This window comes from Pontimicrobium sp. MEBiC01747 (assembly GCF_053601635.1).
The window spans coordinates 1-57,671 of record NZ_JBSHNS010000259.1 but is presented as its reverse complement, the minus strand read 5'-3'; the positions used below and the strand labels follow the sequence as shown (position 1 = coordinate 57,671).

Sequence of the window (57,671 nt, the reverse complement as noted above, 5' to 3'; positions counted from 1 at the left end):
CCGTCTTTATTAAATAAAATACTAGACTTACTTTCGTCTGGTGTACCTTCGTAAATAATAGAAGAATATATTTTTATATGTGTTACTCCTGCAGGAATTGTAATTTCAGTATTATTAGTACCTCCTAAACTTGAAGCATAATTATCTGAAACACCTAACCATCTTAATTTAGTAAGCGTATTACTTGGTATTTCATTATTTGGATTTGGATTTGGTGTTCCTTGGTTTTTTGCACGTACCGCTCCTAAATAGGTAAATGTATTTTTTGCACGTCCACTCTCTTTAGCATATAAAGCATACGGAACACTTAACAATTGGCTAATACCTGTAATAGTGTACGAACTACCTCCATTTACATCGGTTTCTGTTTTTACATAATACGTTCCGCTGCTCCAATCTATTGTGTTAAATATACCCGAAACCACTGTTCCTGTTCCAATTTCTATACTAACTAAACCATTAGCATTCGTTGTTGGTGTTTGTGTCTCTGTATAAACACTTGGTCCATTAGTAAAACCTTGTATAATACTAATTTGCATCCCTACAGTTTGGTTGGTAATTAACGCATCTGAAGCGTTTCTTACAACAGCCTGATAGCTCATTTTCTCAGGAGATTGCGCATATAAACCGAATGTAATTAGTATAGCGAATAATAAAGTAATGTTTTTTTTCATAGTATTAATTTTTGATGATTTTGAATGTTTTAATAGTTTTTTGATTTCTGAATACAGTCATGAAATAAGTAGTAGCTGGTAGATAATCCATTTGAATTATTGTGTTACTCGTTACCAACTTTTCTGTAGTTATTAATTTCCCCGTTATATCTATAATTTGAAAGCTAAGCTCAGAAACATTTGTGTCCTTTAAACGCAAGTTTAAATAATCCGTTGTAGGGTTAGGAAAAATAGAAGCTTCTAATAAAATTGCTGTATTATCAACACTTAAAGTTTCAGAAATTTCGAAGGATTGCTGTACACCTTGAGTAATAGTTCCATTTGAACCTGTGTAAGTATTGTACGTTAATTGCCCTACCGAATAACTAACACTACCACCACTACCTGTTGCCACTTCCCCAGAAGCATTTATAGATTCCTGGGCAGAAAGGAAACCAATTCCAAAAAGGAAGCAGATGGTAATTAAGCCCGTTTTTTTGACTTTCATAAATTAATTAATTTTAATTATTGTTATTTTACATCGTTTTAAGTAGTTACACATTAAAATGCTCTTAACACCTCTTGGGCAACTATTTTATTGTGTCGCAAAAGTAGTTTGACAAGGCTATTTCTCAACAATTACACATACGCATTAGATACGTAGCAACTAATTATAGGGTACGCAATAGTTACGCATGCGCAGCTTATTTAGCAGTAATCTATTATTTTTTATACCAAAGCCCTTACATTAGCAATATGAAGTTAAAACACCTTCTCATATTTTTTAACCTATGGCTTGTAGTTAGTATTAACACTATAACAGCTCAATCTAATGCACAAGAAGTTGCAGCTATTATCGACACAATTAAGTCCTTAGAAAACGAACCATTAAAGCGTGCAGAGTATGTTTCTAAAATTGATCATTTATACATAGAAATTTATTCTCCTCAATTTTACACCTACGTAAAAAGAGAATTTGATGCTGCTAGTACAATAGAAGATCTAGATGTAAAATTTGACATATATCATTTAATGGAAGCTATCTATTATGCATTTAGCGATTATGATAGCGCAGCAACGATTGCGTACGATTTATTAAAAATTGCGCAACAAACAAAAAAACCAGAACACCTCTATTTTGCATACTCTTCTATAGCTGCAGACGAAGAGCAATTAGGAAGCACCTACAAAGCCCTAGAGTTTTTATTACAGGCAAATGAATATACGGCGCATGACGAGTCGCTAAGAGCGAAATCGAACATAGAATTGTCTTATATCTTTATGGATTTAGATAATTATAAAGAAGCTTATAAATACATTTTAAAAGGTATTGATATTGCTACAAAAGAAAACAATACGTTACAATTAATGTATGCCTACTCCACTATGGGGGAGTATTATTACCAAACCGAAAACTACAACCAAGCATTATTATTTATTGCTAAAGCAGATTCTATTGCAGAAATAGATAAAGAGTTAGCAACCTCACGTGATATTATGGAAAATAGTATGACTGCAGGAGCTATTTATATTGAAAAAAATGAGCCTATAAAAGCTAAACACTACTTAAATAAGGCAATGGCTTTAGCAAACCAAGCTAACGATTTGGAAACAACATCGCTTATTTATTCGTTTTTAAGCAAGCTAGAAGAACACAAGAAAAACTATATACAAAGTTTAGAATATTATAAACAATATACAGAACTTAACGACTCTATTTTTAACGAAACATCAAGCAAACAATTAAACGCACTAAAAATAACTTACGAATTAGAGAAAAAAAACTTAGAAATTGTAACTGCTAAAAAAAATGAAGAGTACTCTAAAAAACAAAGCTGGTTAGTTATCTCTATTGGCATTGTATTTATAGGCGCTTTAATATTATTATTACTTTATTCTAAATCGAAACTAAAAGCTTCAAAAATAGCTACAGAGTTAAACGATAAAAAGAATAAAATTAATAAGATTGAAATTAAAAATCTAGAGTTCGAAGTACAATTGAAAAATAAAGAACTCGCAGACTTATTTCTACACCAATACGAAAAAGCACAACTACTAACCAATGTTATTGATAATATAGACCGTTCTAATGACGAATTAAAAACTAATTTACAGGAACAATTAAATAAAAATGAAGATTGGACAAACTTTAAGCTTCATTTTGATAAAGTACACGAAGGATTCTTTAAAAAACTAAACGAAGTTGCGCCAAACCTTACCTCTAAAGACATTCGCTATTGCGCTTACATTCGTATGAATTTAACTTCTAAAGAAATTGCAATCATGCTTGGTATCTCTCACAGAACTGTACAAGGCATTAGAGGTCGTGTTAGAAAAAAATTAAACCTAGACTCTAAAGACGATTTAGTCTTGTATTTAATGAATTTATAGAGGATATCTATTACTTATTATGCTTTATGTAAAAGCTCCTAAAAAAATAAAAAAGCCTTTCAATTATTTGAAAGGCTTTACAATTTCTATGTGGTCCCACTTGGGCTCGAACCAAGGACCACCTGATTATGAGTCAGGTGCTCTAACCAACTGAGCTATGGGACCGAAATCGGAGTGCAATATTACTACTTATTTTAATTACGAGCAAGAAAAATTATTGCTTTATTTCTTGGCATAGCTCAATTAATACTCCATTTGATGATTTTGGATGTAAAAAAGCAACCAATTTATTGTCTGCTCCATGCTTTGGCTTTTCGTTTAACACGATAAAACCTTCTCCTTTAAGTCGCTCTATTTCAGAGACTATATCGTCTACATCGAAGGCAATATGGTGAATACCTTCTCCTTTTTTCTCTATAAATTTAGCTATTGGGCTATCTGCTTTAGTAGCTTCTAATAATTCAATTTTATTTTCACCAACTTTAAAAAAAGAAGTATTTACACCTTCGCTAGCCACTTCTTCTACTTTATAATGTGGTTCTCCAAAGAGTTTTGCAAACAACTCGTTCGAATTTTCTAAACTCTTTACAGCGATACCTATATGTTCAATTTTATTCATTGAAAATTTTATTTTCATTTCCGTGAAAACAGAAATCTTAATTATTATATATTTTTATTCTCTTTTTACTATTCATTTTTCATTAAAAACAGACCTCTTTCCTTTTTAAGGTACGAATTTTGCCTTCAAAAGTAAGATAATCTTTAAATAACGTCTATTTTTGCACTATAAAAACCTAAGAACTTGTTTCTTAATAGAGTCATTGTACTTAAAAATAGACCATTACGATACAATGATTTATAAATTTTAATGAAGATGGAAGAAAGTCAAAGACAAAAAAAAATTGCTTCGGTATTGCAACGCGATTTAGTAGACATTTTACAAGGTGCTGCTACACAAGGTGGTATGCGAGGTGTTATTATATCGGTTTCTAAAGTATCTGTCACCGTAGATTTATCTATGGCAAAAGTATATTTAAGTATTTTCCCTAATAATAAAGCACAAGAATTGGTTGAAGGTATTAAATCTAATCAACCCTTTATTAGACATGAATTAGCACAACGTACTAAAAACCAATTACGACGCATGCCTCAACTTCAGTTTTTTGTTGATGATTCTTTAGAATACATTGATAAAATTGAACAATCTTTAAAAGGAAAAGACAACCCTATAAATGATCCTGATTTATTAGGTAAACGTAAAAAATCATAATTATACTCTACAATTTTTACTGTACAATACATGAACAACATTTATAATCTCATTATTTTTTTATAATATTATAGTTTATGAATGTATCCTATTACATCGCCAAACGTTATTTACGCTCTAAGAGCAGTAATAATGCCATTAATTTTATTACCTACTTAGCTATTATTGGTATTGTGTTAGGCTCTGCTTCTTTACTTGTTGTACTCTCTGGTTTTGCAGGATTAAAGGATTTTACTTTAGAGTTTTCTACAATTATAGATCCCGACTTAAAAGTTGAGACTGTTATAGGAAAATCATTTACAACCACCGCTGAACAAGACCAAAAACTTAATACTATTGAAGGAGTTACAGTTTTCTCTAAAGTAATTGAAGAACGTGTTTTAGTGTCTTTCGACGAGAATAAACACCCTGCTTACATAAAAGGGGTTGACGAAAATTACAGTACAGTCAATGTTGTAGATTCTATAATTCGTAATGGTAGTTGGTTAACTCCAAAAACAAACCAAATTGTATCGGGTTATGGTGTTGCCAATATATTATCTATTGGTGTTTTAGACTATGGTAAAAGCGTCTCGTTATTTGTGCCTAAACCTGGAAAAGGACAAATTACTTCCCAGAAACAAGCCTTTAAACAATTAAATAGTGTAAATGTTGGTATTTTTGATGTAAATGAAAAGCTTAACGATTCTTATATTTATTCTTCTGTAGATTTTGCTCAAGAGCTATTAAGCTTCGATAAAAACGAAATTACTGGTATTGAATTTAAACTTGATGAAAATGCCAATGAGGAAACTGTACGTTCACAAATACAATCTATCTTAGGTAACACTATTAGTATAAAAAATAGAACTCAGTTAAACGATGCTTTATACAAAATGCTTAATACAGAGCATTTAGCTGTTTACTTAATACTAACTTTAGTTTCAATCATCTTAATTTTTAATGTTATAGGTTCGCTTATTATGATGATTTTAGATAAAAAGAAAACCTTGAACACTCTATTTAGTATGGGAACTACACTACAAAATATTCGTCGTATTTTCTTTTTTCAAGGTATTACTATGACTGTTTTAGGAACTATCGTGGGGTTAATTATTGGATGTATAGTTGTTGTATTACAACAACAATTCTCTTTAGTTATGATTACACAAAAATTACCTTACCCAATGGCTTTAAGCGTAGAAAATTGCTTCCTTGTTTTTATTACAATAACTGTTTTGGGTATTATAGCTTCAAAACTTGCTTCGGTAAGAATTTCAGAAAGTATGTTAAAAACAGAGTAATTATTGTACTTGAAACGGATTCTTATCGAATTGATAATCTGAAAAATCTCTTAAAACAGCATCAAAAGCATTAAACACATCTTTAGAATCATCACTCGTTACCATTTTAGTTCGGTATTCTTTAAAATGCGGAATCCCCTTAAAGTAATTAGTATAATGTCTTCTAGTTTCTAAAACCCCAAGAATTTCGCCTTTCCAATCTATAGCCATTTGTAAATGACGTCTTGCAGCATCAACTCGCTCTTCTATGGTAATAGGTGTTAAGTGTTCTCCTGTTTCAAAAAAGTGTTTTACTTGTTTAAAAAACCACGGGTTTCCAATAGTAGCACGACCAATCATACAACCATCTAGTCCGTAAACATCACGCATTTCCATAGCACGCTCTGGGCTGGTAACATCACCATTTCCAAATACAGGAATATGCATTCTTTGGTTATTTTTTACTTCGGCAATTGGCTTCCAATTGGCATCACCCTTGTACATTTGCGCACGTGTACGTCCGTGTATTGCAATGGCTTTACAACCTACATCTTGTAAACGCTCGGCTACCTCAACAATTTTTATAGAATCGTGATCCCAACCTAAACGTGTTTTTACTGTAATTGGTAAATGTGTACGCTTTACCATCGCCTCTGTTAGCGAAACCATTAAATCGATATCTTTTAAAATACCTGCGCCAGCACCTTTAGACACTACTTTTTTTACAGGGCATCCAAAATTAATATCGATAATGTCTGGCTTAGAGCGCTCTACAATATCTACAGTTTGCAGCATACTGTCTAAATTAGCTCCAAAAATTTGAATGCCAACAGGACGCTCTTTCTCGTAGATATCTAACTTAATAACACTCTTTGCAGCATCACGTATTAAACCTTCGCTAGAAATAAATTCTGTATATACTACATCGGCACCTTGCTCTTTACATAATGCTCGAAAAGGTGGATCGCTTACATCTTCCATAGGTGCTAAAAGCAACGGAAAATCTGGTAGTTCTATGTTATCTATTTTTACCAAAGTATTCTTTTTTTGAAGTGCAAAATTACAGTTTTTTATGTAAATCGATTATTGCTCAAAGCAATTATTGTATTTTTAGAATTAAAACCAATACAATGCAACCTAAATTCGCTATTATATTTATCTTTCTTTTAATTTTAAATTGTAACTCTTCTAAAGTTTCTGAAACTAAAAAATCTAAACCATTAAAAACGGTTACAACAGACAAGTATTCTTTTTCTCACCCAAATGATTGGTATACCTTTTACTGGCATGATAAGCTAAATGTTACTTCAGAAAGTATAAAGGATAGAGGTTTAAACGTGTACAACAATAAAATTTCTATTTTAGAAAACAGCCTAGCACTTTTCAATACGAATACAAATAAAGATATTAATTCTTTAGAAGACTATGTAAATCATTACATTGAAAATTTTAGAGAGCAAAGCAATTATACAGATATAGATTTTAAAAAAGAAAGTAAAATAATGCCTAACGGTACTATTTATATATTAAATACTTATCAAAAATGGAAAGGTAAAGCATCTAGATCTGTTATTTATTTCCTAAAAAAAGACGATGCTATTTATCATATCAATTATACTAGCTCTACTTTTATTCATAAAAAATATCTAGAGAAAGCTATGTCTATTTTAAATTCTTTTAATATAAAATAAATTTGAACATTCCTTTTGAACCTCATCTTTTTGGCTACACCATTAATATTCATCTCATTTTAGAGTATGCTGCCTTTTTTATAGCCTTTAGATATTATGTTTACATCCGAAAAAACACAGATGATAGTATAACATCGTCCAACAGATTATCTATTATTTTAGGTGCAGCTATTGGCGCATTAATTGGTTCTAGATTAGTTGGTTTGTTAGAAAACCCATTGGCTAAATTTTCTCAAGAAAACCTCATTCAATTACTTAATACTAAAACCATAATGGGAGGGCTTTTTGGCGGTTTATTAGGTGTAGAAATTGCTAAAAAAATTATTGGAGAACGTACCTCATCTGGAGACTTATTTGTCTTTCCTATTATCCTTGGTATTTTTATTGGCCGTATAGGTTGTTTCCTTTCTGGAATTAATGAATTTACCTACGGAAAACAATCTCACTTTTTTACTGCAATGGATTTAGGTGATGGTATTTTACGACATCCCGTTGCGTTATACGAGTTATTGTTTTTAATAGTTTTGTTTTTCAGTTTAAAGCAGTTAAAAAAGACTGTTGTTTTAGAAAATGGTGAACTATTTAAATGGTTCATGATTCTCTATTTTGGTTTCCGGTTTTTTATAGAGTTCTTAAAACCTAATGTATTTTACGTATTAGGGTTAAGTACTATTCAACTTTTATGCATAATTTGTATCCTGTATTATAATAAAACCCTTTTAAAACGCTTAAATCATGCCCGTTAGAAAATATACTTATTACGATTTTACATTAAGTTTATGTCCAGAGTGTTTGCGTCGTGTAGATGCCAAAATCGTTTTCGAAAACGGTAATGTTTACATGCTTAAACGTTGTAAAGAACACGGAAATTCTAAAGTACTTATTGCAGATGATATAGAGTATTATAAAAACATAAGAAACTATAATAAGCCAAGCGAAACACCATATACATTTAATACAAAAACAGATTACGGTTGTCCATACGATTGTGGTTTGTGCCCAGACCACGAACAGCACTCTTGCTTAACAGTTGTAGAAGTTACCGATCGCTGTAATTTAACATGTCCAACCTGTTATGCGGGGTCTTCTCCAACCTACGGAAGGCATCGTTCTTTAGACGAAATTAAAACCATGTTAGATACTATTGTAGCTAACGAAAAAGAACCCGACGTTGTACAAATTAGCGGTGGTGAGCCAACGATTCACCCGCAGTTTTTTGAGATATTAGATTATGCAAAATCGCTTCCTATACGGCATTTAATGCTGAATACTAATGGTATTAAAATTGCTAAAGAAGAAGGATTCGCCAAGCGTTTAAAAACTTATGCTCCCGATTTCGAGATTTATTTACAATTCGATTCTTTTGAAAACAGTGTACTTCGTGAATTGCGTGGTGCCGATTTAAATACCATTAGAGAACAAGCTATTGCTAATTTAAATGGCATTAACTTATCTACAACTTTGGTCGTTACGCTTCAAAAAGGATTAAACGACCACGAAATAGGAAAAATTATCGATTATGCATTACTACAAAAATGTGTACGCGGTGTAACACTTCAGCCTACACAAATTGCTGGGCGTTTAGAGCATTTTAATCCAGAAACGGATAGAATGACATTAACAGAGGTACGCCGAAAAATCATGGAACAAACGTCTGTTTTTAATAGCGACGATTTAATTCCTGTACCTTGTAATCCTGATGCTTTAGTTATGGGTTATGCACTTAAATTAGGCGGGGAGGTATTTCCGTTAACACGATATATAAACCCAACAGATTTATTAGATAATAGTAAAAACACCATTATTTACGAGCAAGACGAATCCTTACATGGTAAAATGATAGAGTTATTTAGTACTGGTAATTCGGTAGAAGTTGCTGAGGAAAATCTAAAATCTATTATGTGTTGTTTACCTAATATAGATGCACCTAATTTAGGTTACGATAATTTATTTAGAGTTATTATTATGCAATTTATAGATGCTTATAATTTTGATGTTAGAGCCATAAAAAAATCATGTGTGCATATTGTAGATAAGGATAATAAAATTATACCTTTTGAAACTATGAATCTTTTTTACAGAGATGACAAAAAACAACATTTAGAAGTATTAAGAAACGAACTGTAATATGGGAATATTATTAATTACACTTTTAGTATTAATATTACCTGTTTTCTTTTTGTTTGTGTTAGGCAATACAGCAAAAGCAAATAACAATAAAGACAGAGCAAAATTATTTTATATCTTAGGTGTTGTCTATTTAATAGTAGGCTTAGGTGTTTGTGGTACTTTATTATTAGATTTTAGAATAAATTAATTTATAAAAAGAGCAAATATTTATGGTAATATGATGTAATAAACGTAATAATTATGACATTTTTAGAAGTAGGAAATTTAGACGGCATATTTGTATTAATAGGGCTTATTATGTTTGGCCCAGCTATTGTGCTATTTATTATTGCCATAATATTGGGTGTTAAAAATAAAAAGAAAGCTGCTAAAATATTTTGGATTTTAGGTGTGGTCTATTTATTAATTAGCTTGGGTATTTGTGGTACTATATTAGCTGGTTATTAATACGTTTTAAAACCCACAAACCATAAATACCAAGAAATAATTCGGCAGCAGTTCCAAAAACATAACCAAATGTTGGGATACCATCTAATAAAATACTCACGACTCTACCAAAACCTAAACCTAACATAAATACAATATTGGTAGTAATGGCGGTTTTAAAATAAGTTGCTTTAAACAGTCCTAAACACCAAAGTGTAGAACAACCTAAATAGAGCCCCATTATGGCTTTATAAAAATTATGTTCGTCTATGGTTTCCAATTGCATATCAAAGGACAAGTCTGGATTAAATCCATAAACGAAAGCCACAGGAACAACAATTAATAATGAAATTATTAAGTGAATTTTATTAATAAAGTCGTCTTGGGTTTTTATCATGTAATAATGACTTAAAATGTTACCTCAACCTCAACCTCTTCTCCATTTCTATTCACAACAACTTTGGTAGTATCACCTTTTTTATAAGTAGATAATGCTTGCATATAACTCATCATGTCCGAAATATTACTATCTCCCATTTTAATTACAATATCTCCTTTTTGTATGCCTGCATTAGTTGCTGGTGTATCTGCTCTAGTACCATCTATTCGCATACCTTTACCATCGAATAAATAATCTGGTGTAACGCCTAAACCTACTTCAAATTTAGGTACGGCATCACTTTCATTTTTAGTCGCTCTAAATGGTAGTTTTCCGTTATTATCTAAGTCGGTAATAACTTCAAAAATATAATTAGAAATGGTTTGCATCCCCTCATAATTAAGCTTTTCTACATCATCACCTGGTTTGTGGTAATCTTCATGTTGTCCTGTAAAAAAGTGTAATACAGGAATGTCTGCATTGTAAAATGAGGTATGATCACTTGGGCCAACGCCAGATTCTTTTTGTACTAATTTAAAACTAGTATTATGTGCCTTAAGCGTTTGTTTTAGTATTGGAGAAGTCCCAACGCCATAAACAGCTAAGGTACTGTCTTGTTTTAAGCGGCCAACCATATCCATATTAATCATATAGTTGACTTTTTTAGTATCTATTGTTGGGTTCTTTACAAAATAATTAGAGCCTAATAAGCCCATTTCTTCTCCAGAAAACGCCATAAACAAATAATTGTTTTTAGTATTTACACCTTTTAATTTACTCGCTAAATTTAATAATACTGCAACACCGCTGGCATTATCGTCTGCTCCATTATGGATTGCGGTTTCTCCTCTGTGCAAAGATCCTTCAGCTCCCAAACCTAAATGGTCGTAATGCGCACCTATAATAATAGTATGCTCTGCTTTATTATTTATATAACCAATAACATTGGTTCCTGTAATAGTACTATCTCCGTCTTTTACAGTATAGTTTACTGCTTGATGTGGATCTGTTTTTGGTCTAAAAGAAAAGGTTTGAAAATAATTATCAGTTCCTTTAGGTAGCAACCCTAAGTCTTTAAAACGTTCCGAAATGTATTTGGCAGCTTTCTGTTCTCCATTACTTCCGGTTTGTCGTCCTTCTAAAGCATCAGATGCTAAGTAAGCTACATCATCTTTTATACTTACAACACGCTTACTTTCTGTTGTACAACTGATTAAAAACATTAAAAAAAAGGAAGCTATAGCGTATTTCATTTTAAGAAGTATTAATTTTACACAAAATTAGGCATTAATTATTATATATACTTAGCATGCGATTCACTTACTTTTTATTTATCTGTATAGCCTTTTTTTCTTGTAAAGAAGAAAAGAAAAACGAAACTACACCCCCTGTGGCAGAAACTGCTGTAACAAAAAACCCGTTAATATATCCAGAAGAAAAACATTTTAAAGACTTACGTCAAGTAACATTTGGTGGAGATAATGCTGAAGCGTATTGGAGTTTTGATGATAAACAGTTAGTGTTTCAATCTAATAACGAAAAATGGAATGTAGGTTGCGACCAAATGTTTTTAATGAATGCAGATGAAACCTTTAATGGTAGCATTCCTCCAATGATTAGTACAGGAAAAGGGCGTACTACTTGTGCTTATTTTTTACCAGATAACAAACATATTATTTACGCTTCTACACATTTAGGCGCAGAGGAATGCCCAGACACACCGTTGAGTAAAAACGGAAAGTATATTTGGCCAATTTATGATTCTTACGACATTTTTGTTGCAGATTTACAAGGTAATATCGTTAAGCAATTAACTAACGAGGTTGGTTATGATGCCGAACCAACAGTATCTCCTAAGGGAGACAAAATTGTATTTACCTCAACTAGAAGTGGCGATTTAGAGCTATACACTATGAATATTGACGGAAGCGATGTTAAACAAATAACTAACGAATTGGGTTACGATGGTGGTGCATTTTTCTCTCCAGATGGCACACAGTTAATTTTCCGTTCTTCTCGCCCTAAAACAGAAGAAGAAATTAAAGATTATAAAGATTTATTTGCCGAAGGTTTGGTAGAACCAACAGAAATGGAGTTATATATATGTAATGCAGATGGAAGCAACTTAAGACAACTTACAGATTTAGGTAATGCTAATTGGAGTCCGTTTTTTCACCCTTCTGGGAAAAAGATATTATTCTCTTCTAATTTTGAAGCAGAGCGTGGTTTCCCTTTTAACCTTTATCTTATAGATACAGACGGTAAAAACTTAGAGCGTGTAACGCATGGCGAAACCTTTGATGCTTTTCCTGTGTTTTCTAACGATGGTAAAAAATTAGCCTTTTCATCTAATAGACATAATGGTGGCGGGCGCGATACTAATTTATTTATAGCCGAATGGCAAGATTAATTATTTAAACGATTACGCTCGCTTGACGATTTTGTGCGTTGGTTAGTTTTTAAAGTTGTATTGCCAAATTTATAGCTAAATCCTAATCTAATATAACGATTGTCTAAATCTCTAAAATTAAAGTTATCCTGATTAGCATATTTAGAAATAATTTCAAAATCCTGCATATTAAATAAATCGTTTACCGCTAAAGAAAGTGTTCCTTTTTTATTAAATATTTTCTTTTTAACGGATAAGTCTGAAATTAATCTTGGAGCGACTCTTCTAAAGCCACTTTGATTTTTACTAATGTATGTTAATCCGAAATCTAGACTCAAGCTTTTATCCTTTAAAAAAGAAAGGCTATTACTTAAGGTTGTATAATTGGTCCATTGATCTGCTTTTATAGCATTATTATTAAAAACCGTTTCATCTTGTATATTATATATAGAGGTATATAAGTACACCGACCAGTTTTCTTTTAAATCAAACGATGTAGTAAAATCTAACCCAAACTCTCTTGTCTTATTTAAGTTTATTGGAGAGTAAATAATAATGTTGTCTGTATTATTTTGCAATGGCAACTCAAAAATATTCGATTTTGTATCCTTATAATACAATTCAATATTGTAATCTGAAACCGTAGTTCCTATTAACACTCTATTAGTAAAAGTAGGTTGTAGTGTTGGGTTTCCTGAAACAATTGTATTATCATTTAAAAAGAAATTAAACGGGTTTAAAGATTTATAACTAGGTCTCCCTATACTTCTTTTAAAATTAGTATAAACAGTTGTTTGGTCAGACACTTGATAGCTTATATTCAAGGTTGGAAACAGCTCTAAATAATCCTGATTATTCTTTTCGCTAGTATGCACAGATTTTCCTTCAATGTGGGTGTGTTCTGCTCTTAATCCTGCAGAAAAACGCCATGCCTCCCATCGTTTATCAAAACTAATATAGCCAGCAAAAATAGATTCTTTATAACTATAATCATTCGTGTTATTTACATTTAATGTTTGCTCTCCTGTATTAGGGTCTATATCCAATTGTACTATATCGCTCTTTGTTTTTATGTTAGACGATTTAAGCCCAGCACTAAAGGATGCCTTATTTTCTAAAGACAAATCATAATCTATTTGTGTCGTAAAAATGTCTGTATTTTGATTACTATTCGTTCTAAAAATAGTTCTAAAATCAAAGGCATTGTTTGCATCAAAATAATTACTATTTACCATCTGGTCTCTATCGTAATCGTATGCCGTAAGATGACTATTAATAGATAATGTAGATTTACTATCCAGTTTATGCACAAAGTCTAAATCGAAACCTAGATTATGTTTTTTATCTCTAGATAGGTTATGCGAATCGAACCGAAAGTTTATGTCATCGTTAGCATCAAAAATTATCGATTCTCCATTTGTTAAATATTTAAAATAGGGTAAAAACAAAAGATTCGAGCTTAAACTCAATGTGTTTTTATCGTTTATTAAATAATCGAAATTAAAGCTTAAATTATGAGTTTCAGACCATGTATTCCTGTTTAATCTAGAATCCCAACGCTCATTAATATTATTATTAGCATCTAAGTAATTAACTTTTTCTTCGTTATTTCTGTTAATTTTATTTTTTGAAGCACTATAGTTAGCGTTAAGACTCACTTTTTTAGTTTTATAAAACTGACTTATTCCAGCATTATATCTAGAAAAAACACCTTGCCTGAAATTTGCAAAAACATTTCCTCTATATCCCGTAATTAAATTTTTAAGCATTACTATATTTAATACAGCACCATTATCTGCATCATACCTTGCAGAAGGGTTAGTGATAACTTCTATTTTTTGAATACTATTTGCCGATGAGTTTTCTAATAGTTGTGTTAATTCACTAGATGATAAATTTACCTTTCTATTATTAATATATATCGTAGGTGTTGTATTTTTAACAGAAATTTCATTATCAAAAATTAAAACACCTGGTGTACGTTTTAATACTTCTAAAATAGAGCCTTCACTTAACGATGTGTTAGCGATATTAAAAATTAAACGATCTGATTCTTTTTTTAAAGTTGGGCGTTTGGTAGTTATTATAACCTCTCCTATATTTTCTGTAGTGGCTTTTAAAATAATAGGATCTAAACTAGTATTTTTAAACAACTCTAAAGTACTTTCTCCTGTTTCATATCCTAAAAAAGAGGCCTTTATTATATATTTCCCTGGTTTTAACCCTTCAAATTTATAGAGACCTTCATCATTTGAAGACATTCCTTTTAACTGGTTAACCTCTAAGTTAACGACTTCAAAACACAGAATATTGGCATAAGGAATTGGCCTATTTTGTTCGTCTAGTAAAACCCCAGAAATAGTAAGGTCTTGAGCAAATATTACTGTAGACCAAAACAGTAAAAAGATGTACAGAGAATACTTCAAAAAATATAACTTTTATTTGCTTCGCAAGATAGTATTTGTTTATCACTTATTATTACGGTAAAAACCGTAAATTTAAAGGAGCTGCTCCCTAAATAAAATTCAAGAAAAACTTAATAAATACTCTATATTTGCAACATCTTACACATGGGAAGATTTTAGACTATGAAGAACATTAGAAATTTTTGCATTATTGCACACATCGATCACGGAAAAAGTACGTTAGCAGATCGTTTACTTGATTATACAGGTGCTGTAACTGCTCGTGAAAAACAAGATCAACTTTTAGATAGTATGGATTTAGAGCGCGAACGTGGTATTACCATTAAATCGCATGCCATACAAATGGAATATATTTATGAAGGCCAAGAGTATATTTTAAACTTAATTGATACACCTGGTCACGTGGATTTCTCTTACGAAGTGTCTAGATCTATTGCGGCCTGCGAAGGTGCTTTATTAATTGTAGATGCTGCACAAAGCATTCAAGCGCAAACCATTTCTAACCTATACTTGGCTTTAGAAAATGATTTAGAGATTATTCCTGTACTTAATAAAGTAGATTTACCTAGTGCTAACCCAGAGGAAGTAACCGATGACATTGTGGATTTATTAGGTTGCGACCCTAGCGAAGTAATACACGCTAGTGGAAAAACAGGGTTTGGTGTAGATAATATATTAAAAGCAATTATAGAACGTATTCCTGCTCCAGAGGGAGATCCTGAAGCTCCTTTACAAGCTTTAATTTTCGATTCGGTTTATAATACTTTTAGAGGTATTGAAACTTATTTTAGAGTCTTTAATGGAGAAATTAAAAAAGGGCAAAAAATAAAATTTGTTGCTACAGATAAAGAGTATTTTGCTGACGAAGTTGGTACTTTAAAGCTTAATCAAGTTGCAAAACAAAGTGTAAAGGCTGGAGATGTAGGGTATTTAATTACTGGTATTAAAACCGCCAAAGAAGTTAAGGTTGGAGATACTATTACAGATTTTGCAAACCCAACAACTAATATTGTTGAAGGTTTTGAAGATGTAAAACCTATGGTATTTGCTGGTATTTATCCTGTAGATACTGAAGATTATGAAGAGCTTAGAAGTTCTATGGAAAAGCTTCAATTAAATGATGCGTCTTTAGTATTTCAGCCAGAAAGCTCTGCTGCATTAGGTTTTGGTTTTCGTTGTGGTTTTTTAGGGATGCTACACATGGAAATTATTCAAGAGCGTTTAGAGCGAGAGTTTGATATGACTGTAATAACAACAGTGCCTAACGTATCATACTTTGCTTATACTAATAAAGAACCCGATGTTCCTTTTACAGTAAATAACCCAAGTGATTTACCAGAACCAACGACTATTAACCGTGTTGAAGAACCGTATATAAAAGCCACCATAATTACTAAAGCAGATTTTGTTGGTAATGTTATGAGTTTGTGTATAGAAAAACGAGGGATGATTACTAATCAAACGTATTTAACACCAGAACGTGTGGAGTTAACATTCGATATGCCTTTGGCTGAAATTGTTTTTGATTTTTATGATAGATTAAAAACGGTTTCAAAGGGTTATGCTTCTTTTGATTATTCGCCAATAGGTATGCGAGTGTCTAAATTAGTACGATTAGATGTCCTGTTAAATGCACAACCTGTAGATGCTTTGTCTGCATTAATTCATGCCGATAATGCGCAACAGATTGGTAAGAAAATGTGCGAGAAGTTAAAAGAGCTTATTCCTAGACAACAGTTTGATATTCCTGTACAAGCAGCTATTGGGGCAAAAATTATTTCTAGAGAAACCATAAAAGCATTACGTAAAGATGTAACGGCTAAATGTTATGGTGGAGATATTTCTCGTAAAAGAAAGTTATTAGAAAAACAGAAAAAAGGAAAAAAACGTATGCGACAAGTTGGTAATGTAGAAATACCTCAACAAGCATTTATGGCTGTATTAAAGCTTAACGACTAGTATACTTTTTAGAAAAACAAAAAATGCCTTTAATAAATTATTAAAGGCATTTTTTATTCAAAATAGGCGCAGCTCTAGTCCATTTCCGACTCTACAACTTCAACATCAAAAGGTTTACCTAAATATACTAAGGTCTTTTCATCTCCAATTTCCATAGTTTTGCTATGAGATGATATAATAGTTAACTCTCCTTCTTTATCTTTAATAAATAACGGAATAATATCTTTATTTTTATTAGTTATCTCTATTAAACTATTATAATGATCTTTATCTCTTATTTCTATTTCCTGAATGCTAGGGTATTTTCTTGTAGCATTTGTTAACGTATTAAAATCATCTGTATGCGAAAACAAACCTTCCTTTGGGTTATTATTTTCATCTTGCATTTCATCAACAGAAACTAATCTAAACGACCCATTCTCCCCGAACTGCTTACTAAACTTGTTAATTGCATATTTATTAATGTCTGCGTTTCCTGTTAAGGCCATTAAGTACCCCATATCACTAAGTTCTATATTATCTAATAAAGTGTCTGAATAGATATTAGTATTTATGGCTTCTAAGCCCAATTCTTTGGCTTTATTTATGTTATTTTGGTTACTATCTATTAATACAACGTGTCTACCATTAGACTCTAAATAATGTCCTAACAAGCGAGAAACTTTTGATGCTCCTACAATTAAAATACCATCAGATTTTGTTAAAAAGACACCTACTAACTTTGCAAACAATCTAGCAGTTGTAGCATTAAGTAAAACTGTTCCTAAAACAATCATAAATACTAATGGGGTAATATATTCTGCTCCTTCTACGCCTTGTTTCATTAGTTTACTACCAAACAGCGAAGCAATTCCTGCAGCCACAATCCCTCTTGGTCCTACCCAGCTAATAAATAACTTTTCGTTTACTTTAAGCTTAGAGTTTGCAGTGCTGAGAAAAACAGCCAAGGGTCGTACAATAAATACAACTAAAACAAATAGTACTGCTGTTTTCCAATTATATAATAATAGCAAATCATCAAAATTAATATTTGCGGATAGTAATATAAAAAGTATAGAAATTAATAAAACACTTAAAGATTCTTTAAAATATAATAGTTCTTTTAAGTTCTCTAATTTTCCATTTCCTAACACCATTCCCATAACAACTACTGCCAATAAACCAGACTCATGTGCAAAGATTTCTGACTCAACAAATACTAACAATACAGCAGAAAGTGATACAACATTTAAAAGGTAGTGCGGAATAAACTTTTTATTAATAGCGTAAGCCAATGCGTGCGCAAATGTAAAACCAAAAGTAGTTCCAAAAAGTATAATTTTGCCAAACTCTATTAATGCTGTTTTAGTAAAGCCACTATCGCCCTCTACACTTATAAACTCGAAAACCAGTACTGCCACTAAAGCTCCTATAGGGTCTATTAAAATACCTTCCCATTTTAACACAGTAGAGATGTCTTTTTTTAATGGAATATTTCTAAGAATTGGTGTAATTACCGTTGGTCCAGTTACTATAATTAATCCTGAAAATAAAAAGGATAACTCCCAACTTAAACCAAAGGTAAAATGTGCTATAAGTCCTGCTCCAAAGAATGTTATAGCAGATCCTAGAGTAATTAACTTTGTAATTACGGGGCCTACGGTTTTAATCTCAGATCTCTTGAGTGTTAAGCCTCCTTCAAATAAAATAATACTAATAGCTAACGATACAAAATAATACAAGCTTTCTCCTGGAAACAATCCTTTTTCGCCTGTCCAAACGGGTTCTATCCATTTACTACCATCTTCGCTTAAAAATTCTGCAGCTATAGGCCCTACAAGTAAACCTATTAATATTAATGGTAAAATAGCTGGTATTTTAAACTTCCATGCAACCCACTGTGCTAAAATACCTAGTATAATTATTCCTGCTAACTCTAACATATAAAACGTTTTATGTGAAAATAAATAATTTAATTAATATTACCTTTATTTTATTGAGCTAAAAATAAACCTTAAAATCTTTAAATATGGTCTGTTTCAAAGTTTTTTTAAATTAAAAAAAATGTTATCTTTCAATTTTTCTGAATTTAAAATACGTGACTTTAAAACCTTTTAAAAGTATTGGCATTGGTGTAGCATTTTCACCAAACTTAAAAGCAAACCTTTTTGAGGTAGCTCGTTTATCACAGTTTTTTAATTCTAAATTAATATTAATTCATGTTGGTCCAGCTTCTCAAGAAAAAACAGAGGCTTTAAAAATTATCTTAGATAATTTTAGTTACATAGATTATGAGGTCGTTTTTAAAACAGGTGATCCCGTTAATGTTATTTTATCTATTTCTGAAGAAAAAAAAATAGACTTATTAGTGCTTGGTGCCTTACAGCGAGAAAACTTTTTAAAATACTACGTAGGCTCCATTGCTAGAAAAATTACTAGACGTGCAAAATGCTCAATTTTATTATTAATTAAACCTTCTATAGAAAGAGTATCTTGTCAACATATTGTAGTTAATGGTTTAAAAGACCCAAAAACGGAACAAACCATAGCCACTGCTTTTTATGTTGCCAAGCAATTACGTGCAGATCGTATTACTATAGTTGAAGAGATAAAACAAAATGAAGTTGCTATAAAAGTAGATGATGACAAATCATTACGGAAGGCTACTATTTTCAAAGAACGATTAAAATTAAGGGAAGAAACACGTATTAAAGAAATTATTGCACACATTCCTGAAACATACACAAAAAATATAGCAATAAAATCACAGCCCATTTTTGGAAAACAGGGTTACTCTATTGGGCATTATGCACAAATTTCTCGTGCCGATTTATTAATTATGAATGCACCAACAAAAATGACTTTTTGGGATCGTCTATTTCCACATGATATTGAACATATTTTAACCGAATTACCAACCGATGTTCTAATTATTCAATGAGCCCAAAAAAGGATAATATAGCTCAGTTTTTTAAAGCATTACCCAAAAATATTTTTTCTGGTTTTGTTGTAAGTCTTATTGCTTTACCTCTAGGTTTGGGCTTAGCTATGGCAAGTGATGCTCCTCCAATTTCAGGAATAATAGCGGCGGTAATTGGTGGTTTTGTTGTATCTATTTTAGGAGGTAGCCATGTAACTATTGCTGGACCAGGTAATGGTTTAGTTGGAGTACTGTTAATAGCTATAACAACTCTAGGTATAGAAAGTGCATATGCTGCTATTATATGTTCTGGCGGTTTACTAATGCTTCTTGGTTTTTTGCGACTAGGCAAGTTAGCAGATTTTTTTCCATCTTCTGCAATTCAAGGCATGTTGGCAGCTATTGGTTTAATTATTTTAGGGAAACAATTTCATATCATGTTAGCGCATCGTATAAAGCGGGAAGACACTATAGATTACCTTTTAGAGATTCCGTATACTATTAACGATGCTATACATTATGATAACACAGGGCTTATTTATGCTGCCATTGCTGGTGTTTTAAGTTTTGCTATAATGATATTTTATTCAAAAATTAGAAATAAATATTTGCAGCTAATTCCTGCTCCAATGTGGATTGTTATTCTGTCTATAGCCTTTAGTTATTATTTTGAATTAGTAGCACATGAAAAGAACCCTATAGATATTAGTTACATGATTTCGGGCATACCAGAATTCTCAGAAATTATAGCACAATTACCTTCGGTTAATTTTAGTAAAATAGGATCGTTTCCGTTTTGGACAAGCGTTTTAGCTTTAACCCTTATAGCAAGTATAGAATCGTTATTAAGTATAAAAGCAGTAGATAAATTAGATCCAGAAAAACGACGTTCTAATGTTAATCGCGATTTAAAAGCGTTAGGGCTAGCAACTGTAGGTAGTGGTTTTTTAGGCGGACTAAATGTTGTTACTGTAATAGCGCGGAGCTCTGTAAATGTAAATAACGGGGGAAGTAACCGTTCTTCTAACTTTTTTCATGCTACATTTCTAGTCATATTTATTGTATTATTTAGCTCACAATTAACTAGAATACCGCTTCCTGCATTAATGGCTATTTTAGTATATACAGGTTATAAACTAGCTTCGCCTAGCACTATTCGTAATATATTTTCTATTGGTAAAGAGCAGCTTATTATCTTTTTTGTTACACTTTTAGTAACCTTAAAAATTGGATTAATAACAGGTATAATATCTGGAGTTTTAGTTACTTTTATTATCCATGTGGTTATAAACAAAAACTTTGGTTTGTTTGCAAAAAACGTGTTAAAACCAAACGTTTTAATGTATAAAGAAGTAAATGATGAAAACAATTACTATTTAAGTATAAAGCACTTTTGTAGTTTTTTAAACTATTATAAGTTAAAGGAAAAAATTAATGCCATTCCAGAAAATGAAGATGTCGTTGTAGATTTTTCTCTTTGTAAGTTTGTTGACCATACTGTTATGGAAAACCTCAACAATTATCAAGAGTTATTTAAAAAACGTGGTGGTACTTTTGAGGTTGTTGGTTTAGATCTACATGATACAGACTCCAAACACCCTTTTGCTTTACGCCGCTTACTTCCTGTGCCAAATATTATTAAAAATAATTTAACAAGGAGGCAAACCAGTATTGAAGAATTAGCTATAGACTACAAGCTAAACTACATGCATGAAAAACAAAAAAACATTGATTTTTTAAATACTTTTTTATTCTTTAGAACAAAGCAAATAAACCATATTTATAATCAGTTAGTAAATACAAATGAAGCATTAACACTTTTTGATATTGAATTTTCTGAAGGAGAGTTTATTGCAAAAGAAGTAGTACGCTCTACAATGCTATACATAGATTTAAACAAAGACATTCCTGAGTTTACGTTAGACCGAGAGGGTTTTTTAGAGAAAATTTATGCATTTGCTGGTTTTAAAGACATCCCAATACAAAACCATAATGACTTCTCTAATCGTTTTTACTTATTAGGAGAAGACGAAACTAAAATAAAAGCGCTTTTTAATGACGATGTCACCCACTTCTTTGAAAGTAACCCTTATTATCATATAGAGTCTAACGGTAGTAGCTTACTAATTTTTGGACGCGAACGCCAAGCTAGTATTAAAGAAATTAAAGCGCTTTTTGATTTTGGTAAACGTTTAAAAGAGGTACTCTCTTAATTAAACTGTTTTCGATTTTTTTTGGGTTCTTAAAAACTCTATTATTACAATTAGTATTGCGCTTATTCCAAATAAAGGAAACACAAGCCCTAATACAACAATACAGGCTATTATACCATAACCAACTTTAAATTTACCAGGAATTTTTGGTGTTCCCCAATTGCCTTTTTGTTTGCGTTTTAAATACGATAATAACCCTGCAATACTTAAACATAATAACAATACAGCAATACTTAGCATTAAAAACCAATTCCATTGCCCAAATTGTCCTTGGTGAAAAGCCATTAACCATAGTCTACCTCTCATTAAAATACCTACATCTCCCCATTCGTGTTTAACTAACTGCTCGCCTGTATATTGATCGAAATGAAAGCGTTTTTGTTTCCCTAAATTAAAGGTGGTATTAAAAATACTATACACTCCTTTTTCGTTTTTAGGCAAACCAATACTTACTTCGCCTTCTAAATTCATAGATTTTGCTAACGCAACTATAGCATCTAAGGGCATTGCTTCTCCTGTTGCTTTCGATTGTACTGCACGTGCATCCCATGTTTTTGGATATCCTGTATTAGTTACTTTTTGAACCCATTTAAAATTAGCTCCAAAAACATCTGTCCAAGGGAAACCACCAGCTAGTGTTAGTAACAGTAATAATGAAATCCAAAAACCTAAAACGGCATGTAAGTCTCTAAATAAAATGCGTTTTCCTTGTTTTAACCTTACAGTAAAAAAGCCTTTTAGTCCTTGTTTTCTATTTGGCCAAAACACATAAATTCCCGTAATAATTAATACCACCATCCAACTAGCAATAAGCTCGATAATTTTGGTTCCAAATTTGCCTAAAAGTAACTCGCCGTGTAATTTTCTAACGGTATGCATTTTAGAATCTTTAGGGCTTATTTTTCCTGAAACCTCTCCTTTATATGGGTTAATATAGACACTATTTTTATGGCTGAATCTCCCAGAAACAAATTCTGTTGCTTGATTTTTTTTATTGGGTATCACCATAATATTTGGCTCTTTTTTAGCAACTGCTTTTGCTAACTTCCATTGTTTTTGAAACGATATGGCATTACCTTCTGCTTTTATAACCTTTATGGTTTCTTGTTTTGGTCCATCGTAATTATCTTTAAAAAGATAAATACCTCCAGTGATTGCCAATAGTATTATAAAAGGTAAGGACACTAACCCTGCTATAAAATGCCACTTCCAAAGCCATTGGTTTAATTTGTTATTCTTTTTTAACATTATTAAATGTTTTTAGAAGCAACCTAAAAAGATTTGTTTTATTTTACCTTTCAGGTTGCTTATTTATATTAAAACTTATATTTCAACCCAAAGTGAAAAGCTCTAGGGTTACCAATGGTGTAAGAATTCTCGCTTCTAAATCTATTATATGATGCTCTTGCAGCATATAAATCATCAAATAAGTTAAGCGCATGTACCCAAATATTAATACCTTTTATTTCGTATGATATAAGTGCGTTAAATATATTATGCCCATTATAAGTTGCAGTACTAAAAGTACCATCCTCGTTATCTATTTGGCCTTCAAAACTAGTGTTGTATTTTCCAACCAATTCATGTGTAACACTAATGGCAAGGTTTTTAATAGCATTGGGTTTATATATTATTTTAGAGGTTCCTAAAAGTTTTGGTGCTGTTTCTCTATCGGTATCAGAATAATCTACTCCTCGATCAAAAAAGTCTACATACCTATGTTTTGCAAAACTTCCATTATGGCTAATGGTTAATTCTTGAGTAGGTTTATAATTTACACCATATTCTATACCATACGACCTTGTTTTACCTGCATTAGTATTAAAAAACTCATCATTTTCATCGCGAAGGGTAATTAAAGTATTCTTTCCTTCTAAAAGGTATATGGCTGCATCGATTTGTAAATCTTGTGCTACTTTAAAATAAGTTCCTATTTCAAAATTATTATAGTTACTTGGTTTTAAATCGAAAACATCACCTCCTACACCTACAAAACTATTTCTGTATAATGTAGACGTTTGCGGTGGGGTAAATCCGTTAGAGTAATTAGCATATAACCCTAAAAATCTATTTACATTATAGTTTACTCCTAATTTAGGAGATACGTTATTATAGTTGTTTTTTGAGTCTTTAGGCCCTGCAATACCATCTACTAAATTATTATAATCATATTCAAAACCATCATAACGTAATGCTGCTGTTACTTTTAAAGCATTTGTTGGGTTTATTTCATATTGTAAATAGCCAGCATAGTTTAAAATACTAGCTTCATAATTTAAAATAAAGTCATCTCCGCTGCGTGTAAAGTCTATATTTTGCCCTGTTTCTGTGTCTACAATTACCGAAAGTCGTTCTGCAACATAATCTTGGGGCGAATAATCTACAGAAGACCCTACAATTAAAGACGAATTAGCAAAATCAAAATCCATTTTATGTTGTATTAAACCAACATAACTTTTAAAAGCATTATTATTTAATTCTCCACTACCAAATCCTGTTAACTGGCCTTGATTTCTAAACTGACGAATGCGATATGATGGGTTTTGCCCCATTTCGTTAACTCTTAAAACAAAATTAAAGGCTGTTTTGTGTTTTGTATTCCACTGTTTGTTTATTGTACTTCTTACCCTAAAAGCAAAAGCGTCTCGTTCTGTAAACGTTTGATCGCTTTCGTAGTTTCCGCCTCTGTAATCCGATTCACTTAGAGAACCTGTCATGTCCGATCTATAGTCTACTATATCAAAAACATTGGTCCACTCTAAAGTTGGAGATAAATGGTTTACATTTTTAAATGTTAGTGCAAATTTTTCGTAATTACTATGTTGCACTGGGCCATCTTCTCTTTTTACATATTGTGTTCCTAAATAAAATCCAACATTTTCGCCAGCGTATTTAGACAATTCTAAATCGTAACGTGTTAACCCTAAATCGTTAATTTGAAACCCAGCACTTCCTGTAAAATCTCGGGTTGGATTTTTAGTTATAAAGTTAAAACTTCCTCCAATAGCTTCACTTCCGTAAATACTAGATGCTGGCCCTTTTAATACCTCAACTTTATTATATGATATGTCATTCATTTCTAATAAAGCGTTATGGTTAAATACCGCTGTAGGTCGTATTGGTAAACCATCTTCTACATACAAAAACAATGACTTTGTTGAAATTGGAGTACGTGCGGCCATAAAATGCTGCTCGTTACTTGCTGCTCTAGAAGTAGACATTAAAACACCTGGTACATCATTTACCAATTGATCTATACCAAAAGCTTTAGTTTGTTCTATTTCTTTTGCTGTAATAACAGAAATAGAAGCTGGTACTTCCTTGCGTTGTTGTGCTTCTCTACTTGCAGAAATAACAACCTCATCTAAAAGTTCATCATTCTCTGTTAGTATAATTACATTATTTATTTCTGAAAGGTTTTGCTCTAAAGTGGTAAACCCTACAAAACGAATAATAACCGTTGTATCATTTTGTAATGCTATAGAGAAGTTTCCGTTTACATCGGAGATAGTTGTATTATTTAAATCTGTTTTAGATTGAATTGTTGCTCCTTGTAAGGGTTGGTTATTATTATCTAATACCTTGCCCTTATATTGGTTTTGCGCGTATACGCATAAACTCGTAAATACCATTACGAGTTGTAATATATGTTTCATCTGTTTTTTTATTTTTTTCAGACAGAAGCAACTAATAGTAATAAGACCATATTATGCCTTATATTACATTAGCACTTCCTTTTTAATTTAGTTTTAATACTTAACAATAATGTGCATTGCATTTAATGCCTAAAAAATAAGCATATACACATCTATGCTTGAAAGTCTTTCTGTTTTCAAACATTATTTTTTTGATAGAATGTAAACTAAATAAGCCGAGGAGGAGGATCTACACAATCCTTAAAGAGAGATAAAAATTGATTATTATAGCTCCAATTGTTTTGTGCTACAACTGCATTACTTTTTAACTTGTAATTGTAGTTATATTCTTGAAAATAAACAGGAAAAAAAGCTTCAAAAAATGTTGCTAGATATGTAGTATTAGTCTCATCTACATCTGTAGCATTTAAGGTTAGCTGTTTTGCTAAGTGACATTTACCATTACATTGTAATTGTGGTTTTTCTTTATTAACACAATACGTTTCTATAATGTAATCAATATTTAATTCAAAATAAGCAACATAGCCTAAATTATATACAGGCCTAAGTGCAAAAGCAAGAAATAGTATGTATGTAAAATAGACTTTCAATTAGGCAATAAATTATATTTGCGATTGCAAAAATAGTCCATTTATACAGCATAACTATTATACTCTCTTAATAAAATCTTAACGTTTTCCTATTTTTCAAGGTATTTTAGTACTTTGCAGGGCAATTATGAATTTATATCCAATACTTGCTGGTAATTTTAAATTAGATGGTGGCGCCATGTTTGGTGTTGTCCCTAAATCTCTATGGACCAGAACAAACCCTGCAGACAGTAATAACATGATAGATATTGCTGCCAGATGCTTATTAATTGAAGATGGAAACCGACTTATTTTAATAGATACTGGTATGGGAAATAAACAAAGCGATAAGTTTTTTGGTTACTATCATTTATGGGGAGATGATACTATAGATAAATCTTTAGCTCAATATGGTTTTCATAGAAATGACATAACAGATGTGTTTATGACGCATTTGCATTTTGATCATTGTGGTGGAACGATACAGTACAATAAAGACAGAACACTTTTAGAACCCGCTTTTAAAAATGCTAAATTTTGGAGTAACGAAAAACATTGGCAATGGGCAACACAACCTAATCGTCGTGAAGTAGCCTCGTTTTTAAAAGAGAATATTTTACCAATGGAAGAAAGTGGACACCTAAATTTTACAGCGCTTCCTGAAAAGGATATTCTAAAAAATTCTGCTTTAGGGTTCGACATTTTTTTTGCCAATGGTCATACCGAAAAGCAAATGATTCCTATGATTAATTATAAAGGAAAAACCATTTGTTTTATGGCAGATTTATTACCAACCGTTGGGCATTTACCAATCCCTTTTGTAATGGGTTACGACACTAGACCTCTACTAACATTAGATGAGAAAGAAAAGTTTCTTAATCTAGCAGCAGATAACAATTATTATTTATTTTTGGAACATGATGCGCACAACGAAATTATAACTGTAAAACATACGGAAAAAGGCGTACGATTAAACGAAACATTCACTTGTAAAGACATTTTACATTAAACTTAACTATATGAAATTAATTAATAAAGCAGTATTATTATCAGCAGTTTCTGCTGTAATGCTATCAAGTTGTGGTGGTGGGGCACCAATTCTATCAACTCCTATAGAGAACATAGACAATACTCCTATTAAAGAATCTCCTTTAACTGAAGCAGAAAAACACAACTGGGGACATTTAGATTTAATAAAAGACACGATCCCTGGAATGAGTGTAGATAAAGCTTACTCAGAAATTATTAAGGGTAAAAAAGGGCAAAAAATTATTGTTGCTGTAATCGATTCTGGAATTGATATTAATCATGAAGATTTAGATGGCGTACTTTGGACTAATAAAAAAGAAATTCCTAATAACGGAATTGATGATGACAAAAATGGATATATAGATGATATTCATGGATGGAATTTTCTTGGAGATGGACATGATGAGCAATTAGAATATATTCGTTTAGTTGCTAGTGGAGATACTAGTGCTCCAAGGTATGCAGAAGCCAAAGCTATGTATGAGAAAGATTATAAACAAGCTTTAGCTGGAAAAAACAGGTTAGATCAAATTTATGGTAGATTAAAAGATGCTCATGAAACCTTAACTGCTCACTTTAAAAAAGAAGATTACACAAAGGAGGAAGTAAAGGCTATAGATGCTGGTGACAATGCAGAATTAAAAGGTGCAGTTGAAACAGCTAACTTTGCTTTTGCTAATGGTTTAAGCTCTTTAAAAGAAGCTGTAGAACAAGTAAAAGGTGGAGTAGAGTATTATACAGATCAAGTAAATTACAATTTAAATAAAGATTTTAATGGTCGTAAAACTGGTGATAATCCAGATATTTTTAACGATAAACCAGGTTATGGAAACGGAAACGTTTTACCTGTAAAGAAATCTGAAAGCCACGGAACACACGTTGCTGGTATTATTGCCGCAGAACGTAACAATGGACTTGGAGCTAATGGTGTTGCTAATAATGTAGAAATTATGAGTATTCGTGCAGTTCCAAATGGAGATGAGTACGATAAGGATGTTGCAAAAGCAATTCGTTATGCAGTTGATAATGGTGCTAAAGTTATTAATGGTAGTTTTGGTAAGAGTTTTTCTCCTCATGCAGACTGGGTTAGAGATGCTATTAAATATGCAAGCGACAATAATGTTGTTTTTGTTCATGCAGCAGGAAACGATAGTAAAGATGTAGATACAGAACCAAATTTTCCAGACGATAATGTTAACTACGTAGAAGTATCTAATACTTACATTAGAGTTGGAGCATTAGCACCAAAATACGGAAGCGAAATGGTTGCAGGTTTCTCTAATTATGGAAAAAAGAATGTAGATGTATTTGCTCCAGGAGCACAAGTTTACTCTACAACACCAGAAAACGAATATAAAACTATGGGAGGAACATCTATGGCTGCTCCTGCTGTTGCTGGAGTTGCTGCTCTAGTTTGGTCTCAATACCCAAAATTAAAAGCCTCTCAAGTAAAACAAATTATTATGGATTCTGGTTTACCAATTCCAAATAAAGTTGTTGTTGGAGGTAACGCTCAAGATATTAGACCTTTTGCAGACTTAAGTACATCATCTAAAATAGTAAATGCATACAATGCCTTAATAATGGCATCACAAATATCTAAATAATATAGGTACTCTTTTAAAAACCCCAACGTTTACTGTTGGGGTTTTTATTTTAATACAGAATATGTCATCATAACTTATTTTGACATGTAATAACACTAAAAACAAACAGATGAAAAAGACTCTTTTATTCGGCCTTTCAGCTTCTTTAGTATTACTGTCTTGTAATACATCTAAAAGCGTTACAAGCAATACAACATCTAGTAGTACTAGTACAGTAACTAATACGGCTTCAAAATCTACTTATTGGCAGCAACATGTAGATTATAAAATGGACATTGATATGGATGTAAACAACTACCAATATCAAGGCACACAAAAATTAGTGTATACTAATAACTCTCCAGATGTATTAAATAAAGTTTTTTATCACTTGTATTTTAATGCGTTTCAACCAGGTAGTGAAATGGACGTTCGTTCTCGCACTATTGCAGATCCAGATGGAAGAGTTGGAGACCGTATTAGTAAGTTATCTCCAAATGAAATTGGTTATATTAAAGTAACATCTTTAAAACAGAATGGAACTATACTTAAACACGAAACTGTTGGTACTGTTTTAGAGGTTGACTTAGCTAAACCAATTCAACCAGGAGAAAAAGTAACTTTCGATATGGTTTTTAATGCTCAAGTTCCTGCACAAATTCGTCGTTCTGGACGAAACAATAAAGAAGGTGTTGCTTTATCTATGACGCAGTGGTACCCTAAATTAGCAGAGTACGATTTTCAAGGTTGGCATGCAGACCCATATATTGCAAGAGAGTTTCATGGTGTATGGGGGGATTTTGATTTAAAATTAACTATTGATAAGGATTATGTAGTTGGAGGAACTGGTTACTTACAGGGGGAACCTACTGTTAAAGGGAATAAAAAGACATTACACTATAAAGCGCCAAACGTTCATGATTTTACTTGGGCTGCAGATCCAGAATATATTCATGATACTATGCAAGTACCTAATGGCCCTTTATTAAACTTCTATTACAAAAAGACATTACCTACAGAAAATTTAAAGTTTTGGAAAGATTTACAGCCAAAAACGGTTGAATTAATGCAATATTTTAGTGAACATATTGGTAAATATCCTTACGACCAATACTCTGTTATACAAGGTGGAGACGGAGGTATGGAGTATGCTATGTGTACTTTAATTACAGGAAAACGTAGTTTTGGTAGTTTAGTTGGCGTTACTGCACATGAATTAGCTCATACTTGGTTTCAGTTTTTAATGGCTACAAATGAGGCTAAACATGAATGGATGGACGAAGGTTTTACTAGTTACATTAGCGATCATGCAATGAACACTATAATGGACTATAAAAAACCTATTGCTAATGCAGGTGGTTATGCTGCTTATAACTTTTTAGCAAAATCAGGAACAGAACAACCACAAACAACACATGCAGATCGTTATGATACAAACAGAGCTTACGGCATAACTGCTTATGGTAAAGGGTCTGTATTTTTATCTCAACTTGGTTATGTTATTGGAGAAGATAACTTAAAAGAAACTCTAAAGCAATATTATAATAACTGGGCATTTAAACACCCAACACCTAATGATTTTATTCGTGTTGCAGAGAAAGTATCTGGCTTAGAATTAGATTGGTATTTAATGGATTGGACACAAACTACTAATACTATAGATTATGCAGTTAAAAGTGTAGATAATACAACGGTTATTTTAGAGCGTATAGGCTTAATGCCAATGCCTTTAGATGTTACTGTAACTTATACAGATAATGCTACTGAAGAATTTAATATTCCTTTACAAATGATGCGTGGAGAAAAACCAACAACAGCTACTATTTTAAAGGACTGGGCTTGGGCATATCCAACATATACTTTTAATACTAAAAAACCCGTAAAATCAGTAGTAATTGATTCTAAAGGGTTAATGGCTGATGTTAACAAAGAGAACAACAAAAATTAAAAATAATTAATTTATAAAACTAAAACCTCATCTAAAAAGATGAGGTTTTTTTATTTAAACAACCTTACACCAATGCCTATATTATGTGTTGGGTTTTCTACTGTATTTAGATTTAATCTATAGCTTGCAAACCAACGTCCCTTTCGGTTGTACTGCAAACCTACACTTATGTTATTTAAAGAGCTTGTATTTCCTCCTATCTCGCTAAAAGCGTATAAACCACTTCTAAATGTTTTAGGGTGTTCTATAACTTTAGTTACTGTTATTTCTCGAGGTACTTTTAGCTTGTAAGATAATTGACTATCTAATAAATTACCACTTAGTAAATTATAACTATAAATATCTATATCATCATTACTTAAAGTATCTTTATATACTCTTGCCTCTTCATAAAGCGATAAGTCCTTAATATCTGCTTTTGTTTCTACTATATTGGAAACATCCTTTTTATTTACATAAACTGTTTTATACTTAACAGTTTGCACTTTAAACGTATCGATTTTAGTCTGCCATACAGTATCTCTTGTTAGTGTTACTTTGGGCTCTTCATTATTAGTCTTAAAACGACTACATTGTTTTAAAACTAAATTACAGATAACTAATGCCAGAATAATTAACAATAGTAATCTTTCTGTTTTTATTGAAAATTGCATCATTAAAAATGTGTTTTATTGACATAAAAAGTAACCTTCCCAATTATTCTATTAGGAAGGGTTTACTACTTTTTCTTAAAGATTTTGATTGTAATTACGCTTATTTTGATGCTTCTTTTGAAGCCTTATCGTCTTCTGAAAGTGTTTCTATTGTTTCTTTTAAAGGTGTTAATTTTATTAAATTAACTAATGCTCTAAAAGGGTTTACACCATAGATTGTATTATAGTTTTCTAAAATTGATTTTATCTCAGTTATTGCTATAAAACCAGCTATTATTTTTAAAAAAGGCACTTCGTTTACAATGTGCTTTTCTAAAAAGAAAGCTGCAAGAATAACCAGATTATAAATAAAAAATTTAGAAATGGTATGTCCAATTCGTGAACTACGTATAGGGATATGGTTTTTAATTGCGGCATACGATCCTGTAATAAAATCTACCAATATTAAAAACACCATTGTTACCATAACACCATTAACAGGCGACAAAAGCGTAAGTAACCAAAAGGTAAATTTGACCACTCTATCCATTATGTCTTGTTTTAATCTGTTATTTTTTTGAGTTTTTTATAGTCTAACACACGACTTTTTGCATAGGCTTTAATACAGACCATGTTGCGTTGATTACCTCCTAATACATACACATAATTTTTAGTTTGCTTAATAAAAAACCCTACATGACCTTTCCAGCTTTTTGGGCTTTCTCTCCAAAAAACAACTATATCTCCAATTTTAGGCGTGTTAGTAGATTCTCCTACAGTAAGCCAGCTTCTAGCTGTTAATTTTTTAGAGTGTTCGTAACCAGTTGTTTTTGCAACCCAATTAGCAAAAGCACTACACCAAGCTGTTTCGTCATGTAATTTTGAACCATTAAACCCTATTTCATTGAAATATTTTAAAATCCTGAGGTTGTCTTTAGGCCCAATAATCTCCTTAACGCCATACTCAGATAGCGCTGTATTAATTATACTCATACATATGTTTGATTTTTAATTTTAAGCAGACTAAACTTTTTAGCTAAAGGTTTCTTTTTATATATTTCCTTAATCAGGTGAGATTAAACCTAGCTTTTTAAGTTTCTACTTAACACGAATTAATATTAACTCCGGTAAACCGTTGTTAGAAAAGCGAATACAAATATAATCATTTTACAAAACAAAAACAAACATTTTACAAGTTAATTTGTTTTTTTTTGTAATTTGTTTAAAAACGTAGTATTCTAAGAAAAATTTACCTCCTTAACGTTTACTATTCAGATTTAGTAACGCTGTCTAATAGTTTTAAAAGTGTCGGTATTCTGTGTTCTCCATGAAGTTGAGACACTATATCTATAGCCCTTTTTAAATCCATTCCAATTGCAGAAACGTATAATGGATTTTTGCTTTGGCCTTTAAAGACTTCTTTTGAGACCTCATCTGCGTTATGAAAAGAACGTTTAGCTACACCTATAATTGGTATTTGTTTATTTAAAGCTTCGTACAGATGCCCACCAAGACCCAAACTACAATTGTTATCTACATACACATGGCCATCGACAATAATAGCTTCTATTGTACTTAAATCTACTTTTTCAATAACTTCAAGCAAACATGGCAACTCTCGCTTGTAAAATTGTCCTGGTACATACTCTTCTACCTCATCAATTATTTCAACTAAAGTTTTTACAGAGGTATCATCTGTGGTATTAAATAGTACACCCACACTTTTAGCGTAAGTTTCTTTGTAGTGTACGTCTAGAGCTAGTAGCATTTTAGTTTTAAATTTATAATTATCCTTAAAGCTAAATTAACATTTGTGTTTTTTATATACTAAACAAAAGAGCATCAAATTAAATTTGATGCTCTTCTTAACTTTAACGAGATTACGAACTAATTATAGTTTCTATTCGTTCTCCTTTTTGCGTTTCATCCCATATCTTAAAATCTCCATCTGGTTTAGCAAAATACTTCTTATACTCACTTTTAAGTTGTCCGTTTTCAAAATATTCTCTTTGAACACCTCCTAAATGACCATTTGTAAACTCTGCTTCATCTTGAATACTCCCATTAGGATAAAAAGACTCTATAATTCCAGTAAAAGGTTCTCCTTCATACTCATATACAGGTCCTCCTGCATTATCGACATCAATAAATTTCAATACAGTATCGACATCATTATCGTTTATTCTTATCATTATAAAATTTTTTATTTACTTAAAGACTATTGATTCATTAAAGAAAATGCCATAAAACCATTATCTAAACTTATACTTATTATTCATCTTCTTGAATACTTAAGTGTTCGCTTAACGTTTTATTATCTATAAGCATATCAGGAAATTCATCCATTAATTCTGTTATAAAAGGAATATAGAAACTTTCTGTAGCATGGTCTGGTATTTTATAATCCATTTGACTTATTGAACCATAATCTTCTATTATACCAAAAGTACTATTAAAATCTTCTACATTAGGTAAATCTATACTTATATAACCTAAATCGTCACCTTTACTTATAATAAAGATATCTTCTTCATCCTCTTTTATTTTAAGATTCTGATTTCTGCATACTTTCTTTAAATGTCTTTCAAAAACATCTTTATTTATATACTCTTTATTTGAAAAAATATTTGTTAAATCTGCCATTTTTAATATAATTTTTTTATTTGATCTAATTCTGTTAAAATAATAACTCCTTGACTTTTTAAAGTTTGCAATACTGATTGGTTAACGCTTCCCCCATTTGTAAATTGTTTTATAAAAAGCACTACAGGTTTTCCTTCTACATTAATATATTTCTGAGTAGTCTCATCTAAATATTTTTTAAATTGGTTTTTAAATTTACTAGATTTTGTGGTACCTGAAACATTAAATTTAACTTCAATATGATATTTTGATACTCCTACATCAATGTCTCCTAAAACCTCCTTAAATTGTCCTTTGCTATTTTTCCCAAAAACATTATTTGCAAAACTTGTTAACTCGTCATGCTTAAGAAATTCTTTTGCCACTTCAGCTTCTAACGAATCTGATAATAAATCTTGTTGTTTTTTATTTATAGCATTCCAATCGCCTCCTACATCATCTAGTCTTTTATAAGCTGGCTTCCCTTTATTTATAAAATCATCTATTTTAGTGAACATTTCTTCTCTAGTCTGCTTTAGCCACTTTAGTTCTGTTCCATACTTGTTTTTTGCTTTCCAAAAACCTCCTTCTAATTTAGGTATTGATGCTATTAATTCATCTAAATACTCTTGAGGGGAAATTTTTCTTGCTTTAGATTCTTTGTATACTTTTCTAAAAAAATTCTTTACATCGCCATTTTTTTGTTTGACTAAAACTTGTACATTTTTCCATGACAATGTTGGTTTTTTATTAGAGACACTAGAAGTAAAACACCCCAAAACTATACCCGTGTCTTTCTTGTAAAGAATTTTTAAATTAATATCTCTACGAATTGCATTTATAGTTTTTCTTTCTTGTTTTAAAGCTTCATAATATAAGCTTATTATATTTAATATATTTTTCATTCTCATATTATTTTACCTTGTTATTGGACATAGTGTTAATATATCATCTTCAAATTTACTTGCTCTAAAGCCTAGCTCCTCTATCAAACTACGTTCTTTAGTGGTAAAGAATGATTTATAGGCATCATCTACAACTTTTGAAACTTTATTTGCAGCTCCTTTAAGGCTGTTTAACAACTCATCTATCCATCCTTTTAAAGTTTCAAAATGCTTAGGTATATTTTTCACAAAAGATTTTACACTTCGCATAATCTTTAAAAAGAGCTCTACAGAAATTGTTATTTTTCTGTGCACTCCTTTTGCTACTTTACTAGAGACACGCCCAATTGCTTTCCCTAACTCTACATACGATCGTACGGCTCCTCTAATACCTTCGGCAACTGTACCTACTCCTGCTGTAGCCATAAAAATAAGGACCTCTTGTGCTATAAAACCAATTATATAACCCGTATAATAGCCAATACTATCAAACGGAATACTAACATCTGTAGCTTCACTAGCGGCATCTTTTATGTCTGAAAGGCTTAAGTTTTGCAAGCTTTGTATTGCACTAATACCTAACTCTCCTACTTTTTTTACAATAAAAAACTGGAAGCCCATGAACGCTTTTAAATTATCTAAGGTTATGGCATTGGTTATTATTTCGATACCATTTTCTAAACCTTCTATAATCATCCCCATATATGCTCCTGGAGAGTTTACGAATTTTACACCTTCTTTTAAAAGTGAGTATAACCCTTTACATATTAACGCTAAAATATCGAAGACTGTTTTTAAAAGGTCTACCAAACTATTTATAATACCCACTAATAAGCCATTATAAAACTCGAAAGCGCCTTTTAATGCAGATTGTATAAGCTCTAATAATGTTGTTAAATATTCTGGTATTTTATCTATAAAACGCTCTACACTATTTAATCTATTACCTATAAGTTTATCTAGTGGTTTTACACTTTTTAATTTTGTTACAATGTCCTTAATTTTTGGTGTAAACGGTTTAAAATACTCTTCATCTATGGCTTTCGATAATTTTTTTGGAGAAAAGCTTTCTGTTATTAATTTATAGCCTGGTAAAATAGGCTTATAATCTGGATTTGGTTTTCCTTCTTTAGTAGCTTCCCACCTATTGTCTGACAACCTTAAATTATCATGTATACCTATAGATACATACTCGAAAAAGTTTCCTAATGGTGCTAAAGTAAAATCTGCTGCAATTTCTACTAGTCGTGTTCCTAAATGTAAAAGTCCTCTTTTTAAGATTAAGAAAAAGGAGTTTTCATTTTCTGTTCCTTTATCTTTAAGATGCTTTTTTATTATTTGCGATACATAACCTGTGTCTACACTATTACCAAAAGTTCTAGCTATTCTTGCCATTTTTCTAGTTGGTAAAAATGTTCTATTATCTATGCCTGCTCCAGATTTAACTCTAAACACCGAACCAAAAATATTACTTGAGTCGTCGGTTTCTATAAATAACACAACTTCTCTATCCATAACTTGATTTATATTCAAGTAGGCGCGTTCTAATTGTGCTCCGTCACTGGAAATAAAAACGGTTACAAAAGCATCAACATCTTCAATTTCGTTTGCTATACGGTTTTGTTTTTTTGAGCCCTCAAACGGTTTCCCTTTTGTTGTTATAACCACCTCATCTAATTCTGTTGCTCCATCTAAAATGATATAAAACTGACCATCTATTTTATAATAATCTGCTCCGTTTGAAATAAGAAAATCTGGGCTATTTAACAGCTCTTCACTTAGTATAAAATTCGAAATATGACCTACTTTTGAGTTTGGGTTTAACTCTAAATACAAATCGCCATATTCTCCACTTAATGCCTCATGAAAATTAACTTTCCATGCGTCGCTGCCTTCTACAGGCTCGACATTAACATACCTGTTTTTGCTTGTAGGCAACTGCTCATCGAACGTTTGCTTTTTTTCCTCATTAGAAAACACAACAATATTCCTAAAACTCACTTTATGATCAAAGTTCTTGACTCCATAGTCATTTGAATTCATAATTTCTTCTTTTTAATTGTTATTGAATTATTTTAATCTAAAAGGTCTTGTAGTTGATTCTCTGGATATAGTATTTTAGTTTCTCTTAAATACTTAAGTATTGTATTTGCTTCTTCTTTACTAATCACTTTTAAGTCTATATGGTAGTTTTTATCTCTAGTCCATATTTCTGTATTTATTAGTGGAGAATCTGCTACTACTATAATATCCCAATCTTTGCCTTTTAGCATGTTCCAATTCTCAATGCTTGTTTTTGCTCTACTACCATACAATACTATTTTGTGCACTGTAGTAATGGTTTCTATTTGCTGTTTTAAATCATTGAGAATGTATGGCAGCACAGTATCGTGCTGCCATATCATTTCTAATTTCACTTGACTCATACTAAAAATCTATCTATAGGTAGGTTTGCATTTAAGTCTGAGTTTGATAACATTGTATCGCTCTTATCTGCAATTCTATCTAAGTAATCTTTAGGAGCTGTTACTTTTAAAGCTTCTTCATTAATCGAAATTTTTAATACATCGTAATTAGGGTCTATTAGACTTCCTTTCTCTGTAAATCTTTCGAAAGTGAATGTTGGAACTTTTTCAATATCTACTTGAAATTGAATTTTTAAAGGCTCTCCTTTTTTACTAAACATTTGTTTAGCTTCTACTCCAGGTATTAAAGAAATTTCTTCTGCTAGTTTTTGATAAATAACGCCTGAACTTGTATTTCCATTCCATGTAGCATCTCTATGTATTTCTATTTTTTGTCCCATACATGTAAATACTAAAGGAAATGCTTGCTCGCCATCGTACTCTCCTATATTAGTAAAGTAACTCCCTGAGTTATCTGTAAAACTAAACTCTACGGTTTTTCTTTCTTGTGATGCATCACTGACAACACCATCTTCACCTCCAATTAAAGTATTGGTTTGTTGAATTGGGTTATCTGTTAATGGATTGCCTTCAGAATCAAAAATTGGATTTCCATCGGAATCAAATAACGCAAAGTCATCGCAGTCTGTGTTACATGGTAATCCTTCTACATTTAGCCCTATAGATCCTGCTTGTAAAACGGTTAAGCTTGTTGGTAAACGTGTTTCCCAAGTTTTCTCTACTTCGCCTTCAATCGTTTCCATTTCTTCTGCAATAGACACATATAAATCGTTGTCTTGATCTATAATTAATCCTTCTCCATTCCAGATTTCTCCTGTAGACATGTACCAGTTTATAGCATCTTCAAATCCTGGGCGTACTGGTATTACCGTTCTTGCCATACCTGATTGTAAGAAGGCTTGAAAAATTGGATCTGCTGCATCTTGCGATTGAAATAATGCTTTCCAATCTGCTTCTTTAGCATAGAAATATGGATAGAATATGTAAGCCATAATTTCCCAATCGAATGCTTGTTCAAAGAATTTAACTGTTGAAGCATGATCTTGTAATCCTTCATTTTTCTTAACTGTAGATAAACCTGTAGATTCGTCTACTGGGTTATAGTTATCTTTAGAGACTTTGCTTTGCTCTATTAATAATTCTATAGCTATACGTTTTAACTCTCTTTTTTCTATACTTCTGTTAAGTAACGGGTTAAAGCTTAGTTTTTCTCTATCTCCAGTATTTGCTTCTAACTCTTTAGCTAATGTTGCTTCGTTATACTCACGTAAACGGTCGTTATATGCTTCTATAATTGCATTATAGGTTTCGTTTTTCCACTCGTTATAATACGCATCTGTACGCTCACACCTTACTACAACATTTACATTGGTTACCCAGTTAAGGTTAAAGTATCCAGATACCGGAACTTCTTCTCTATAATAAGGCCAAATACCTACAAAGTTTCCACTATTAACGCCTAAATTAAGTCCAGCTACGGTTACTTGTACTTGTCCGCTATGCTGCTTTCCAGAGGTTTTAGCTGCTGTTGCTTTATAGCCTTTAGGCACTTTAATAACTTCTTTAGAGGCTTTATTTGTTAATCTGTCACCATCTCCTCCTTGCTGAGATTTTGTTAATGAGGTTCCTACATAGCTATAATATTCTGGAGCTGCACTTACTTCTGCTCCATATTTAGCTGCGTAATATTGGTAGTTTCCTTCGTGTAAAAACCCTGCATGCTCTATACCATAATAGCTTAATGGTTTTGGTGCTTCTGGTAAAATTACTGCCGATGTGGTATCTGTACCGTCTTCTAAACTTTTATAAATTGCTTCTTTAAAAAAGCGTGCTGGTTCTGGTATAGCAAACTCATACATTAATCGTTTACCGTAGTTTATTAACTTGTTTTTGTAGATTTTATCTACCCAACGGTAAACTCCAGTAATATGCTTATCTCCTTTTCTATTATCGAATCCGTGTGTGTTATTTTCTTCGAATTCTCTTAAAATTCTAGAGGTACGTTTTCTACTTACCTTTTGTACTATACGCTCCATTGCACGCTCTGTAACTTCTTGTGCATAGGTTTGTGCTTGACTGTTTGAATTTGATGTAGAGCTTGATGTTGAAGCATCAAAATATGCACCTGCTCCAAATGTTATATTTCCACCTGGTGTTTTACCGCTTACGCTAGCATTTGCTCCAAAGTTAGTAGACTTGTCCTCGTTAAGTACAGTTGCTACTTCGCTTTGCATTTCGTTACGCTCTGTAGTTGTTGTATCTGTTAAGTTTTCTACTTCTTTTTCAGAAGTTTCCTCCGTCGTATTTTCTATACTTGTTAAGCTTCTTGTAGAACGTTCTTTGTACTCACGAGCCATAATATTCTCTATATGAGAGACTTCTCCTGGAACATAACAACATACTTCTTGCTCTACACGTCTAAAATCTGCAATACCTAAACTTGTTACACCATAAATTTCTGGCTTTTCTATATCTACAGGTGTTGTATCGTCTCCTTTTACAATTTCGCAACATCCGTTAAATACTAAACGCTTTTTAGAACTATCGTTTGTTACATCAAACCTTAGTGTTACGCCATTGTTTAAAGTAAATGTTCCTGAAAAACGATAACTTGCCGTATTACTTAACAGTTGGTTTATTGGAAAAAATAATCTCGCACTTGTATTGTCTAAACCTCCATTTACTTGCGCTGTTGTTCCTGCAATTTTTACTCCTGAATCTAAATTTGCTAGTTCGTAAGATACATTAGACACTTGCACACCAGAATATCCTGTTCCTAAAAACATGTTTAACCCAGGGTTATTAATTGCGCTTAAATTAGACACAAAAAAGCAATACGGATCTAACCTTAATTTATTACTACTTACTGCTGTTTTAACACCTCCTACTAATACGGTTTTTGGCGTAGTTCCTTCCTCGTTATCTATAATAACTTGAGTTTCGTTTTTAATTTTCGTGTTAATTTGCTCGTATACTTCAGAAAACTCTTCGTAAATACCTAACTCTTGCTTTTTAAAAACATCCATAGCTTCGTTAGACAGAACTCTGTTAAGCTCTCCCTCATTTACAGTTTTACGTTTTGTAAATTTGAATTTTGGTAATTTTAAATCTGGATAACTTTCTATTACTCTCTTTTCTCCTGTTTTTGGATCTGTTTCCTCTACAAGTACTGGTGTTGCCGCATCTGTAATTTTATCTACATTGGCATTGTACTCTATTAAAGCTGCATCGTACTCTTTCTGTAATGCTTTATTAGATTTTGCTTCTACTTCTTTTAACTCGCTATCTAACTTTCTAAAAACCTCTACATTACTTTTTGCAGTTTCAATTTCTACTGCTTTTAGCATGGCTCTTTCTTGAGCTTCTGTTATGCGTCTTGGTTTTGCTACTCTTGGTTTTACCTCATCTGAAAATAATGATTTTGTAATAACAACACTTGCACAGGCTCTACGTGTAAATAACTCTTCTTGATCTACTGTAAATACAATATCTGACTTTAATGACGCAGAAAACGTATTAAATGCTACTAAAAACTGATCTGCAATTAACATCTGTATTAATGCCTCACGTACATGTACAGATTTTTTAGTTACTGTTTGGTATATTAAGTTTTCCCAAATGGTTAATTTTAAATTCCCTAATGGAGTAGCTCCATTTAAATTATCTTTAATTGCTTTATACGATAATCCATTTTTATTACGCATTAACCAAGATGAAAACTTGTACAACCCTTCGTTTTGTTTACGTACATCTGTTCTGGTTTTATAAGCTGAAAACGTTGCTGCTTTTTCTTGTAGTTTTGCTGCTTTTTCTGCCTCTCGCACCCCTTCTATTGCCTTAACAAATGCACTACTTCCTTCGTTTGGATGAAATACAAAACCAGGATGGTTTTCCTTTTTGTCTATTAATTGTGGGTTACGTACGGTAACAAACTTAAATAGGTTTTGTTTAATTTCTTTGCTCATGTTTACTTTATTAAATTTTATACTTATTATTAAATTCTTGTTATCAAGAACTGCTGTCGTTTCGCTTTTCTAACAGGTTTACCTTAATACAAACCTTTAATAATAAAAGGCATTACTCTCCACCCTATTCAATAATATGTTTGAATAGTTAACCGTCGTTGTTTGATTTTTTAAGACGTCTTTTTAATGTAAAATCAAGAAATTATCGTTTTTTTATACAAATGATTGATTAATAGCTTTTTTTGCATAATTACGACCTAATTACAATACAAATATACAACATTTTACAAATGTAAACAAACATTTTACAATGTTTATTTGTAAAATGTTTAATTTAGTTGTTTAGAATTCTTTGAAGTGTTTTGTAATTATGTAATTTGTTGAGGTTTAGATGGTTTTACTGTATATAAAAAAGAGCATCATTATTTTGATGCTCTTAATATTGTTTGTTATTACTAAAAACACAGAATTAACTGTATAGACGCTCGTCTGTGACGAGTACCCGCTACCGCTAGTTTACAACTAGTGGAGGGCAAGAGTAAAACACACAATGTAGTTTTTAAATTATCTTTTTTAACTTAACGTATATATTTAATCTACAAACTAAAAGCTATTTAAAAAAATCTTAATAAAAACAAAAGCTTTCACATTTCTGTAAAAGCTCTTGTTTTATATTGACTCAAGTTTACCTCTAGTTACAAAATAGATGTAGCAGGAAAGTAGTAAGGTTTCATTCATTTTACTTAGGTTATTTCCCTTTAATCATTTTGGTTTTCTTGTATCTGTTAATAAACCAAACCTTTCGTCTTCCATAAAGCTTTTGAAATTCATTAAATGAGAATAAATTTCCTCATCTTTAAAGTTTATTTTTTCCAAAACTGGTGCTTTATCCATTATTTCATTAAAAGGATAATCTGGCTTTTCTTCTGCTAGCTTTATAGTTTTATATATTTTTTTTGTTACTTCTAAATCATAACTATCTTTTAATGTATCAGAAAGAATAGAATCATAATTTATTTCTTCTATCGAATCTACATTATACAAAAGCCAAATAGGTATCATCAGTACATTTTTATTTTCCATAATTATTCTTTTAATATTATTAATTCTATATTTTCTGTTTTAACTTTTGATTTTTCTAAAAAATCTACAAATTGCCTTAGTAAATCTTCTTTTGGTCTATAATGGCCACTATTGTTACTTATACTAATAATTGTGCCACTTATAACTTCTATTTCTCCAGCCATCGTAACATCTTTTCCTGATAAAAAACTAGAATGATGGAAATATAAGGGTTTATTATTTGTTGACGCAAAAACTCTTCCAAACTCATCCATTACAAATATAGCTTTTCCATTATTAAAGCGGTTTTCAATATTTAAAGAATCAAATAATTTGCCGTTATAATCAAATAATCTTCCTTCTTTAATAAAAACTTCATGTTTAAGTTTTTTCGGCCTCATTTAAATATTTGACTTTAAGTGGTGCAGCCCATCCAATACCTTTCTCTTCATTTAAAAAGATCTCTAACATCTTTTTAGTTTTGAAGTTATATAACTTAGCTTTTCTAGCTAATTCAGCTAATTCATCCAAATACTTAGACAAAGCTTTCTCTTTTGGTAAATCTGGATATTTAGCTTGGGGATATTTCCTAAACTTAGCTATGTAAACCAAATACTCTTCAAGAATCATGCTTTTTTTGCTGCTTCTAATCTTTTTTGTTTGATAAACTCAAGTTGCTCTTTATAATTTTTATCTTTAGCAATAATTGTGTCTCCTACAACAATATCACCTCTTTTCTTTTCTGTTCCTGTATATCTCCAACACATGCTCTTTAATTTTTAGTGAAACAAAAAGTAAATGCCTTGTTAGGAAAAAACAAAAAACCGCAAACCCATTTGTAATAAAGGTTTGCGGTTATATTTTAAGATAGACCTACGGATTTAAGGTGCAAATCCGCGCTATCGGGTTAATCATTCCACCCTGAGTAATTATCTGAAGGCTTCAAAACTCCAGAATCTAAATCTAATTGCAAATAACCTTTACTCCAATCAACTTTAATAAGAAGCTCTATACCTTCTCTTAAAGAATTGGAAATATGAAAAACATAATCTCCTAACATATATATTTTACCTTGGTTATCACAACCTATTCTATAAACATCTGGCATTAAAAATGCAAACATATAAATCTCTTTATTTATTACAGGAAATAAATAATCTAACTCATCTTTATCCTCTGACAAAATAATTAATTCTTTTTCAAAAATCTGTAATTTATTAATTACATCTGATTTATATCCTTTAGCGTCTAAAACCTCTAATTCTCCATACTCTTTTAAAAATTCTTTTAAGAATTCTGGAACTTTTTCTAATAAAGAAGAATTGTATGCATTTAATTTATTTCGCCCTTCTATCCATCCTGCTTTCCTAAATTGTTGCTGTACTATATTTGTAAAATTCATTTTTTTATTTTGTTAATCAAACACCTCTAATATATTAAAATACTTCAATAAAGGATTGCATGTGTCACAAGCTTTTTTTATTGTATTATTTTTAATTTTATCTGTTTTATGTATTTGTCTTGCTTGAGAAATAACTCCCTCAAACTCTTCTCTTACTTTATCTATTTTAATTTTTCCTTTTGGATCTACATCCATAACCATTTAGATATGGCATTAGGTTCTGCATACTTACCATGAGTTGGCCTTCTTCTTAAATACTCTGGAGCATTCTTTAACCATTCTTCAACAAGTGGATGTAATCCTTTTGGAAGCTCACCTCTTTCTAGACCGCTTTTATCAGAGTAAGCTGAAACTCTTTTTCCTTTTCCTTCTAAAATTGAAGTAACTGAGGGTCTTTTTTTTCCTGAAAAATTATCAATAGCATTCTTAATTAATCGCTCTAGCTCAAAAACCCCATCATTACTTAGTCTAGGAATCTTTTGTAATCTTATTAACTCATCCAAATACTTAGACAAAGCTTTCTCTTTTGGCAAATCTGGATATTTAGCTTGGGCGGCATCTTCATATTTTTTTTGTATAAAAATCTATCTCAGCATCTTTTATTCCCTTTTCTAAAATATTTCCTTTATCATCTGTGATATCTGTTTGACAAGCTTTTATAAAAAACAAAAAAAACGCCTTACCTAGACGTTCTTTTATTATTCTCGTTATGAGCACGGATTACAAATCCACGCTATCGGGTTTCTAGCTATTTTCTTCTACAAAAACTTTAAAAGCTTCCATAAATTCAATAAACTCATTAAAAGACCAAGTTACATCTGGTTTTGTACTTTCTCTTGCCCACATAAGCACTTCTGTTTTCTTTACAGCTATAAAAAAATCACTTCCTTCTACTTGGTAAGTATAATCTTCTTCTCCTTCTAAATTATTAGATTCTGTAATTATTTCTGAAGTCCATCCCCACCAATCTAATCCATCTAAAGCGTACTCAGATTCTTTAATAATACTATCTAAATCTACACCATAATCATTAAAGGTAGAGGATCCAAAATTCTTTTTTTTAAAATTATAATTCATTTTTTAAAATTAATTAAAGGGTAAGCATTAGTTAAATTACCTAATTCATCAAACTCAATACGTATTTCAAAAGTACCTTCACTATTTATAGTATCATATTTTCTATTAGTACTTCTAGGGTTGTAAGTTATACCGCTTGCTTTCATTTTATCATAAGCTAAGGCTATTTCCTCTTTTACTCTAATTATATCCCAATTTTTTGGAAAAAAAGTAGATGTAGGCTTCTTCGCATAACGAATTCCATCAACTATCATTTCTACATTTCCTTTGAAGGGAATATCATTAGGTAAGTTATCAAATTTCACTCCACTTGGCTTCGGCTATAGACACAAATAAATCGTTATCTTGGTCTGTTATTAAGCCTTAGCCATCCCAGATTTCTCCCGTAATCATGTACCAGTTTATGGCATCTTCAAATCTTGGAGACTGAAAATGCAGACCCATTAGAAAATGCCATAGCTGAAAGATTTAATGGAATTATTAAAGAAGAATACCTTAATGATTATCAAGTAAAAAATATAGAAAGTGCTAAAGATTTACTTAAAGCAGTTGTTAATCTATATAACAATGAAAGGCCACATATGAGTATAGGTAATCTAAAACCTAATCAAGTACATCAAAATAATATAAAAACAGAAAAACTATGGAAGAATTATTATGTAAAAAGTCCTATTATTGTAAACCAATAATAGGACTAAGAATAATGTCTAGTCCTAAATAATCGATACAGATTAATAAAGGATTAAATTTATTATTTAAAGCTGAACAATCCTATGATTGTTCAGCTTTTTTGATTTGTATTGTTTTCTTTTAAGTTTATTTTGTTTGTGCATTTGTATTGGAGTTAACATATGATTAGATAAATGAGGTCTTAGGTTATTATAAATATCGATAGTATTTTTAACGAGAGCTTTCTTTAGCTCTATATCTTTAATAGCACTAGTGACATTAAATTCTTGTTTTAATATACCATTAACACGTTCTGCAATTGCATTTTCATAAGGGTCATATTTTTCAGTCATACTTGACCTGATATCATTATCTTTTAGTAATTTTTGATACTCATTGGAGCAATATTGTAAACCTCTATCTGAGTGGTGTATCAAAGGTTGATTTTTATACATTCTATTAGATAATGCCATAGAGAGCGCTTGTAAAGAACCTTCTACACTTAAACTATTAGAAAGATTGTAACCTACTATTTTTTTAGAATAAGCATCAGTAATTAAGGCCAGATAAGAAGGGGTGCTTCTAGTTCCTACATAAGTAATATCGCTAACCCATATTGTTTCTGGTTTTTCTATCTCTAGATTGCATACTAGATTTTTATGTTTTCTAAAACGATGGTGAGAGTCTGTTGTAATATGGTAACTTCTCTTAGGCTTTATAAGCATGCGGTTAGCTCTCAATATTCTAAAAAGTTTATCTCTTCCTACCTTTAAAATCAATAGCTCTTTTTTAAGTATATAATAGAGCTTTCTAGTACCAAGCTTAGGCATGCTATTACGGATATTACGCACCAATGCTATAACCTTATGAACAATATATTGTTTATGTTTTCTTGACTTGATAGATCTATAATAGACCTGTCTATTTAGCCCGAGTAAATCACAGGTAGAAACTAACGTTTCTTTGTACTCTTCTTTAAAGAGGTCGATAACTCGGGTGTGTAATTTTTTCTGATTTGGATGTCATATTCTTTTTCTGCCATATCAACAAGCATATCAAAAATAATAACTTTTTTATCTGCTCGTTCGGCTAGATGTTCTGCTCTTGCTTTCTGCTTCTCCAAAAGTTTAACTTTGGCTTCGAGTTCTAATATTTTTTGCTCAGGGGTTTTTGACATTGTTTTGGGAGCTTGGTTTTCCCAATCAAAGGTACCATATTTTTGCAACCATTTTGTAACAGTAGAATCACCTTGAATACCATATTTCACCTTGGCTTGTGATTTTGTCAAATGACCTTGCTCTACTTCTTCAACTATTTGAAGTTTAAAAGAGAGCGAGTAATCTTTTTGGGTACGCTTGGTGTACCCATTGTTTTCTGATGTTTTCATTACACTAAGATTTTAGTGTATCGCTATTTTAGGACGGGACATTAAATTCATAAAAAAAGCGTAACTAAATAGTTACGCTTTTTTTTTATACTTACATTGGTATGATTACTTATATTAAAGTTCTAAAGCCTTTTTAATATCGTTATTCATTAATAACTCCGTTGGATTTTCTAGCGCTTCTTTAACAGCTACTAAGAATCCAACACTTTCTTTACCATCAATAATTCTATGATCGTAAGATAATGCAACATACATTATTGGGCGTATAACAACTTGTCCATCTACAGCTACTGGTCTTTCTACAATATTATGCATACCTAAAATACCACTCTGCGGAGGGTTAATTATTGGCGTAGACAACATACTTCCAAAAACACCTCCATTAGAAATAGTAAATGTTCCTCCTGTCATTTCATCTACAGTAATTTTACCATCTCTAGCTCTTAATGCTAAACGCTTTACCTCTGCCTCTACACCTCTAAATGATAAATTTTCGGCATTACGTATTACTGGAACCATTAATCCTTTTGGCCCAGATACCGCTATACTTACATCTACAAAATCGTAAGACAACATTTCTTTTCCATCTATCATAGAGTTTACAGCTGGATATAGTTTTAATGCTCTTACTACCGCTAAGGTAAAGAAAGACATAAAACCTAGACTTACACCATGTTTAGCCTTAAAAGTCTCTTTATACTCTTTACGTAAAGCAAAAATAGGAGACATATCTACTTCATTAAAAGTAGTTAACATTGCTGTTGTGTTTTTTGCTTCTACTAAACGTTCTGCTACTTTACGACGTAACATTGACATTTTACTCCTAGATGTTCCACGATTACCTCCGGTTGGAGTTCCCATAGATGGTACAGCATTAATTGCATCTTCTTTAGTTACTCGACCATCTTTTCCAGTTCCAGACACAGAGCCAGCATCCATACCTTTCTCAGCTAGAATCTTTTTAGCTGCAGGACTAGCTGTACCTGTAGCATATGTTTTAGATTCTACAGGAGCTGGTTTAGCTTGTTCAGCTTTTGGTGCTTCTTCTTTTTTCTCAACTTTAGCTGGAGCATCTCCTCCTTCTGGTTTTGCAGCGCTTGTGTCTATTAAACACACGACAGCACCTACCTCAACAGCATCACCTTCTTCAATTCTATTACCATCTTTGTCTGTAAGCGTTATTATTCCGCTTGCTTCAGCAGGAAGTTCTAATGTTGCTTTATCACTATCTACTTCTGCGATAGCTTGATCTTTTTCAACATAATCACCATCTTGAACTAACCATTCGGCTATTTCAACTTCTGTAATTGATTCTCCAGGAGAAGGCACTTTCATTTCTAAAATCATCGTACTATAATTTTGTATATTTTAAGTCTGTTGTGAATTTTAGACTAATTTATTTTACTTATTATTTTTTTTATTTTTTTTATTTTTTTTGTTGCGCTACTATATACAAACCACTAACTTTTCCGTTTGTATTATTAACACTTACACGAACATCCATAACATCTTTTGCAAAAGTTGTTTTATAAACAGCTGCTTGGTCTTTAACATTATAATATTCCATTGTTTTAATATCTCCACGAGATGCTTTAATTCTAGTATAAAATGCTACGGTTCGCTCTAATGGCATTTTTGCTTTCATTTCTGTATCAAACATATTAAAAATTGCTTCATAATTAGAAGCATTATATGCCGTTTGGAAATCGGTTGCTGCTTTTTTATTTGCACTAGATTGTGAAAACCCTAATGAGAAACATAATAATGCAATAATTAAAAGTCCTTTTTTCATTTGTCTATGTATTAAAATTGGAGCAATACTACTTCAATTGTGTTTAACGTTGATTATTTTTTGTTTTATCAAATACGTAATCTATTACTTCTTGATGACGTTTTTTTGAACGTGTAGAACTTCCTGCAGATGGTGCACCGTAAGGTCTTCTTGAAGCAGCTCTAAATGTTCTTGTTTCTTCTAAATGCATTAACATGTGGCTGTAAGCCCCCATATTCCTTGGTTCTTCTTGTGCCCAAACCACATCTTCTACATGTTTATATTTATCTAATATTGTACGTATTTCTTTCTTTGGTAATGGGAATAATTGTTCTATTCTTACAATAGCAACATCTTCTCTACCTTCTTTCTCTCTTACTTCTTCTAAATCGTAATAGAATTTCCCCGTTACAAATACTAAAGTTTTTACTTTATCTACAGTAACGTTATCATCGTCAATTAAAGTTTGAAAGCTTCCATTTACAAAAGAATCTACTGTAGATACAGCCTTAGGGTGACGTAATAAACTTTTTGGTGTAAATACAATTAATGGTTTTCTATAGCCAACCTTCATTTGTCTACGCAACAAATGAAACATATTTTCTGGTGTTGTACAATCAGCAACAAACATATTGTCTTTTGCACATAATTGTAGGTAACGTTCCATTCTTGCAGATGAGTGTTCTGCTCCCTGATTCTCGTAACCATGTGGTAATAACATGACTAAACCATTCTGCATTTTCCATTTATCTTCTCCCGCAGAAATGTACTGATCTAACATAATTTGCGCACCATTACTAAAGTCTCCAAATTGTGCTTCCCAAATAGTTAATGTTTTTGGGCTTGCCATAGCATAACCATAATCGAAACCTACAACTCCATACTCAGACAATAATGAGTTGTAAATGTAGAAATCTCCTTGTGTGTCACTTACATTATTAAGTAATACAACTTCTTCTTCACTATCTTCTACTTTAACAACAGCGTGTCTGTGTGAAAATGTACCACGTTCTACATCTTGTCCAGATATTCTAACATTGTACCCTTCTTCTAATAATGTTCCATAAGCCAAATGTTCAGCCATAGACCAATCAAGTTGGTCATTATCAAACATTTTTTGTCTAGCTTCTGTTATACGCTCTATTTTACGAATAAACTTTTTATCTTCTGGTAGGTTAGAAATAACTTTCGTTATTTTTTCTAGTTGTTCTCTTGTTGTTGTTGTATCAACAGTTTTCATCATTTCTTCTTCATCTACACGTGAAAAATCTTTCCACTCGTGCTCCATAAATGGTGTAATAACTGTTTTATCTTCTTTTCTAGAATCTATTAAATTCTCTTCTAATGTATTTAGGTAATCTGCTTCAAGCTTCTTTACATATTCTTTTGTAATAACATCTTCGGTTATTAACTTCTCTACATAAATATCTCTTGGATTGGCATGGTTTTTTAAAGCCTTGTATAGCTTTGGCTGTGTAAATCTAGGTTCATCTCCTTCATTATGCCCATATTTTCTGTAGCCTAATAAATCTATAAATACATCGCGTTTAAATTGCATTCTAAAATCTAATGCAAATAACATAGCATGTACTACAGCTTCTGCATCGTCTGCATTTACGTGTAATACTGGCGATAATGTTACTTTACCAACATCTGTACAATACGTACTTGATCGTGCATCTAAGTAATTAGTAGTAAACCCTACTTGGTTATTTACAACGACATGAATGGTACCATTAGTTCGGTAACCATCTAACTGCGCCATTTGCACAACTTCGTAAATTAAACCTTGACCTGCTATTGCGGCATCTCCGTGTACTACTATTGGTAATACTTTACTAAAGTCGTCTTTATGGTATTTATCTTGTTTTGCTCTCGCTATACCTTCAACAACTGCTCCAACTGTCTCTAAGTGCGATGGATTTGGTGCAATACTTAAATGTATTTTTTTACCTGAATCTGTTTCACGGTTACTCGTTAAACCTAAATGGTATTTAACATCTCCATCGAATATTTTTTCTTCATAGTCTTTACCATCGAACTCACTAAAAATATCTTTTGTCGATTTACCAAATATATTTGCTAATGTACTTAAACGACCACGGTGAGCCATTCCCATTACAAACTCTTTAACACCTAGATCTGCTGCCTTTTCAATTACAGCGTCAAGAGCTGGTATTAATGATTCGCCTCCTTCTAAAGAGAATCGTTTTTGTCCTACATATTTTTTATGTAAAAACGCTTCAAAAGAAACGGCTTCGTTTAACTTTTTAAGAATATGTTTTTTCTGGTCTGCCGAAAATTTAGGCTGATTATCGTTAATGTTAAGTTTATTCTGAATCCATTGTATTTCTTCTGGCTTTCTAATATACATGTACTCTACACCAATAGCATCACAATAAATAGACTCTAAATGATCTATTATTTGCTGTAATGTTTGTTGTGGGCCAAGTCCCAAAATATCTCCTGCATTAAATGTAGTATTTAAGTCGGAAGCAGATAAGCCAAAGTTTTCAATCTCTAGCGTTGGTGCATATTTTCTACGCGCTCTAACCGGATTGGTTTTTGTAAATAAGTGACCTCTATTTCTATAGCCATCTATTAGTTTTACAACTTGAAATTCTTTTTGAACATGTTCTGGAATCTGAGTAGAAACGCCTTCTACTATTTCACCTTCCATTCCGTAATTTTCACTACCAAAGTCGTAGCCTTGAAAAAAGGCTCTCCAACTTGGTTCTACAGAATCTGGGTTTACAAGATATTGTTCGTATAAGTCAGCAAAGTATGCTGTATGTGCTGCGTTTAAAAAGGAATATTTATCCATGTTATGTATAAGACGTGTTCGCTTCAACAAAATTTCATCAAAAATACAACTTTTACTAAAAATACTAATGCTTTTATTATATTTATAACTTTTACACCCAACAAATTGTATTAGTTATGAGAATTAACACTAATAAATATTCCTTTTTACTACTATTTTTCTTTATTTATAGTATAATAACGGCTCAAAATAATAACGACCAAAAGACTAACAATTTTTGGAGCAATGTTAGCTTTGGAGGAGGAATAGGTGTAAGTACTGGTACTGGTTTTTTTAGTGCGACTTTAGCGCCAAGTGCTATTTATAATTTTAATGACCAATTTGCTTTAGGTGTTGGACTTAATGGTACTTATAACAGAAGTAAAGATTTTTTTAAGTCCACTATTATTGGAGGAAGTGTTATTGGCCTTTTCAATCCTATAGAAGCCTTACAGTTATCTGCAGAATTTGAAGAATTAAACGTAAGTAGAAACTTTGACAGCCCCGACTTTCAAGATGATAATTATTGGTACCCTGCTTTATTTATGGGTATTGGTTATAGGAGTCAAAATGTAACTTTTGGAATTAGATATGATGTGCTTTACGATGAGAATAAAAGTATTTATATAGATCCTTGGGCTCCTTTTGTTAGATTTTATTTCTAATAAACATAATCTATTTAAGAAGAATATTTATTCTTAAACCATACTTTTTGCCACTCTCGTTTAAGGATTAAAAAGGTTACATCTTCTGATAGTTTTAAAGTATCATTTCCATCTAAAGCCTTTATATTAACTTCTGGTACGTCTATAATGTATAATAAGTTTAAATACTCTGGAAACTTCTCTTGAATAAGTTTGTAAACCGTTTCATGCAATAACAATTTTAAATCTTCTGGTAAAATATCTTCGTTAAAATCTAGATCGATATTAGCAAATAGAAAATCTTTATTTATTTGATGTACCAATTTTGTATACAAATCTAATTGGCTAGCTTCAGTAATAAGCTCATTAAATGTATTAGGTAATTGCATCACTGTTTATATTTCATTTTTAATGGACTGCAAACTTATACTTTACGAGTCATCAAAGCGTTACCAAATTGTTTTAATATTGTTTTCTTTTCTTCAGAAATACTTAATGTATCTAAAACAGAAAAGGCTTGTTTAGTATAATTTTCTATTTCATTTTGGGTAGCTGTATCAGAACCACTAGATATAAATGCTTCCTTTACAGTTTCAATTTTCTCAACATTATCTTTTAAGTTTACTGTAAACAACTGCTCTAACTGAGTCTTTTTAATAGAGTCTAGAACCTCAATAGCTTTAAGATATAAGTATGTTTTTTTATTTTCTATAATATCACCTCCAACTTGTTTTCCAAATGTTTTAGGATCTCCAAAAGCATCTAAATAATCGTCTTGCAATTGAAATGCTATACCTAACAATTTACCAAAGTTATAAATATGTTCTTGATCTTGTTCGCTTGCTCCAGCTACTATTGCTCCCATTTTCATAGCAGCTCCAACCAAAACAGCCGTTTTATACTCAATCATTTTTAAATACTCGGCGATTGTAACATCCTCACGAGTTTCAAAATCAACATCGTATTGTTGTCCCTCGCAAACCTCTAGAGCGGTCTTACTAAATAACTTTGCTAGGGCATAAAATGTATTTGGCTCATAATTTTCAAACAATTGGTAGGCCATAATTAACATGGCATCTCCTGAAAGTATCCCTGTATTTATATCCCATTTTTCGTGTACAGTTTTTTTACCTCTTCTTAAAGGAGCATCGTCCATAATATCATCATGAACTAATGAAAAATTATGGAATATTTCTATACTTAATGCGGCATCTAAAGCTTTTTCATAACTGCAATTAAATAACTCTGCAGTCATTAAAGTTAAAACAGGTCGTAAACGTTTTCCTCCTAATTTTAAAATATAGTTAATAGGAGCATATAAGTTTTCTGGCTCTCGATCTTTAGAATAACGCTCCAAATACTCTATAAAAAGCGTTTGATACTGTTGTGTTTGTTGCATGCAGCAAAAATAAAGGAAATGAGATTACTAAAACAAATACTTTAAGCTAATGTTAAAAAAATATTAAAACTACGGAAACTTTTTTTGTTTTTAAAGTTTCCAAATGTATCTTTGCACCTAATTATGAGAGAACAAATAATAATAAAATCGACCGAACTGTTTCTTACACTGGGTTTTAAAAGTGTAACAATGGACGATATAGCTAGTGAAATGGCTATATCTAAAAAAACAATTTATGTCCATTTTAAAAATAAAACTAAGCTAGTTGAAGCTGTTACGTTTAATCTTTTTGAAAACATCTGTGATGGTATCGATGGCATTTGTGAAGCATCTGCAAACCCTATCGAAGAATTATACGACATTAAAATGTTTGTTATGAATCATTTAAAAAGCGAAAAAACGTCTCCCCAACACCAATTAAAAAAATATTACCCCCAAATATACGATGTGCTAAGAATGAAACAGTTTGACAAAATGCATGACTCGGTCAAAAAAAGCCTCCAAAAAGGAATAGAGACTTCAGTTTTTAGATCTAACATTGATGTGGATTTTATATCTCGAATGTATTTTAATGGAATGACTGGTATTAAAGATGATGTCATTTTCCCAAAAACTAAATTTAATATGGACTATTTAATGGAAAGCTATTTAGAATACCATTTAAGAGCCATTGTTACAGAAAGTGGATTGCAAATATTAAATCAATTTATAAATAAAACCAACTAAAATAGATAGAATGAGACACATTCAAATCATCGTACTTTTACTAATGACATCGTTTACTTACTCGCAAGAGAAAAAACAAAACTTCACTTTACAGGAAGCTATAGATTATGCATTAGAAAATAACCGCACTGCAAAAAATGCAGCTTTAGATATTGATGCTGCAAAACAGCAAAAGTGGGAAACTACCGCTATGGGGCTACCCCAAATAAATGGAAAAATAGAATACCAAAATTGGATAAAACAACAAGTATCTTTATTACCTGCTGCTGCTTTTGATAACACACAGAGTACAATAGATATTGTTAATGATTATTTTGATGTTAACCAAGATAATTTTGATGTTAACGCTCCACAGGGCTTTATTCCTCTTCGTTTTGGTACTAAACAAACTGTAAATGCCAATGTTACATTAAGTCAATTAATTTTTGACGGCTCTTATTTAGTTGGTTTACAATCTGCGAAAGTCTTTTTAGAAATCTCAAAAAATGCTAAGGAGAAAACAGATTTAGAAGTGAGAAAAGCAGTTATAAATGCATATGGTAACGTTTTACTAGCCGAAGAAAGTCTTGAAATCCTAAAACGCAATATAGCTGTCTTAGAAAAAAACTTAGACGATACTACAAAAATATACGAAAACGGGCTAGAGGAAGAAGAAAGCGTAGAACAGTTACAGATTACACTTTCTAGTGTAAAAAGTAACCTAAGCAATACACAACGTCTTAAAAAATTAGCCTATCAGATGCTAAATATAACCATAGGAAAAGAAATTAATTCTAAAACTATACTTATGGATAATTTAGAATCTTTAACTAGTAAAAATATAGATCTTGGATTATTACAACTAGATAACGGTGTTGAAAATACTATTGATTATAAAATTGCTCAAAATGATAAAACCTCTAAAGAGCTTTTAGTTAAGTTAGAAAAGAGCAAAGCGCTCCCTAGTTTATCTGCCTTTATTAATGCAGGATATAATGGAAACAATGATAATTTCGACTTTTTAAAGAAAGACCAACAATGGTTTGGTTCCTCTTTATTAGGCTTTACAATGAACATCCCTATTTTTAGTTCTGGTATGCGAAGTGCAGCAACCCAACGTGCTAAAATAAACCTTGAAAAAGCAGAAGAAACATTAACAGAAACTGAACAAAAAATAAAACTAGAAATAGCGGCTGCGAAAAGCGACTACCAATTTGCTATAGAAGATTACGATAACAAAAAAGATAATTTAGCTTTAGCAGAACGCATTGAACAAAAGAATCAAGTAAAGTTTTTTGAAGGTATTGGTTCTAGTTTCGAGTTACAACAAGCACAAAGACAACTATATGCAGCACAGAACGATTTATTACAAACCATGCTAGAAATAATCAATAAAAAAACCGCACTAGAAACGGTATTAAACCAAATATAAACTGAGAAAACTAAACGCAATGAAAAATATACTATCAATACTATCACTAACTTTAATTCTAGCCTCTTGTGGCAAAGATAAAGCCAGTAAAAAAATGGACTTAGAGTCTATTAAAAAAGAACGTAGCGAACTGGTTGCAAAACAACAAGAATTGGCAGCATCTATTAAAGCTATTGATTTAAAAATAGATGAATTATCACCAGCAAAAAAATTACCATTAATAACAACATTTACAGTTGAATCTAAAAAATTTGAACACTATTTAGAATTACAAGGAAATGTTGCAACAAAACAGAACCTTGTAATAACACCAGAAATGGCTGGTATTTTAAAACAAGTTTTTGTTAAAGAAGGGCAACGCGTCTCTAAGGGACAATTATTAGCTAGAATTGATGATGGTGGGTTAAGTTCGCAAGTTGCACAACTGCAAATTCAAGCAGATTTAGCAAAAACAACTTACGATAGACAAAAACGCCTTTGGGAACAAAAGATTGGTAGTGAAATACAGTATTTACAAGCCAAATCTGCTTACGAAGCACAACAAAAAGCTATAGCTCAATTAAACAGTACGCTAGCAAAAACAGCAGTAAGAGCACCGTTTTCTGGTATTATAGATGATGTTATTACAGAACAAGGCAATGTTGTTGCACCTGGACAAACACAGTTAATGAGAATAGTAAACCTTAAAGACATGTATATTTCTGTAGATGTTCCTGAACGTTATATTAGTAATGTCACAAAAAATAAAGCTGTACAGGTTAACTTTCCAATTTTAGGAGAAACTATAGATGCTACTATTAGGCAAACTGGTAATTTTATTAATCCAGCAAATAGAACATTTAATATAGAGATAGCTGTACCTAACAAAAAAGGCAACATAAAACCTAATTTAACGGCAAAGCTTAAAATTAACGACTACACAAACGAAAAAGCGATACTAATTCCTCAAAATATCATTTCTGAAAATGCAAATGGAGAGCAATACGTATACATATTAGAAAATAAAACCGATAGTATAGCAACTGCCAAGCGTGTTATTATAGAAACAGGAAAAACACAAGGCGATGTTATTGAAGTTTTAAAAGGTATAGATAATAACACAGAAATAATACAAGAAGGGGCACGTAGTGTTAAAGATGGCCAAAAGGTAAAACTAATAGACTAAAACCTATATTCTAATGAGTAAAAAGAAAAACAAAAAGAAGAAGATAGTAGATAAGGAGTTTGGTTTATCGTCGTGGGCCATAAATAACAAATCTACCATATACATGGCCATGGCACTAATATTAGTTTTAGGGATCTCTGCCTATTTTAGTATGCCAAGAGAAAACTTCCCAGAAATAAAAGAAACTAAAATATATGTAAGCTCTTTATTTCCTGGAAATACAGCCGAAGATATAGAAAAACTAATTACCGACCCTTTAGAAGACAAACTAAAAACAGTTAGTAACGTTGTAGAAATAACCTCAACATCTCAAGAAGACTACTCTATGGTTATAGTGGAGTTTGATGAGAGTATTACTGTTGAACAGGCTAAACAAAAAGTAAAAGACGAAATAGATTCTGAAACTTCGGGAGAAGACTGGCCTACATTTAACAATGCCAAAGTAGAACCCAATGTATTTGAATTAAGCATGAGTGAAGAAATTCCTATTCTTAATATTAATATTTCTGGAGATTACCCTGTTGCAAAACTTAAAGAGTTCGGTGAATATTTACAAGATGAAATAGAGGATTTACAAGAAATTAAAAAAGTAGATATTCGTGGTGCTCAAGAAAAAGAAATTGAAGTTGCCGTAGACGTCTACAAAATGATGGCTTCGCAAGTTAATTTCAATGATATTATTGGTGCTATTGGTAATGGAAACATGACCATGTCTGCAGGAAACTTAATAGCTAGCGGACAACGTAGAAC

General features: G+C 31.6%; 57 protein-coding genes, 1 tRNA gene and 1 pseudogene (1 of these 59 running past the window's edge). 21 read left to right on the top strand and 38 right to left on the bottom strand.

The window, feature by feature from the left end:
• Both ACVC2P_RS08560 and ACVC2P_RS08555 read right to left on the bottom strand, forming a co-directional pair.
• A protein-coding gene (locus ACVC2P_RS08560) for a hypothetical protein (RefSeq protein ID WP_452598057.1) crosses the window boundary here: on the bottom strand, positions 1–674 show its 5' portion. Its footprint begins 211 nt before the window's first position; only the first 674 of its 885 coding nucleotides appear in the window; the start codon lies at positions 672–674; the stop codon falls past the left edge of the window.
• Positions 675–678: 4 nt separating this feature from the next.
• Entirely contained in the window at positions 679–1,161 is a 483-nt protein-coding gene (locus ACVC2P_RS08555; protein WP_452598056.1) for a T9SS type A sorting domain-containing protein, read from the bottom strand.
• 248 nt (positions 1,162–1,409) lie between these two features.
• Here ACVC2P_RS08555 and ACVC2P_RS08550 point away from each other — a divergent pair, with 248 nt between their 5' ends.
• On the top strand, positions 1,410–3,044 hold the full coding sequence (locus ACVC2P_RS08550) for a tetratricopeptide repeat protein (protein WP_452598055.1): 1,635 nt from the start codon (positions 1,410–1,412) through the stop codon (positions 3,042–3,044).
• 91 nt (positions 3,045–3,135) lie between these two features.
• Here ACVC2P_RS08550 and ACVC2P_RS08545 read toward each other — a convergent pair.
• Positions 3,136–3,209 (bottom strand) — tRNA-Ile (locus ACVC2P_RS08545).
• Positions 3,210–3,258: 49 nt separating this feature from the next.
• Positions 3,259–3,663: a methylmalonyl-CoA epimerase gene (gene mce, locus ACVC2P_RS08540; protein ID WP_452598054.1), complete on the bottom strand. Its 405-nt coding sequence runs from the start codon at positions 3,661–3,663 to the stop codon at positions 3,259–3,261.
• 255 nt (positions 3,664–3,918) lie between these two features.
• On the opposite strand from mce, the gene rbfA reads away from it, so the two are divergent.
• Positions 3,919–4,314 carry a 30S ribosome-binding factor RbfA gene (rbfA, locus tag ACVC2P_RS08535; protein WP_452598053.1) on the top strand — a complete coding sequence of 132 codons (396 nt, stop codon included), beginning with the start codon at positions 3,919–3,921 and terminating at the stop codon, positions 4,312–4,314.
• A gap of 77 nt (positions 4,315–4,391) precedes the next feature.
• Positions 4,392–5,597 (top strand): ABC transporter permease, encoded by a 1,206-nt coding sequence (locus tag ACVC2P_RS08530; RefSeq protein WP_452598052.1) that lies wholly within the window; start codon positions 4,392–4,394, stop codon positions 5,595–5,597.
• Here the strand turns inward: ACVC2P_RS08530 and dusB are convergent, their stop codons facing one another.
• Positions 5,598–6,611: a tRNA dihydrouridine synthase DusB gene (gene dusB / locus ACVC2P_RS08525; protein WP_452598051.1), complete on the bottom strand. Its 1,014-nt coding sequence runs from the start codon at positions 6,609–6,611 to the stop codon at positions 5,598–5,600.
• Positions 6,612–6,706: 95 nt separating this feature from the next.
• On the opposite strand from dusB, the gene ACVC2P_RS08520 reads away from it, so the two are divergent.
• From ACVC2P_RS08520 to ACVC2P_RS08500, 5 genes are read left to right on the top strand one after another with little or no spacing between them, the layout of a single operon-like run.
• Positions 6,707–7,267, top strand: coding sequence for a hypothetical protein (locus tag ACVC2P_RS08520; protein ID WP_452598050.1), 561 nt, complete (start codon positions 6,707–6,709; stop codon positions 7,265–7,267).
• A 2-nt stretch (positions 7,268–7,269) separates the two neighbouring features.
• Entirely contained in the window at positions 7,270–8,013 is a 744-nt protein-coding gene (locus ACVC2P_RS08515) for a prolipoprotein diacylglyceryl transferase (protein WP_452598049.1), read from the top strand.
• Positions 8,003–9,394 (top strand): radical SAM protein, encoded by a 1,392-nt coding sequence (locus ACVC2P_RS08510; RefSeq protein ID WP_452598048.1) that lies wholly within the window; start codon positions 8,003–8,005, stop codon positions 9,392–9,394. The genes ACVC2P_RS08515 and ACVC2P_RS08510 overlap by 11 nt, the downstream gene beginning before the upstream one ends.
• 1 nt (position 9,395) lies before the next feature.
• Positions 9,396–9,584 carry a hypothetical protein gene (locus ACVC2P_RS08505; protein ID WP_452598047.1) on the top strand — a complete coding sequence of 63 codons (189 nt, stop codon included), beginning with the start codon at positions 9,396–9,398 and terminating at the stop codon, positions 9,582–9,584.
• A 53-nt stretch (positions 9,585–9,637) separates the two neighbouring features.
• Positions 9,638–9,844: a hypothetical protein gene (locus ACVC2P_RS08500; RefSeq protein WP_452598046.1), complete on the top strand. Its 207-nt coding sequence runs from the start codon at positions 9,638–9,640 to the stop codon at positions 9,842–9,844.
• On the opposite strand, the gene ACVC2P_RS08495 is transcribed toward ACVC2P_RS08500, so the two are convergent.
• Positions 9,825–10,220 carry a DUF4345 domain-containing protein gene (locus ACVC2P_RS08495; protein ID WP_452598045.1) on the bottom strand — a complete coding sequence of 132 codons (396 nt, stop codon included), beginning with the start codon at positions 10,218–10,220 and terminating at the stop codon, positions 9,825–9,827. The two genes, ACVC2P_RS08500 and ACVC2P_RS08495, sit on opposite strands and share 20 nt — an antisense overlap.
• Before the next feature lie 11 nt (positions 10,221–10,231).
• Complete coding sequence (locus ACVC2P_RS08490) at positions 10,232–11,455, bottom strand: M28 family peptidase (RefSeq protein WP_452598044.1); 1,224 nt, start codon at positions 11,453–11,455, stop codon at positions 10,232–10,234.
• A gap of 56 nt (positions 11,456–11,511) precedes the next feature.
• Between ACVC2P_RS08490 and ACVC2P_RS08485 the strand changes: the two genes are divergently transcribed.
• Entirely contained in the window at positions 11,512–12,612 is a 1,101-nt protein-coding gene (locus tag ACVC2P_RS08485) for a TolB family protein (protein ID WP_452598043.1), read from the top strand.
• Here the strand turns inward: ACVC2P_RS08485 and ACVC2P_RS08480 are convergent.
• Entirely contained in the window at positions 12,609–15,017 is a 2,409-nt protein-coding gene (locus ACVC2P_RS08480; RefSeq protein ID WP_452598042.1) for a TonB-dependent receptor domain-containing protein, read from the bottom strand. The two genes, ACVC2P_RS08485 and ACVC2P_RS08480, sit on opposite strands and share 4 nt — an antisense overlap.
• Before the next feature lie 162 nt (positions 15,018–15,179).
• On the opposite strand from ACVC2P_RS08480, the gene lepA reads away from it, so the two are divergent.
• Positions 15,180–16,976: a translation elongation factor 4 gene (gene lepA, locus ACVC2P_RS08475; RefSeq protein WP_452598041.1), complete on the top strand. Its 1,797-nt coding sequence runs from the start codon at positions 15,180–15,182 to the stop codon at positions 16,974–16,976.
• Positions 16,977–17,050: 74 nt separating this feature from the next.
• On the opposite strand, the gene ACVC2P_RS08470 is transcribed toward lepA, so the two are convergent.
• On the bottom strand, positions 17,051–18,898 hold the full coding sequence (locus ACVC2P_RS08470) for a cation:proton antiporter (RefSeq protein ID WP_452598040.1): 1,848 nt from the start codon (positions 18,896–18,898) through the stop codon (positions 17,051–17,053).
• Positions 18,899–19,053: 155 nt separating this feature from the next.
• Here ACVC2P_RS08470 and ACVC2P_RS08465 point away from each other — a divergent pair, with 155 nt between their 5' ends.
• Together ACVC2P_RS08465 and ACVC2P_RS08460 are read left to right on the top strand one after the other, a co-directional pair.
• Positions 19,054–19,896: a universal stress protein gene (locus tag ACVC2P_RS08465; RefSeq protein ID WP_452598039.1), complete on the top strand. Its 843-nt coding sequence runs from the start codon at positions 19,054–19,056 to the stop codon at positions 19,894–19,896.
• Positions 19,893–22,088 (top strand): SulP family inorganic anion transporter, encoded by a 2,196-nt coding sequence (locus tag ACVC2P_RS08460; RefSeq protein WP_452598038.1) that lies wholly within the window; start codon positions 19,893–19,895, stop codon positions 22,086–22,088. The genes ACVC2P_RS08465 and ACVC2P_RS08460 overlap by 4 nt, the downstream gene beginning before the upstream one ends.
• Here the strand turns inward: ACVC2P_RS08460 and ACVC2P_RS08455 are convergent, their stop codons facing one another.
• The 3 genes from ACVC2P_RS08455 to ACVC2P_RS08445 form a co-directional block, all read right to left on the bottom strand.
• Positions 22,089–23,336: a PepSY-associated TM helix domain-containing protein gene (locus ACVC2P_RS08455; protein WP_452598037.1), complete on the bottom strand. Its 1,248-nt coding sequence runs from the start codon at positions 23,334–23,336 to the stop codon at positions 22,089–22,091.
• A 68-nt stretch (positions 23,337–23,404) separates the two neighbouring features.
• On the bottom strand, positions 23,405–25,744 hold the full coding sequence (locus ACVC2P_RS08450) for a TonB-dependent receptor domain-containing protein (protein WP_452598036.1): 2,340 nt from the start codon (positions 25,742–25,744) through the stop codon (positions 23,405–23,407).
• A 206-nt stretch (positions 25,745–25,950) separates the two neighbouring features.
• On the bottom strand, positions 25,951–26,334 hold the full coding sequence (locus tag ACVC2P_RS08445; RefSeq protein WP_452598035.1) for a hypothetical protein: 384 nt from the start codon (positions 26,332–26,334) through the stop codon (positions 25,951–25,953).
• Between the two features lie 127 nt (positions 26,335–26,461).
• On the opposite strand from ACVC2P_RS08445, the gene ACVC2P_RS08440 reads away from it, so the two are divergent.
• From ACVC2P_RS08440 to ACVC2P_RS08430, 3 genes are all read left to right on the top strand, one after another.
• Complete coding sequence (locus ACVC2P_RS08440; protein ID WP_452598034.1) at positions 26,462–27,322, top strand: MBL fold metallo-hydrolase; 861 nt, start codon at positions 26,462–26,464, stop codon at positions 27,320–27,322.
• A gap of 10 nt (positions 27,323–27,332) precedes the next feature.
• On the top strand, positions 27,333–28,949 hold the full coding sequence (locus tag ACVC2P_RS08435; RefSeq protein WP_452598033.1) for a S8 family peptidase: 1,617 nt from the start codon (positions 27,333–27,335) through the stop codon (positions 28,947–28,949).
• 109 nt (positions 28,950–29,058) lie between these two features.
• Positions 29,059–30,876, top strand: coding sequence for a M1 family metallopeptidase (locus ACVC2P_RS08430; RefSeq protein WP_452598032.1), 1,818 nt, complete (start codon positions 29,059–29,061; stop codon positions 30,874–30,876).
• A 50-nt stretch (positions 30,877–30,926) separates the two neighbouring features.
• Here the strand turns inward: ACVC2P_RS08430 and ACVC2P_RS08425 are convergent, their stop codons facing one another.
• The 19 genes and pseudogenes from ACVC2P_RS08425 to ACVC2P_RS08335 all read right to left on the bottom strand — a co-directional run bounded on the left by ACVC2P_RS08425 (position 30,927) and on the right by ACVC2P_RS08335 (position 45,251).
• Positions 30,927–31,532, bottom strand: a complete 606-nt coding sequence (locus tag ACVC2P_RS08425) for a hypothetical protein (protein WP_452598031.1) — start codon at positions 31,530–31,532, stop codon at positions 30,927–30,929.
• A gap of 97 nt (positions 31,533–31,629) precedes the next feature.
• Positions 31,630–32,058: a phage holin family protein gene (locus ACVC2P_RS08420; RefSeq protein WP_452598030.1), complete on the bottom strand. Its 429-nt coding sequence runs from the start codon at positions 32,056–32,058 to the stop codon at positions 31,630–31,632.
• Positions 32,059–32,069: 11 nt separating this feature from the next.
• Positions 32,070–32,501 carry a TIGR02594 family protein gene (locus ACVC2P_RS08415; protein WP_452598029.1) on the bottom strand — a complete coding sequence of 144 codons (432 nt, stop codon included), beginning with the start codon at positions 32,499–32,501 and terminating at the stop codon, positions 32,070–32,072.
• A gap of 274 nt (positions 32,502–32,775) precedes the next feature.
• Positions 32,776–33,288, bottom strand: a pseudogene (locus ACVC2P_RS08410) (endonuclease V); the annotation flags it as partial.
• Positions 33,289–33,388: 100 nt separating this feature from the next.
• The gene (locus tag ACVC2P_RS08405) at positions 33,389–33,700 is read right to left on the bottom strand and encodes a toxin-antitoxin system YwqK family antitoxin (RefSeq protein ID WP_452598028.1); all 312 of its coding nucleotides are present in this window, start codon (positions 33,698–33,700) and stop codon (positions 33,389–33,391) included.
• Positions 33,701–33,779: 79 nt separating this feature from the next.
• The gene (locus ACVC2P_RS08400) at positions 33,780–34,151 is read right to left on the bottom strand and encodes a hypothetical protein (RefSeq protein ID WP_452598027.1); all 372 of its coding nucleotides are present in this window, start codon (positions 34,149–34,151) and stop codon (positions 33,780–33,782) included.
• Between the two features lie 2 nt (positions 34,152–34,153).
• Positions 34,154–35,035, bottom strand: coding sequence for a hypothetical protein (locus tag ACVC2P_RS08395; protein ID WP_452598026.1), 882 nt, complete (start codon positions 35,033–35,035; stop codon positions 34,154–34,156).
• A 12-nt stretch (positions 35,036–35,047) separates the two neighbouring features.
• Positions 35,048–37,057, bottom strand: a complete 2,010-nt coding sequence (locus ACVC2P_RS08390; protein WP_452598025.1) for a hypothetical protein — start codon at positions 37,055–37,057, stop codon at positions 35,048–35,050.
• Positions 37,058–37,089: 32 nt separating this feature from the next.
• The gene (locus tag ACVC2P_RS08385) at positions 37,090–37,440 is read right to left on the bottom strand and encodes a nucleotidyltransferase domain-containing protein (protein ID WP_452598024.1); all 351 of its coding nucleotides are present in this window, start codon (positions 37,438–37,440) and stop codon (positions 37,090–37,092) included.
• Positions 37,437–41,405 (bottom strand): hypothetical protein, encoded by a 3,969-nt coding sequence (locus tag ACVC2P_RS08380; RefSeq protein ID WP_452598023.1) that lies wholly within the window; start codon positions 41,403–41,405, stop codon positions 37,437–37,439. The genes ACVC2P_RS08385 and ACVC2P_RS08380 overlap by 4 nt, the downstream gene beginning before the upstream one ends.
• A 762-nt stretch (positions 41,406–42,167) precedes the next feature.
• The gene (locus ACVC2P_RS08375; protein ID WP_452598022.1) at positions 42,168–42,488 is read right to left on the bottom strand and encodes a hypothetical protein; all 321 of its coding nucleotides are present in this window, start codon (positions 42,486–42,488) and stop codon (positions 42,168–42,170) included.
• A gap of 2 nt (positions 42,489–42,490) precedes the next feature.
• A complete protein-coding gene (locus tag ACVC2P_RS08370) occupies positions 42,491–42,868 on the bottom strand; it encodes a hypothetical protein (RefSeq protein ID WP_452598021.1) in 378 nt (125 codons plus the stop codon).
• A complete protein-coding gene (locus ACVC2P_RS08365) occupies positions 42,849–43,097 on the bottom strand; it encodes a hypothetical protein (RefSeq protein ID WP_452598020.1) in 249 nt (82 codons plus the stop codon). Before ACVC2P_RS08365 ends, ACVC2P_RS08370 begins: the two co-directional genes overlap by 20 nt.
• Entirely contained in the window at positions 43,094–43,234 is a 141-nt protein-coding gene (locus ACVC2P_RS08360; RefSeq protein ID WP_452598019.1) for a hypothetical protein, read from the bottom strand. The genes ACVC2P_RS08365 and ACVC2P_RS08360 overlap by 4 nt, the downstream gene beginning before the upstream one ends.
• 140 nt (positions 43,235–43,374) lie before the next feature.
• Positions 43,375–43,869, bottom strand: a complete 495-nt coding sequence (locus ACVC2P_RS08355) for an SUKH-3 domain-containing protein (RefSeq protein ID WP_452598018.1) — start codon at positions 43,867–43,869, stop codon at positions 43,375–43,377.
• 12 nt (positions 43,870–43,881) lie between these two features.
• Complete coding sequence (locus tag ACVC2P_RS08350) at positions 43,882–44,064, bottom strand: hypothetical protein (protein WP_452598017.1); 183 nt, start codon at positions 44,062–44,064, stop codon at positions 43,882–43,884.
• Positions 44,055–44,402, bottom strand: a complete 348-nt coding sequence (locus tag ACVC2P_RS08345; protein ID WP_452598016.1) for a YwqJ-related putative deaminase — start codon at positions 44,400–44,402, stop codon at positions 44,055–44,057. Before ACVC2P_RS08345 ends, ACVC2P_RS08350 begins: the two co-directional genes overlap by 10 nt.
• A 211-nt stretch (positions 44,403–44,613) precedes the next feature.
• Positions 44,614–44,946, bottom strand: coding sequence for a hypothetical protein (locus ACVC2P_RS08340; protein WP_452598015.1), 333 nt, complete (start codon positions 44,944–44,946; stop codon positions 44,614–44,616).
• The gene (locus ACVC2P_RS08335) at positions 44,943–45,251 is read right to left on the bottom strand and encodes an EndoU domain-containing protein (RefSeq protein WP_452598014.1); all 309 of its coding nucleotides are present in this window, start codon (positions 45,249–45,251) and stop codon (positions 44,943–44,945) included. Before ACVC2P_RS08335 ends, ACVC2P_RS08340 begins: the two co-directional genes overlap by 4 nt.
• A gap of 114 nt (positions 45,252–45,365) precedes the next feature.
• Here ACVC2P_RS08335 and ACVC2P_RS08330 point away from each other — a divergent pair, with 114 nt between their 5' ends.
• Positions 45,366–45,635: an integrase core domain-containing protein gene (locus ACVC2P_RS08330; RefSeq protein WP_452598013.1), complete on the top strand. Its 270-nt coding sequence runs from the start codon at positions 45,366–45,368 to the stop codon at positions 45,633–45,635.
• A 66-nt stretch (positions 45,636–45,701) separates the two neighbouring features.
• On the opposite strand, the gene ACVC2P_RS08325 is transcribed toward ACVC2P_RS08330, so the two are convergent.
• The 5 genes from ACVC2P_RS08325 to ACVC2P_RS08305 all read right to left on the bottom strand — a co-directional run bounded on the left by ACVC2P_RS08325 (position 45,702) and on the right by ACVC2P_RS08305 (position 51,597).
• Positions 45,702–46,604: an IS3 family transposase gene (locus tag ACVC2P_RS08325; RefSeq protein WP_452598068.1), complete on the bottom strand. Its 903-nt coding sequence runs from the start codon at positions 46,602–46,604 to the stop codon at positions 45,702–45,704.
• Positions 46,568–47,002: a hypothetical protein gene (locus ACVC2P_RS08320; protein ID WP_452598012.1), complete on the bottom strand. Its 435-nt coding sequence runs from the start codon at positions 47,000–47,002 to the stop codon at positions 46,568–46,570. The genes ACVC2P_RS08325 and ACVC2P_RS08320 overlap by 37 nt, the downstream gene beginning before the upstream one ends.
• A gap of 114 nt (positions 47,003–47,116) precedes the next feature.
• A complete protein-coding gene (gene odhB / locus ACVC2P_RS08315) occupies positions 47,117–48,349 on the bottom strand; it encodes a 2-oxoglutarate dehydrogenase complex dihydrolipoyllysine-residue succinyltransferase (RefSeq protein WP_452598011.1) in 1,233 nt (410 codons plus the stop codon).
• Positions 48,350–48,428: 79 nt separating this feature from the next.
• The gene (locus tag ACVC2P_RS08310) at positions 48,429–48,794 is read right to left on the bottom strand and encodes a DUF3887 domain-containing protein (protein ID WP_452598010.1); all 366 of its coding nucleotides are present in this window, start codon (positions 48,792–48,794) and stop codon (positions 48,429–48,431) included.
• 43 nt (positions 48,795–48,837) lie between these two features.
• Entirely contained in the window at positions 48,838–51,597 is a 2,760-nt protein-coding gene (locus ACVC2P_RS08305) for a 2-oxoglutarate dehydrogenase E1 component (RefSeq protein ID WP_452598009.1), read from the bottom strand.
• A gap of 116 nt (positions 51,598–51,713) precedes the next feature.
• On the opposite strand from ACVC2P_RS08305, the gene ACVC2P_RS08300 reads away from it, so the two are divergent.
• Positions 51,714–52,241: an alpha-ketoglutarate decarboxylase gene (locus tag ACVC2P_RS08300; RefSeq protein WP_452598008.1), complete on the top strand. Its 528-nt coding sequence runs from the start codon at positions 51,714–51,716 to the stop codon at positions 52,239–52,241.
• Positions 52,242–52,255: 14 nt separating this feature from the next.
• On the opposite strand, the gene ACVC2P_RS08295 is transcribed toward ACVC2P_RS08300, so the two are convergent.
• Together ACVC2P_RS08295 and ACVC2P_RS08290 are read right to left on the bottom strand one after the other, a co-directional pair.
• Complete coding sequence (locus ACVC2P_RS08295; protein ID WP_452598067.1) at positions 52,256–52,609, bottom strand: hypothetical protein; 354 nt, start codon at positions 52,607–52,609, stop codon at positions 52,256–52,258.
• Between the two features lie 35 nt (positions 52,610–52,644).
• Entirely contained in the window at positions 52,645–53,619 is a 975-nt protein-coding gene (locus ACVC2P_RS08290; RefSeq protein WP_452598007.1) for a polyprenyl synthetase family protein, read from the bottom strand.
• Positions 53,620–53,742: 123 nt separating this feature from the next.
• Here ACVC2P_RS08290 and ACVC2P_RS08285 point away from each other — a divergent pair, with 123 nt between their 5' ends.
• From ACVC2P_RS08285 to ACVC2P_RS08270, 4 genes are all read left to right on the top strand, one after another.
• Complete coding sequence (locus ACVC2P_RS08285) at positions 53,743–54,345, top strand: TetR/AcrR family transcriptional regulator (protein WP_452598006.1); 603 nt, start codon at positions 53,743–53,745, stop codon at positions 54,343–54,345.
• A gap of 10 nt (positions 54,346–54,355) precedes the next feature.
• Complete coding sequence (locus tag ACVC2P_RS08280; RefSeq protein WP_452598005.1) at positions 54,356–55,756, top strand: TolC family protein; 1,401 nt, start codon at positions 54,356–54,358, stop codon at positions 55,754–55,756.
• A gap of 19 nt (positions 55,757–55,775) precedes the next feature.
• Positions 55,776–56,921 carry an efflux RND transporter periplasmic adaptor subunit gene (locus ACVC2P_RS08275; RefSeq protein WP_452598004.1) on the top strand — a complete coding sequence of 382 codons (1,146 nt, stop codon included), beginning with the start codon at positions 55,776–55,778 and terminating at the stop codon, positions 56,919–56,921.
• A gap of 13 nt (positions 56,922–56,934) precedes the next feature.
• On the top strand, positions 56,935–57,671 hold a 737-nt coding region (locus ACVC2P_RS08270), incomplete at its 3' end, for an efflux RND transporter permease subunit (RefSeq protein ID WP_452598003.1).

What these genes read in the sequence shown, in the direction of transcription:
- ACVC2P_RS08555 (WP_452598056.1), bottom strand. Translation starts at nt 1,161, where the DNA reads ATGAAAGTCAAAAAAACGGGCTTAATTACCATCTGCTTCCTTTTTGGA.
- ACVC2P_RS08550 (WP_452598055.1), top strand. Translation starts at nt 1,410, where the DNA reads ATGAAGTTAAAACACCTTCTCATATTTTTTAACCTATGGCTTGTAGTT.
- mce (WP_452598054.1), bottom strand. Translation starts at nt 3,663, where the DNA reads ATGAATAAAATTGAACATATAGGTATCGCTGTAAAGAGTTTAGAAAAT.
- rbfA (WP_452598053.1), top strand. Translation starts at nt 3,919, where the DNA reads ATGGAAGAAAGTCAAAGACAAAAAAAAATTGCTTCGGTATTGCAACGC.
- ACVC2P_RS08530 (WP_452598052.1), top strand. Translation starts at nt 4,392, where the DNA reads ATGAATGTATCCTATTACATCGCCAAACGTTATTTACGCTCTAAGAGC.
- ACVC2P_RS08520 (WP_452598050.1), top strand. Translation starts at nt 6,707, where the DNA reads ATGCAACCTAAATTCGCTATTATATTTATCTTTCTTTTAATTTTAAAT.
- ACVC2P_RS08510 (WP_452598048.1), top strand. Translation starts at nt 8,003, where the DNA reads ATGCCCGTTAGAAAATATACTTATTACGATTTTACATTAAGTTTATGT.
- ACVC2P_RS08505 (WP_452598047.1), top strand. Translation starts at nt 9,396, where the DNA reads ATGGGAATATTATTAATTACACTTTTAGTATTAATATTACCTGTTTTC.
- ACVC2P_RS08500 (WP_452598046.1), top strand. Translation starts at nt 9,638, where the DNA reads ATGACATTTTTAGAAGTAGGAAATTTAGACGGCATATTTGTATTAATA.
- ACVC2P_RS08495 (WP_452598045.1), bottom strand. Translation starts at nt 10,220, where the DNA reads ATGATAAAAACCCAAGACGACTTTATTAATAAAATTCACTTAATAATT.
- ACVC2P_RS08490 (WP_452598044.1), bottom strand. Translation starts at nt 11,455, where the DNA reads ATGAAATACGCTATAGCTTCCTTTTTTTTAATGTTTTTAATCAGTTGT.
- ACVC2P_RS08485 (WP_452598043.1), top strand. Translation starts at nt 11,512, where the DNA reads ATGCGATTCACTTACTTTTTATTTATCTGTATAGCCTTTTTTTCTTGT.
- lepA (WP_452598041.1), top strand. Translation starts at nt 15,180, where the DNA reads ATGAAGAACATTAGAAATTTTTGCATTATTGCACACATCGATCACGGA.
- ACVC2P_RS08470 (WP_452598040.1), bottom strand. Translation starts at nt 18,898, where the DNA reads ATGTTAGAGTTAGCAGGAATAATTATACTAGGTATTTTAGCACAGTGG.
- ACVC2P_RS08460 (WP_452598038.1), top strand. Translation starts at nt 19,893, where the DNA reads ATGAGCCCAAAAAAGGATAATATAGCTCAGTTTTTTAAAGCATTACCC.
- ACVC2P_RS08455 (WP_452598037.1), bottom strand. Translation starts at nt 23,336, where the DNA reads ATGTTAAAAAAGAATAACAAATTAAACCAATGGCTTTGGAAGTGGCAT.
- ACVC2P_RS08450 (WP_452598036.1), bottom strand. Translation starts at nt 25,744, where the DNA reads ATGAAACATATATTACAACTCGTAATGGTATTTACGAGTTTATGCGTA.
- ACVC2P_RS08440 (WP_452598034.1), top strand. Translation starts at nt 26,462, where the DNA reads ATGAATTTATATCCAATACTTGCTGGTAATTTTAAATTAGATGGTGGC.
- ACVC2P_RS08435 (WP_452598033.1), top strand. Translation starts at nt 27,333, where the DNA reads ATGAAATTAATTAATAAAGCAGTATTATTATCAGCAGTTTCTGCTGTA.
- ACVC2P_RS08430 (WP_452598032.1), top strand. Translation starts at nt 29,059, where the DNA reads ATGAAAAAGACTCTTTTATTCGGCCTTTCAGCTTCTTTAGTATTACTG.
- ACVC2P_RS08425 (WP_452598031.1), bottom strand. Translation starts at nt 31,532, where the DNA reads ATGATGCAATTTTCAATAAAAACAGAAAGATTACTATTGTTAATTATT.
- ACVC2P_RS08420 (WP_452598030.1), bottom strand. Translation starts at nt 32,058, where the DNA reads ATGGATAGAGTGGTCAAATTTACCTTTTGGTTACTTACGCTTTTGTCG.
- ACVC2P_RS08415 (WP_452598029.1), bottom strand. Translation starts at nt 32,501, where the DNA reads ATGAGTATAATTAATACAGCGCTATCTGAGTATGGCGTTAAGGAGATT.
- ACVC2P_RS08405 (WP_452598028.1), bottom strand. Translation starts at nt 33,700, where the DNA reads ATGATAAGAATAAACGATAATGATGTCGATACTGTATTGAAATTTATT.
- ACVC2P_RS08400 (WP_452598027.1), bottom strand. Translation starts at nt 34,151, where the DNA reads ATGGCAGATTTAACAAATATTTTTTCAAATAAAGAGTATATAAATAAA.
- ACVC2P_RS08395 (WP_452598026.1), bottom strand. Translation starts at nt 35,035, where the DNA reads ATGAAAAATATATTAAATATAATAAGCTTATATTATGAAGCTTTAAAA.
- ACVC2P_RS08390 (WP_452598025.1), bottom strand. Translation starts at nt 37,057, where the DNA reads ATGAATTCAAATGACTATGGAGTCAAGAACTTTGATCATAAAGTGAGT.
- ACVC2P_RS08385 (WP_452598024.1), bottom strand. Translation starts at nt 37,440, where the DNA reads ATGAGTCAAGTGAAATTAGAAATGATATGGCAGCACGATACTGTGCTG.
- ACVC2P_RS08380 (WP_452598023.1), bottom strand. Translation starts at nt 41,405, where the DNA reads ATGAGCAAAGAAATTAAACAAAACCTATTTAAGTTTGTTACCGTACGT.
- ACVC2P_RS08375 (WP_452598022.1), bottom strand. Translation starts at nt 42,488, where the DNA reads ATGGAAAATAAAAATGTACTGATGATACCTATTTGGCTTTTGTATAAT.
- ACVC2P_RS08370 (WP_452598021.1), bottom strand. Translation starts at nt 42,868, where the DNA reads ATGAGGCCGAAAAAACTTAAACATGAAGTTTTTATTAAAGAAGGAAGA.
- ACVC2P_RS08365 (WP_452598020.1), bottom strand. Translation starts at nt 43,097, where the DNA reads ATGATTCTTGAAGAGTATTTGGTTTACATAGCTAAGTTTAGGAAATAT.
- ACVC2P_RS08360 (WP_452598019.1), bottom strand. Translation starts at nt 43,234, where the DNA reads ATGTGTTGGAGATATACAGGAACAGAAAAGAAAAGAGGTGATATTGTT.
- ACVC2P_RS08355 (WP_452598018.1), bottom strand. Translation starts at nt 43,869, where the DNA reads ATGAATTTTACAAATATAGTACAGCAACAATTTAGGAAAGCAGGATGG.
- ACVC2P_RS08350 (WP_452598017.1), bottom strand. Translation starts at nt 44,064, where the DNA reads ATGGATGTAGATCCAAAAGGAAAAATTAAAATAGATAAAGTAAGAGAA.
- ACVC2P_RS08340 (WP_452598015.1), bottom strand. Translation starts at nt 44,946, where the DNA reads ATGAATTATAATTTTAAAAAAAAGAATTTTGGATCCTCTACCTTTAAT.
- ACVC2P_RS08320 (WP_452598012.1), bottom strand. Translation starts at nt 47,002, where the DNA reads ATGAAAACATCAGAAAACAATGGGTACACCAAGCGTACCCAAAAAGAT.
- odhB (WP_452598011.1), bottom strand. Translation starts at nt 48,349, where the DNA reads ATGATTTTAGAAATGAAAGTGCCTTCTCCTGGAGAATCAATTACAGAA.
- ACVC2P_RS08310 (WP_452598010.1), bottom strand. Translation starts at nt 48,794, where the DNA reads ATGAAAAAAGGACTTTTAATTATTGCATTATTATGTTTCTCATTAGGG.
- ACVC2P_RS08305 (WP_452598009.1), bottom strand. Translation starts at nt 51,597, where the DNA reads ATGGATAAATATTCCTTTTTAAACGCAGCACATACAGCATACTTTGCT.
- ACVC2P_RS08300 (WP_452598008.1), top strand. Translation starts at nt 51,714, where the DNA reads ATGAGAATTAACACTAATAAATATTCCTTTTTACTACTATTTTTCTTT.
- ACVC2P_RS08295 (WP_452598067.1), bottom strand. Translation starts at nt 52,609, where the DNA reads ATGCAATTACCTAATACATTTAATGAGCTTATTACTGAAGCTAGCCAA.
- ACVC2P_RS08290 (WP_452598007.1), bottom strand. Translation starts at nt 53,619, where the DNA reads ATGCAACAAACACAACAGTATCAAACGCTTTTTATAGAGTATTTGGAG.
- ACVC2P_RS08285 (WP_452598006.1), top strand. Translation starts at nt 53,743, where the DNA reads ATGAGAGAACAAATAATAATAAAATCGACCGAACTGTTTCTTACACTG.
- ACVC2P_RS08280 (WP_452598005.1), top strand. Translation starts at nt 54,356, where the DNA reads ATGAGACACATTCAAATCATCGTACTTTTACTAATGACATCGTTTACT.
- ACVC2P_RS08275 (WP_452598004.1), top strand. Translation starts at nt 55,776, where the DNA reads ATGAAAAATATACTATCAATACTATCACTAACTTTAATTCTAGCCTCT.